This is a genomic window from Nocardiopsis sp. FIRDI 009 (assembly GCF_003386285.1).
Taxonomy (GTDB): domain Bacteria; phylum Actinomycetota; class Actinomycetes; order Streptosporangiales; family Streptosporangiaceae; genus Nocardiopsis.
In genome coordinates, this window is the sequence record NZ_QPNC01000008.1 from 115,343 (window position 1) to 171,197 (window position 55,855).

General features: G+C 72.9%; 58 protein-coding genes and 1 pseudogene (2 of these 59 cut by a window edge). 30 read left to right on the top strand and 29 right to left on the bottom strand.

Annotation, left to right across the window (positions count from 1 at the left end):
• On the bottom strand, positions 1-263 hold the 5' portion of the coding sequence (locus tag DVR05_RS05560; protein WP_116244724.1) for an FAD-binding oxidoreductase. The gene continues 1,003 nt to the left of window position 1, outside the view; 263 of the gene's 1,266 nt are visible here — the first part of the coding sequence; the start codon lies at positions 261-263; its stop codon lies off the left edge, out of view.
• Between the two features lie 158 nt (positions 264-421).
• Here DVR05_RS05560 and DVR05_RS05565 point away from each other — a divergent pair, with 158 nt between their 5' ends.
• The 3 genes from DVR05_RS05565 (at position 422) to DVR05_RS05575 (ending at position 2,153) form a co-directional block, all read left to right on the top strand.
• On the top strand, positions 422-1,225 hold the full coding sequence (locus tag DVR05_RS05565) for an SDR family oxidoreductase (protein ID WP_116244725.1): 804 nt from the start codon (positions 422-424) through the stop codon (positions 1,223-1,225).
• Positions 1,226-1,306: 81 nt separating this feature from the next.
• Positions 1,307-1,747 carry a VOC family protein gene (locus tag DVR05_RS05570; protein WP_116244932.1) on the top strand — a complete coding sequence of 147 codons (441 nt, stop codon included), beginning with the start codon at positions 1,307-1,309 and terminating at the stop codon, positions 1,745-1,747.
• Positions 1,748-1,796: 49 nt separating this feature from the next.
• Positions 1,797-2,153, top strand: a complete 357-nt coding sequence (locus tag DVR05_RS05575; RefSeq protein ID WP_116244726.1) for an antibiotic biosynthesis monooxygenase — start codon at positions 1,797-1,799, stop codon at positions 2,151-2,153.
• A 64-nt stretch (positions 2,154-2,217) separates the two neighbouring features.
• Here DVR05_RS05575 and DVR05_RS05580 read toward each other — a convergent pair whose 3' ends face one another.
• The 4 genes from DVR05_RS05580 to DVR05_RS05595 all read right to left on the bottom strand — a co-directional run bounded on the left by DVR05_RS05580 (position 2,218) and on the right by DVR05_RS05595 (position 6,660).
• The gene (locus DVR05_RS05580; protein WP_116244727.1) at positions 2,218-2,646 is read right to left on the bottom strand and encodes an Hsp20/alpha crystallin family protein; all 429 of its coding nucleotides are present in this window, start codon (positions 2,644-2,646) and stop codon (positions 2,218-2,220) included.
• A 172-nt stretch (positions 2,647-2,818) separates the two neighbouring features.
• Positions 2,819-4,405: a BCCT family transporter gene (locus tag DVR05_RS05585; RefSeq protein ID WP_116244728.1), complete on the bottom strand. Its 1,587-nt coding sequence runs from the start codon at positions 4,403-4,405 to the stop codon at positions 2,819-2,821.
• 350 nt (positions 4,406-4,755) lie between these two features.
• The gene (locus DVR05_RS05590; RefSeq protein ID WP_116244729.1) at positions 4,756-5,580 is read right to left on the bottom strand and encodes an aldo/keto reductase; all 825 of its coding nucleotides are present in this window, start codon (positions 5,578-5,580) and stop codon (positions 4,756-4,758) included.
• Between the two features lie 69 nt (positions 5,581-5,649).
• On the bottom strand, positions 5,650-6,660 hold the full coding sequence (locus tag DVR05_RS05595; protein ID WP_116244730.1) for an NADP-dependent oxidoreductase: 1,011 nt from the start codon (positions 6,658-6,660) through the stop codon (positions 5,650-5,652).
• 291 nt (positions 6,661-6,951) lie between these two features.
• Between DVR05_RS05595 and DVR05_RS05600 the strand changes: the two genes are divergently transcribed.
• The 5 genes from DVR05_RS05600 to DVR05_RS05620 all read left to right on the top strand — a co-directional run bounded on the left by DVR05_RS05600 (position 6,952) and on the right by DVR05_RS05620 (position 10,911).
• A complete protein-coding gene (locus DVR05_RS05600; protein ID WP_232832002.1) occupies positions 6,952-8,046 on the top strand; it encodes an endonuclease/exonuclease/phosphatase family protein in 1,095 nt (364 codons plus the stop codon).
• Positions 8,047-8,083: 37 nt separating this feature from the next.
• Positions 8,084-8,710 carry an HAD family phosphatase gene (locus tag DVR05_RS05605; RefSeq protein WP_116244731.1) on the top strand — a complete coding sequence of 209 codons (627 nt, stop codon included), beginning with the start codon at positions 8,084-8,086 and terminating at the stop codon, positions 8,708-8,710.
• Positions 8,711-8,839: 129 nt separating this feature from the next.
• Positions 8,840-9,298: a GNAT family N-acetyltransferase gene (locus DVR05_RS05610; RefSeq protein ID WP_116244732.1), complete on the top strand. Its 459-nt coding sequence runs from the start codon at positions 8,840-8,842 to the stop codon at positions 9,296-9,298.
• A gap of 87 nt (positions 9,299-9,385) precedes the next feature.
• Positions 9,386-9,991, top strand: a complete 606-nt coding sequence (locus DVR05_RS05615) for an isochorismatase family protein (protein ID WP_116244733.1) — start codon at positions 9,386-9,388, stop codon at positions 9,989-9,991.
• A complete protein-coding gene (locus tag DVR05_RS05620; protein WP_116244734.1) occupies positions 9,988-10,911 on the top strand; it encodes a GlxA family transcriptional regulator in 924 nt (307 codons plus the stop codon). Before DVR05_RS05615 ends, DVR05_RS05620 begins: the two co-directional genes overlap by 4 nt.
• Positions 10,912-10,941: 30 nt before the next feature.
• On the opposite strand, the gene DVR05_RS05625 is transcribed toward DVR05_RS05620, so the two are convergent.
• A complete protein-coding gene (locus tag DVR05_RS05625; protein ID WP_116244735.1) occupies positions 10,942-11,901 on the bottom strand; it encodes an AraC family transcriptional regulator in 960 nt (319 codons plus the stop codon).
• A 90-nt stretch (positions 11,902-11,991) separates the two neighbouring features.
• Between DVR05_RS05625 and DVR05_RS05630 the strand changes: the two genes are divergently transcribed.
• The 3 genes from DVR05_RS05630 (at position 11,992) to DVR05_RS26510 (ending at position 13,998) form a co-directional block, all read left to right on the top strand.
• A complete protein-coding gene (locus DVR05_RS05630; protein WP_116244736.1) occupies positions 11,992-12,816 on the top strand; it encodes an NAD-dependent epimerase/dehydratase family protein in 825 nt (274 codons plus the stop codon).
• A 70-nt stretch (positions 12,817-12,886) separates the two neighbouring features.
• Positions 12,887-13,849 carry an arsenic resistance protein gene (locus tag DVR05_RS05635; RefSeq protein WP_116244737.1) on the top strand — a complete coding sequence of 321 codons (963 nt, stop codon included), beginning with the start codon at positions 12,887-12,889 and terminating at the stop codon, positions 13,847-13,849.
• Positions 13,828-13,998 carry a hypothetical protein gene (locus DVR05_RS26510; protein WP_157982390.1) on the top strand — a complete coding sequence of 57 codons (171 nt, stop codon included), beginning with the start codon at positions 13,828-13,830 and terminating at the stop codon, positions 13,996-13,998. Before DVR05_RS05635 ends, DVR05_RS26510 begins: the two co-directional genes overlap by 22 nt.
• Positions 13,999-14,014: 16 nt before the next feature.
• Here DVR05_RS26510 and galE read toward each other — a convergent pair whose 3' ends face one another.
• From galE to DVR05_RS05660, 5 genes are all read right to left on the bottom strand, one after another.
• Entirely contained in the window at positions 14,015-14,983 is a 969-nt protein-coding gene (gene galE, locus DVR05_RS05640; RefSeq protein ID WP_116244934.1) for a UDP-glucose 4-epimerase GalE, read from the bottom strand.
• A 368-nt stretch (positions 14,984-15,351) separates the two neighbouring features.
• A complete protein-coding gene (locus tag DVR05_RS05645) occupies positions 15,352-15,627 on the bottom strand; it encodes a hypothetical protein (protein ID WP_116244738.1) in 276 nt (91 codons plus the stop codon).
• Between the two features lie 214 nt (positions 15,628-15,841).
• Positions 15,842-16,351, bottom strand: a complete 510-nt coding sequence (locus DVR05_RS05650) for a TspO/MBR family protein (protein WP_116244935.1) — start codon at positions 16,349-16,351, stop codon at positions 15,842-15,844.
• Between the two features lie 44 nt (positions 16,352-16,395).
• A complete protein-coding gene (locus DVR05_RS05655) occupies positions 16,396-17,037 on the bottom strand; it encodes a response regulator transcription factor (RefSeq protein ID WP_116244739.1) in 642 nt (213 codons plus the stop codon).
• Positions 17,034-18,278 carry a sensor histidine kinase gene (locus tag DVR05_RS05660; protein WP_116244936.1) on the bottom strand — a complete coding sequence of 415 codons (1,245 nt, stop codon included), beginning with the start codon at positions 18,276-18,278 and terminating at the stop codon, positions 17,034-17,036. The genes DVR05_RS05655 and DVR05_RS05660 overlap by 4 nt, the downstream gene beginning before the upstream one ends.
• 170 nt (positions 18,279-18,448) lie before the next feature.
• Between DVR05_RS05660 and DVR05_RS05665 the strand changes: the two genes are divergently transcribed.
• From DVR05_RS05665 to DVR05_RS05685, 5 genes are all read left to right on the top strand, one after another.
• The gene (locus DVR05_RS05665; protein WP_116244740.1) at positions 18,449-19,540 is read left to right on the top strand and encodes an ABC transporter permease; all 1,092 of its coding nucleotides are present in this window, start codon (positions 18,449-18,451) and stop codon (positions 19,538-19,540) included.
• Complete coding sequence (locus DVR05_RS05670; protein WP_116244741.1) at positions 19,537-20,220, top strand: ABC transporter ATP-binding protein; 684 nt, start codon at positions 19,537-19,539, stop codon at positions 20,218-20,220. Before DVR05_RS05665 ends, DVR05_RS05670 begins: the two co-directional genes overlap by 4 nt.
• Before the next feature lie 166 nt (positions 20,221-20,386).
• Complete coding sequence (locus tag DVR05_RS05675; RefSeq protein WP_116244742.1) at positions 20,387-21,043, top strand: C40 family peptidase; 657 nt, start codon at positions 20,387-20,389, stop codon at positions 21,041-21,043.
• A 67-nt stretch (positions 21,044-21,110) separates the two neighbouring features.
• On the top strand, positions 21,111-21,980 hold the full coding sequence (locus tag DVR05_RS05680; protein WP_198659057.1) for an AfsR/SARP family transcriptional regulator: 870 nt from the start codon (positions 21,111-21,113) through the stop codon (positions 21,978-21,980).
• Entirely contained in the window at positions 21,977-23,701 is a 1,725-nt protein-coding gene (locus DVR05_RS05685; protein ID WP_157982391.1) for a hypothetical protein, read from the top strand. Before DVR05_RS05680 ends, DVR05_RS05685 begins: the two co-directional genes overlap by 4 nt.
• 74 nt (positions 23,702-23,775) lie before the next feature.
• Here the strand turns inward: DVR05_RS05685 and DVR05_RS05690 are convergent, their stop codons facing one another.
• Together DVR05_RS05690 and DVR05_RS05695 are read right to left on the bottom strand one after the other, a co-directional pair.
• Positions 23,776-24,651, bottom strand: coding sequence for a hypothetical protein (locus tag DVR05_RS05690; RefSeq protein ID WP_116244745.1), 876 nt, complete (start codon positions 24,649-24,651; stop codon positions 23,776-23,778).
• A 71-nt stretch (positions 24,652-24,722) separates the two neighbouring features.
• A complete protein-coding gene (locus DVR05_RS05695) occupies positions 24,723-25,115 on the bottom strand; it encodes a peptidase inhibitor family I36 protein (RefSeq protein ID WP_232832003.1) in 393 nt (130 codons plus the stop codon).
• 404 nt (positions 25,116-25,519) lie between these two features.
• Here DVR05_RS05695 and DVR05_RS05700 point away from each other — a divergent pair, with 404 nt between their 5' ends.
• Complete coding sequence (locus DVR05_RS05700) at positions 25,520-26,191, top strand: hypothetical protein (RefSeq protein WP_116244746.1); 672 nt, start codon at positions 25,520-25,522, stop codon at positions 26,189-26,191.
• A gap of 75 nt (positions 26,192-26,266) precedes the next feature.
• Here the strand turns inward: DVR05_RS05700 and DVR05_RS05705 are convergent.
• The 5 genes and pseudogenes from DVR05_RS05705 to DVR05_RS05725 form a co-directional block, all read right to left on the bottom strand.
• Positions 26,267-26,377: pseudogene (locus tag DVR05_RS05705) on the bottom strand (DUF397 domain-containing protein); the annotation flags it as partial.
• A 93-nt stretch (positions 26,378-26,470) separates the two neighbouring features.
• On the bottom strand, positions 26,471-27,325 hold the full coding sequence (locus DVR05_RS05710; protein ID WP_116244748.1) for a biotin-dependent carboxyltransferase family protein: 855 nt from the start codon (positions 27,323-27,325) through the stop codon (positions 26,471-26,473).
• Positions 27,322-27,933 carry an allophanate hydrolase subunit 1 gene (locus tag DVR05_RS05715; protein WP_116244749.1) on the bottom strand — a complete coding sequence of 204 codons (612 nt, stop codon included), beginning with the start codon at positions 27,931-27,933 and terminating at the stop codon, positions 27,322-27,324. Before DVR05_RS05715 ends, DVR05_RS05710 begins: the two co-directional genes overlap by 4 nt.
• An 18-nt stretch (positions 27,934-27,951) precedes the next feature.
• Complete coding sequence (locus DVR05_RS05720) at positions 27,952-28,710, bottom strand: LamB/YcsF family protein (RefSeq protein WP_116244750.1); 759 nt, start codon at positions 28,708-28,710, stop codon at positions 27,952-27,954.
• 95 nt (positions 28,711-28,805) lie between these two features.
• Positions 28,806-30,053: an NRAMP family divalent metal transporter gene (locus DVR05_RS05725; RefSeq protein ID WP_116244751.1), complete on the bottom strand. Its 1,248-nt coding sequence runs from the start codon at positions 30,051-30,053 to the stop codon at positions 28,806-28,808.
• 162 nt (positions 30,054-30,215) lie between these two features.
• On the opposite strand from DVR05_RS05725, the gene DVR05_RS05730 reads away from it, so the two are divergent.
• Complete coding sequence (locus DVR05_RS05730) at positions 30,216-30,932, top strand: GntR family transcriptional regulator (protein WP_116244752.1); 717 nt, start codon at positions 30,216-30,218, stop codon at positions 30,930-30,932.
• 32 nt (positions 30,933-30,964) lie between these two features.
• On the opposite strand, the gene DVR05_RS05735 is transcribed toward DVR05_RS05730, so the two are convergent.
• Positions 30,965-33,181 (bottom strand): MMPL family transporter, encoded by a 2,217-nt coding sequence (locus DVR05_RS05735; protein ID WP_116244753.1) that lies wholly within the window; start codon positions 33,179-33,181, stop codon positions 30,965-30,967.
• A 114-nt stretch (positions 33,182-33,295) separates the two neighbouring features.
• Positions 33,296-34,747 carry an SDR family oxidoreductase gene (locus tag DVR05_RS05740; RefSeq protein ID WP_116244754.1) on the bottom strand — a complete coding sequence of 484 codons (1,452 nt, stop codon included), beginning with the start codon at positions 34,745-34,747 and terminating at the stop codon, positions 33,296-33,298.
• Between the two features lie 207 nt (positions 34,748-34,954).
• On the opposite strand from DVR05_RS05740, the gene DVR05_RS05750 reads away from it, so the two are divergent.
• The 9 genes from DVR05_RS05750 to DVR05_RS05790 all read left to right on the top strand — a co-directional run bounded on the left by DVR05_RS05750 (position 34,955) and on the right by DVR05_RS05790 (position 43,013).
• On the top strand, positions 34,955-35,944 hold the full coding sequence (locus DVR05_RS05750; RefSeq protein ID WP_116244755.1) for a MerR family transcriptional regulator: 990 nt from the start codon (positions 34,955-34,957) through the stop codon (positions 35,942-35,944).
• Positions 35,945-35,993: 49 nt separating this feature from the next.
• Positions 35,994-36,494 (top strand): MarR family winged helix-turn-helix transcriptional regulator, encoded by a 501-nt coding sequence (locus DVR05_RS05755; protein ID WP_116244756.1) that lies wholly within the window; start codon positions 35,994-35,996, stop codon positions 36,492-36,494.
• A gap of 66 nt (positions 36,495-36,560) precedes the next feature.
• Positions 36,561-37,352, top strand: a complete 792-nt coding sequence (locus DVR05_RS05760; protein ID WP_116244757.1) for an aminotransferase class IV family protein — start codon at positions 36,561-36,563, stop codon at positions 37,350-37,352.
• A 231-nt stretch (positions 37,353-37,583) separates the two neighbouring features.
• The gene (locus DVR05_RS05765; RefSeq protein WP_116244758.1) at positions 37,584-39,176 is read left to right on the top strand and encodes a BCCT family transporter; all 1,593 of its coding nucleotides are present in this window, start codon (positions 37,584-37,586) and stop codon (positions 39,174-39,176) included.
• Between the two features lie 47 nt (positions 39,177-39,223).
• On the top strand, positions 39,224-39,691 hold the full coding sequence (locus tag DVR05_RS05770) for an Hsp20/alpha crystallin family protein (RefSeq protein ID WP_116244759.1): 468 nt from the start codon (positions 39,224-39,226) through the stop codon (positions 39,689-39,691).
• A gap of 151 nt (positions 39,692-39,842) precedes the next feature.
• Positions 39,843-40,469 (top strand): copper chaperone PCu(A)C, encoded by a 627-nt coding sequence (locus DVR05_RS05775; RefSeq protein WP_116244760.1) that lies wholly within the window; start codon positions 39,843-39,845, stop codon positions 40,467-40,469.
• Positions 40,469-41,716, top strand: a complete 1,248-nt coding sequence (locus DVR05_RS05780) for a Dyp-type peroxidase (protein WP_116244761.1) — start codon at positions 40,469-40,471, stop codon at positions 41,714-41,716. The genes DVR05_RS05775 and DVR05_RS05780 overlap by 1 nt, the downstream gene beginning before the upstream one ends.
• A 25-nt stretch (positions 41,717-41,741) precedes the next feature.
• Positions 41,742-42,305 (top strand): hypothetical protein, encoded by a 564-nt coding sequence (locus DVR05_RS05785; RefSeq protein ID WP_116244762.1) that lies wholly within the window; start codon positions 41,742-41,744, stop codon positions 42,303-42,305.
• Between the two features lie 171 nt (positions 42,306-42,476).
• On the top strand, positions 42,477-43,013 hold the full coding sequence (locus DVR05_RS05790; protein WP_116244763.1) for a sigma-70 family RNA polymerase sigma factor: 537 nt from the start codon (positions 42,477-42,479) through the stop codon (positions 43,011-43,013).
• An 85-nt stretch (positions 43,014-43,098) separates the two neighbouring features.
• Here DVR05_RS05790 and DVR05_RS05795 read toward each other — a convergent pair whose 3' ends face one another.
• The 4 genes from DVR05_RS05795 to DVR05_RS05810 all read right to left on the bottom strand — a co-directional run bounded on the left by DVR05_RS05795 (position 43,099) and on the right by DVR05_RS05810 (position 48,652).
• Positions 43,099-44,433 (bottom strand): pitrilysin family protein, encoded by a 1,335-nt coding sequence (locus DVR05_RS05795; protein WP_116244764.1) that lies wholly within the window; start codon positions 44,431-44,433, stop codon positions 43,099-43,101.
• Positions 44,434-44,581: 148 nt separating this feature from the next.
• Positions 44,582-46,885 (bottom strand): polyribonucleotide nucleotidyltransferase, encoded by a 2,304-nt coding sequence (locus tag DVR05_RS05800; protein ID WP_116244765.1) that lies wholly within the window; start codon positions 46,883-46,885, stop codon positions 44,582-44,584.
• A gap of 303 nt (positions 46,886-47,188) precedes the next feature.
• Positions 47,189-47,458: a 30S ribosomal protein S15 gene (gene rpsO, locus DVR05_RS05805; protein WP_116244766.1), complete on the bottom strand. Its 270-nt coding sequence runs from the start codon at positions 47,456-47,458 to the stop codon at positions 47,189-47,191.
• Positions 47,459-47,707: 249 nt separating this feature from the next.
• Positions 47,708-48,652 carry a bifunctional riboflavin kinase/FAD synthetase gene (locus DVR05_RS05810; protein ID WP_116244767.1) on the bottom strand — a complete coding sequence of 315 codons (945 nt, stop codon included), beginning with the start codon at positions 48,650-48,652 and terminating at the stop codon, positions 47,708-47,710.
• Positions 48,653-48,866: 214 nt separating this feature from the next.
• On the opposite strand from DVR05_RS05810, the gene DVR05_RS05815 reads away from it, so the two are divergent.
• The 3 genes from DVR05_RS05815 to DVR05_RS05825 all read left to right on the top strand — a co-directional run bounded on the left by DVR05_RS05815 (position 48,867) and on the right by DVR05_RS05825 (position 50,603).
• Positions 48,867-49,727, top strand: a complete 861-nt coding sequence (locus DVR05_RS05815; protein WP_116244768.1) for an alpha/beta fold hydrolase — start codon at positions 48,867-48,869, stop codon at positions 49,725-49,727.
• Between the two features lie 183 nt (positions 49,728-49,910).
• Positions 49,911-50,192 carry a hypothetical protein gene (locus DVR05_RS05820; protein WP_116244769.1) on the top strand — a complete coding sequence of 94 codons (282 nt, stop codon included), beginning with the start codon at positions 49,911-49,913 and terminating at the stop codon, positions 50,190-50,192.
• Between the two features lie 117 nt (positions 50,193-50,309).
• Entirely contained in the window at positions 50,310-50,603 is a 294-nt protein-coding gene (locus DVR05_RS05825; protein WP_232832005.1) for a PIN domain-containing protein, read from the top strand.
• Here DVR05_RS05825 and truB read toward each other — a convergent pair whose 3' ends face one another.
• The 5 genes from truB to DVR05_RS05850 all read right to left on the bottom strand — a co-directional run.
• Complete coding sequence (gene truB, locus DVR05_RS05830) at positions 50,604-51,491, bottom strand: tRNA pseudouridine(55) synthase TruB (RefSeq protein WP_116244770.1); 888 nt, start codon at positions 51,489-51,491, stop codon at positions 50,604-50,606.
• A gap of 71 nt (positions 51,492-51,562) precedes the next feature.
• Positions 51,563-52,000, bottom strand: coding sequence for a 30S ribosome-binding factor RbfA (rbfA, locus tag DVR05_RS05835; protein WP_116244771.1), 438 nt, complete (start codon positions 51,998-52,000; stop codon positions 51,563-51,565).
• A gap of 2 nt (positions 52,001-52,002) precedes the next feature.
• Positions 52,003-52,299, bottom strand: coding sequence for a DUF503 domain-containing protein (locus DVR05_RS05840; RefSeq protein ID WP_017599450.1), 297 nt, complete (start codon positions 52,297-52,299; stop codon positions 52,003-52,005).
• Positions 52,300-52,380: 81 nt separating this feature from the next.
• Positions 52,381-55,320, bottom strand: coding sequence for a translation initiation factor IF-2 (gene infB, locus DVR05_RS05845; RefSeq protein ID WP_116244772.1), 2,940 nt, complete (start codon positions 55,318-55,320; stop codon positions 52,381-52,383).
• 212 nt (positions 55,321-55,532) lie between these two features.
• Positions 55,533-55,855: the 3' portion of a YlxR family protein gene (locus DVR05_RS05850; RefSeq protein WP_369974500.1), read on the bottom strand. The gene runs 7 nt beyond the window's last position; the window shows 323 of its 330 coding nt (coding positions 8-330); its start codon lies off the right edge, out of view; its stop codon occupies positions 55,533-55,535.

Genomic DNA, 55,855 nt, shown 5'->3' on the forward strand with positions numbered 1-55,855 from the left:
AGGGGCAGCGCGTCGGGGGCGATCCGCAGCGGGGCGTCCGGGTCGCGGAAGGCCCGGAGGGCGTCCCCGAGAAGGACGGGATCGGGCAGGGGCCCGGCCTGGGCCGGGTTGACCCAGCCCGCGTTGCCGTGGGAGGCGCCCGCACCCGGGTGGCGGGAGTCCACGACCGCGACGTCGACCCCCCGTCTGCGCAGCTGGTGGGCGATGTTGAGCCCGGCCACGCCGGCGCCGACGACGAGCACCCCCATCTCACCTGCGGGCATGGCACGACTCCTCTCGGTGATGGACCCCCGTGGTGTTGCACTGCCCGCCTGGGCGGTGGGGAAACGGCCGCACCGGTGTGCGGCGGTCGGGCTACCGGACGGTAGGAATGGAGGCGGCGCGCATCTTCCGAGCCCCGTGACCCCCGAGGAGACTCCCCATGTCCACCGCCCCCACCCGAACCGCCCTCGTGACCGGTGCGTCCTCCGGCATCGGCGCGGCCGTCGCCGCCGCCCTGGTGCGGCGCGGGTACCGCGTGTACGGCACCAGCCGCAGGCCCGAGGCGGTCACCGCCCCGGTCCCCGGTGTGGAGTACCTGGCGCTGGACCTGACCGACGACGCGTCGATCGAGGCGTGTGCCGCCGCCGCGGGGCCGGTGGACGTACTGGTCAACAATGCCGGGGAGAGTCAGAGCGGGCCGCTGGAGGAGTTGCCGACGGCGGCCCTGGAACGGGTGTTCCGGACCAACGTGTTCGGGGCGGTGCGCCTGACCCAGCTCGTGCTGCCGGGGATGCGGGAGCGGCGTTACGGGCGCGTGGTGATGGTGGGGTCGATGCTGGCCAGCTTCCCGCTCGCCTTCCGGTCGTCGTACGTGGCGACCAAGGCGGCGATCAAGGGGTTCGCCGACGCGCTGCGCCGCGAGGTGTCGCCCTACGGGGTCGGTGTGACGACGGTGGAGCCGGGGTCGATCAACACGGGCATCAGCGAACGGCGGACGCAGTACCTGGCGGCGGACTCGCCGTTCGCCGACGAGTACCAGACGATGCTCAGCGCGCTCAACGCCAACGAGACGCGGGGGATCTCGGCGGACACGGTCGCCCGGACCATCGTGCGCGCGATCGAGGCGGACCAGCCGCGCCCGCTGTACGCGGTGGGCAGCAACGCCCCGCTGGTGTTCGCCCTGCGGCGGCTGTTCCCGCGCTCGGTCGTGCTGCGGATGGTCTCGCGCAGACACGGACTCTGACACGGGCGCGTGGGTCCCCGCGGTGTCGGCGGCCTGGGGCAGGATGTGGTGGGCGACCCACACCGATCCGGGGAGTCCACCGTGAAGCAGCAGGTCCACTTCGTCACCCTCGCCACCGCCGACCTCGACGCCGCCCGGTCCTTCTACTGCGACGGACTCGGCTGGCAGCGGCTCCTGGACGTGCCCGGCGAGATCGTCTTCTTCCAGATCGCGCCGGGCGTGGTCCTGGGGTTGTTCGACGCTGAGAAGTTCGACCGCGACCTCGGCGGCGCGACGGGCGTGACGGGGACGGCCGGCGCGTCCGGGGTGACGTTGGCGCACAACGTCGACAGCCCCGAGGAGGTCGAGGAGACCGTGGCGCTGATGGCGGCGGCGGGCGGTTCGGTGCTCAAGCGCCCCCAGCCGGGGGAGTTCGGCGGGGTCTTCCACGCCCACGTGCAGGACCCCAACGGGGTGGTGTGGGAGATCGCGCACAACCCGGGGTGGCGGGTCGACGAGAACGGCGACGTCGTCTTCGGCTGATCTGCGCCCGATAGGTTGGGGCCGTATCGAACAACGCGAAGGGTGCGACATGAGCGTCGTCAAGTTCAACGTCCTGACCGTCCCCGAGGGCGCGGGAGCCACCCTGGAGGAGCGCTTCGCCAAGCGGGCGGGGCTGGTGGAGAACCAGCCGGGGTTCGAGGAGTTCCAGCTGCTCCGCCCCGTCGAGGGCACCGACCGGTACCTGGTCTACACCCGGTGGCGGTCGGAGGAGGACTTCCAGAACTGGGTGGACAGCCAGGACTTCCGGCACGGGCACGCCCAGGCCGCGCGGGAGTCCGGGCGGAGCGGCCACGGGCACGGCGGCGCGGAGGGGGACGGGCCCGCCGCGACCGGAAGCGAGCTGTGGGGCTTCGAGGTCGTCCAGCGGGTCTCCGGCCGGGCGTAGCCCGGCGCACGGCGTGCGAGGGGGCCGGACCCCGGTCGGGTCCGGCCCCGGCTGGACGGGGCGTTCAGCTCTTGATCTCCCGCTTCCGGCCGCCGCCACCGGTGATGCTGATCCGGCGCGGCTTGGCCTTCTCCGCCACGGGGATGGTCACCGTGAGCACGCCGTCGGCGTACTCGGCGGACATGTTGTCGGTGTCCAGTTCCTCGCCGAGGTAGAGCTGCCGGGAGAACTTCCCCGAGGGCCGCTCGGCCACGACGGCCTCGCTCCCCTCGGGAACCGTCAGCGGACGCTCCGCCTTGCAGGTGAGGACGTTCCGCTCGATCTCCAGGTCGATGGAGTCGGCCCGGACCCCGGGCAGGTCGAACCGCACGACGAACTCGTCGCCCTCGCGGTAGGCGTCGATCGGCATGACGACGGGGTGGACCGCGTCGCCGAGGAGACGCTGGGTGATCCGCTCGAACTCCTGGAACGGGTCGGTGCGCATGAGCATCATGACGACCTCCAGGTTCGTGAATCGAACCGAGATTGCCTCACGTTCGCTTCATTCCAGCAAAGCCCGTCGGATAAACCGTGCACCGCCCGCCACGGCCCCGCCGGTACCGCCCGCCCCCTCGGGGGCACCGGACCGGCTGCGGGACGCCTCCGCGCCGGAGGTCACGGGTCCGTCACGACCTGCCCCCGGAGCCCCCTCGCCGCCGTACCGACAGCGGGCGCACCCGGGCGGGTTCGGCCACCATCTCCCGTCTCAGGGAGCGCAGAAGGGCCGCCATCATGATGAAGGCGATGACGAAGAACGGCAGGCCGAACACGATGATGGTCTGCTGGAGGGCGTCCAGTCCGCCCACGCCGGAGGCGGTGAGCACGGTGGCGGCGACCACCCCCTCGGCCACCCCCCAGAAGACCCGCTGTCGGGTGGGGTTCTTCGCCTCCCCCGAACACAGCATGTCCACCACCAGGGACGCCGAGTCCGAGGAGGTGGTGAAGAAGATGACGACGATGAGGATCGAGACCGCCGACAGCAGGGTCGTCAGCGGGTAGTGCTCCAGGAACGCGAACAGCGCGCCGGGCAGGTCCTCCTCCACCACGACCGCCTGGACGAGCCCTCCCCCTCCGTGCATCTCGATGTCGAAGGACGACAGCCCGAACACGCTGAACCACACGATGCTGAACGCGGTCGGGATGAACAGGACCCCGATCACGAACTCGCGGATGGTGCGGCCCTTGGAGACCCGGGCGATGAAGATGCCCACGAACGGTGACCACGTGATCGTCCAGGCCCAGTAGAAGACGGTCCAGGAGCCCTGCCAGCCGGTGTCGCCGAAGGTGTCGTTCCAGAACGACAGCGGGATGAGCGCCTCCAGGTACACGCCGGTGGTCTCGATGATCCCGCGGGCGAGGAAGACCGACGAGCCCAGCACGAACACGTAGGCGAGCAGTGCCACGGCCATGACGATGTTCATGGTCGACAGCCACTTGATGCCGACGTCCAGACCGGAGGCGACCGAGGCCACCGCGATGCAGGTGACGATGGTGATGAGCGCGAGCTGGGTCACCCGGTTCTCGGAGACCCCGAACAGCTCGTTGAGGCCGCTGTTGATCTGCATCGTGCCGAGGCCGATGGTGACCGCCACCCCGAACAGGGTGCCCAGGACGGCGACGATGTCGACGGTCCGCCCGGCAGGCCCGCTGATCCGGTCGCCGATGAACGGGTGGAGGACGGAGCTGAGCCGGAACGGCAGCCCCCTGCGGTACACGAAGTAGGCGAAGGCGAGCGCGGGCAGGCAGAAGATCGTCCAGGTGTGCAGGCCGAAGTGGTAGAGCGTGAACCCCATGGCCTGCCGGGCCGCCTCCACCGACTCCGGTTCCACGTCCGCCCTGGGCGGGTCCGCGTAGTGGCTGATCGGCTCGGCCACCCCCCAGAACATGAGGATGCTCCCGATCCCGGCCGCGAACAGCATGCAGAACCAGATGAAGTCGTTGTACTCCGGCTTGCTGTCCTGCGGCCCGAGCCGGACGTGGCCGTACCGGCTGAGGGCGATTCCGATAAGGAAGACGAGGAATGTGGTGACGCCGAGGATGTAGAGCCATCCGAGGTTGGTGAGAATCCACCCGGACACGGCTCCGAAAGCGGTGTCGACGGCGTCGGTGAAGACGATCGCGCTCACCACGAAGACGATGGCCAACGCGGCGGAGACGGAGAAGATGACCGGATCCGTCCGCAGCCCCAGCCGTTGTGTGATTCTGTCGAGCATCCCGTGTGCTTTCTGGTGTCGGTGGCCCGCTCCACCGCGCCGGGGCGGGCCCTGACACCCGCTCCGGCCTCGCACGATACAACGGACGTTGGAAAGCCGGACGGCACCGTTCCGAGGCTTCGGCGAGCGTCTCTTATGCCCTCCCCCAAAATCCCGGAAAGCACACGGTGAAATCCCCGACAATCCCCTGAGAGGGATTGTTTCGAAGTGATCCGTCGTTTTTTGGGGTGAAGTATCACAATATTTCAGACAAGGGACGGCGCGATCATCGTCCCCTCCGCACCCGGTTCTCCCCATGAAAAGGGCGCGCACGCCGTGCGGCGTGCGCGCCCTCCGGCCCTTCGGGGCCGTCAGGCGTGGTTGAACGTGGCCGGGTCCGGGCCGATCCGGCCGTCACGGTCGAGCGCGGAGACCGCCGCCATGTCGCCGCCGTCGAGCTCGAAGTCGAAGACGTCGATGTTCTCGCGGATGCGCGCGGGGGTCACGGACTTGGGGATGACGATGTTGCCGAGCTGGAGGTGCCAGCGCAGCACGACCTGGGCGGGTCTCTTGCCGTGCTTGGCCGCCAGCCGGGTCAGCACCGGGTCCTCCAGCAGCCCCTTGCCCTGGCCGAGCGGGCTCCACGCCTCGGTGCGGACGCCATGCGCGTCGTTGGCGGCGCGCATGGCCTCCTGGGACAGGTACGGGTGCAGCTCGATCTGGTTGACCGCCGGGACGGTCCCGGTCTCGGCGACCAGCCGGTCCAGGTGCTCGGCGGTGAAGTTGGAGACGCCGATCGAGCGGGCGCGCCCCTCGTCGCGGATCCGCTCCAGGGCCCGCCAGGTCTCGACGTACAGGTCTCGCGCCGGGGTCGGCCAGTGGATCAGGTACAGGTCGACGTAGTCCGTGCCGAGGCGGTCGAGGCTGGCGTCGAAGGCCTTCAGCGTGCGGTCGAAGCCCTGGTCGTCGTTCCACAGCTTCGTCGTGACGAACAGGTCCTCCCTGGGCAGGCCGGACTGCGCGACGGCCCTGCCCACGCCCGCCTCGTTGGCGTACAGCTTGGCGGTGTCGATGGACCGGTAACCGGCCTCCAGCGCGGTGGTGACGGCCCGCTGGGCCTCGTCGTCGGAAACCTGCCAGACGCCGAAACCCAGTTGCGGCATGGAACGGCCGTCGTTCAACGTGACGTGCTGCATGGATCTCTCTCCGGTGGTGGGGCTGACGGTCGGTGGTGCCGGGTCCGCGGCGCGGCCCCGGCCGGGCCCTCAGGATCCCAGACGCACCAGCATCTTGCCGGTGTTGGCCCCGCGCATCATGTCGAGGAAGCCGTCGACCGCGTGGTCGATCCCGTCGACGACGGTGCGCTCCGCCCGCAGCGAGCCCTCGGCCAGCCAGGTCGCGGCGCGCCGGGCGTACTCCCCGAACAGGTCGTAGTGGTCGCCGACGATGAACCCGCGCAGGGTGAGCCGCTTGCCCACCGCGAGGAAGAGGTTGTCCGGGCCGGGCACCGGCTCGGTCGCGTTGTACATGGAGATGGCCCCGCACAGCGCGATCCGCCCGTGGGTGCGCGCCGCGCCGATCGCCGCGCGCAGGTGGTCTCCGCCGACGTTGTCGAAGTAGACGTCGATCCCGTCGGGGGCGGCCTCGGCCAGCTGGCCCTTCAGGTCGCCCTCGCGGTAGTCGATCGCCGCGTCGTAGCCGAACTCCTCCAGCAGACGGCGCTTCTTCTCCGGACCGCCCGCCGAACCGATGACACGGGAGGCGCCGAGCTGGCGCGCGATCTGCCCGGCGAGGCTGCCGACCGCGCCCGCCGCGCCCGAGACGAACACGACGTCGCCCTCCTCGACCGGGGCGACCCGGGTCAGACCCGCGTAGGCGGTGAGTCCGACCATGCCCAGGACACCCAGGTAGTCCTCCGCGGCCGCCTGGTCGGTATCGACCACGCGCACCGCGTCCGCGTCCAGCAGGGCGTACTCGCGCCAGCCGCCCGTGTGCAGGACGGTGGCGCCGACGGGGACGGCGTCGCTGCCCGAGGCGGTCACGGTGCCGACGGCCCCGCCCTCCATCACCTCGCCGAGGCGGAAGGGGGGCACGTAGGACTCGGTGTCGTTCATCCGACCGCGCATGTACGGGTCGACGGACATCCAGTCGTTGCGGACCAGGACCTGCCCGGGGCCGGGGTCGGCGACGGAGGTCTCGACCAGGGCGAAGTCCCCGGGCTTCGGTTCGCCGACCGGACGCGCGACGAGGTGGACTTCCCTGCTGGTGACGGACATGGTGCTTCCTCTTGCCTGGGATCGGGTGGTACGTGTCGCGCGGTCAGGCGCGCACCCGCCCACGGTAGACCTGACCCTGATCGCGTTACCAATAGAAATGCCTGAGGTCGGCATAGATTTTTCTATGGGAATGTCGGCCGGTGAGCGGGATCCGCGGCCACCGTGCGGGAATCGCCGTCCTGTGGGCCGGCCCATGTGACCAGGGGCACCGCGCGAGGCCGGTCACCGGGTCCGCCGAGGCGCGGGCCGTGGCGGTGCGGACGCGAACCATCGGGCTCGCCCCGTGGTCCCATGGGTGAGGACGTTACCCGGAGCACGGAGGGGGTCGGTTCGATGGTCGGGCGGGAGGCGGCGTGGGAGGCGGAGCCGGACCGCGCACGTGAGCGCACGGGCCGACGGCGGAACCCGGTCGTGACCGTGGCGGTCTGGGCGACGGCGGTCGCCTTCGCCGTGTTCGCCCTCGTCCGGCTGTTCGGCTGGGAGCGGGGGTACCCGCTGGTGCCCCTTCTGGCCTTCACCCCGTACGTGCTGGCGGCCGGGCTCCCGGCCGTGCTCGTCGCCGCCCTGCTCCGCCGATGGATCCCGCTGGCGGCGCTGGCCGTGGCCGTGACCGTGCTGGCGGCGGTGGTGGTGCCGCGCACGATCGGCTTCGGGGTCTTCGTGTCGGGCGACGTGGCGGTGCGGCTCCTGACGTTGAACGTCCTGGGCGGCGGTGTGGACGCCGACGACGTGGTGGAACTCGTCCGTGACCGCGAGGTGGACGTCCTGGCCCTCCAGGAGGTCACCCCGGAGGTGGTGGACGGTCTGGACGCGGCGGGTCTGGGCGAGCGGCTGCCGCACGCGGTCGACCACTCCGCCCCCGGCCCGTACGGCAGCAGCATCCACTCGGTCTTCCCCCTGACCGACCTGGGCGACCCGGGACGGGAGGTCGGCGGGTTCCACATGGCGCACGCGAGTTTCGAGGTGCCCGGGTACGAGGAGGAGATGGCGGGGTACGGTTGGGACCCGCCCCCGGTGGAGGTGGTGTCGGTGCATCCCGTGCCCCCGCACTCGGCGGAGAGCCTGCCCCTGTGGCGGGCGGGCCTGGCCGCGCTCCCGGCGCAGGACGAGATCGACGGGTTCGGGATCCTGGCGGGGGACTTCAACGCCACCCTCGACCACGCCCGGATGCGCGAGGTCCTGGACTCGGGTTACACCAGTGCCGCCCAGGTCCACGGCGCGGGGCTGGTCGGAACCTGGCCCGCCGACGGACCGCCGCGGGTCACCATCGACCACGTGCTGGTGCCGGGCTGGGAGATCGGGGTCGAGGAGTACGAGGTGCTGGACGTGGACGGCACCGACCACCGGGGGATCCTCGCCGAACTGACACTCCCCGGCTGGCGGTAGCGTGCGTCGGGAACACAGCGACCGATCGGAGGAACGCGTGGGCGACTACGCCGAGGCGACCGTCCTGTTCGACCTGGACGGGGTCCTGGTCGACTCCGGGGCGAGCATCGCCGCGGGACTCACCGCGTGGGCACGGGAGCGCGGTCTGGACGTGGGGGAGGTGCTGCGGCACCACGCGGGCCGCACCGACCTCGATCTGGTCCGCCTCGTCGCCCCGCACCTGGCCCCGGGGGCGGAGGCGCACCGGATCCAGGCCCACGAGGTGGCCCGGGCGGAGGACGTCGACGCGATGCCGCACGCCCGCGAGCTGATCGCCGGGCTCGACGCCCGGCGCCGCCCCTGGGCGATCGTGACCTCCGGCGGCGACCTGATCGCGCACGCCCGCCTGGAGGCGGCGGGGCTGCCGTTCCCCGAGGTGTTGGTGACCGCCGACCACGTTACGGAGGGCAAGCCGCATCCGGCCCCGTACCTGCTGGGGGCCGAGCGGATGGGGACCGCGCCCGAGCGCTGCGTGGTGGTGGAGGACTCCCCGTCGGGTGTGCGGGCGGGCCGGAGCGCGGGGATGCCGGTCATCGCCGTGGCCTCCACCCACACGCCCGAGGAGCTGGCGGAGGCGACCGTGGTGGCGGCCGACCTGCGCGAGGTGGCCGACCTGCTGCTCTGACCGGGGCCGCGGTCCGGGCCGTGGCCGGGAACGGGTGGGGGGTCGACGAGTGGTACCGCATCGACACCCCCGATCCGCGTGCTTTCGGATGGTTCGCTACGTTTGCCGCATCCGAGTCGAGGAGATCCCGTGACCGAACCCGTCACCTTCGCCCCCGCCCGCGCCGAGGACGTTCCGGCGATCGTCGCGCTGCTCGCCGACGACCAACTGGGAGCGGCCCGTGAGGACGCGACCGACCCCACGCCCTACCTCACCGCGTTCGAGGCGATCGACGCCGATCCCGGAGAGCTGCTCATGGTCGGCCGCCGCGACGGCCGGGTGGTCGCCACCTTCCAGCTCTCCTTCATCCCCGGCCTGTCCCGGGGCGGGGCGATCCGCGCCCAGATCGAGGCGGTGCGGGTGCACGCCGACGAGCGCGGCAACGGGGTCGGGGCCGACCTCATGGCCTGGGCCGAGGCGGAGGCTCGCCGACGCGGGTGCGCGCTGCTCCAACTCACCTCGGACGCCACGCGTGAGGACGCGCACCGCTTCTACGAGCGGCTGGGCTACGTCCCCTCGCACGTCGGCTTCAAGAAGCGCCTGACCTGACCGCCCCGCCACCGGTGACCGGATCGGTCCGGCCACCGGCGCGATCGTGTCTACCGCGGACCGGGGCCGCGCCGCCACGATCGACCCATGGCACACGCACTCCTCGTCATCGACGCCCAGCAGTCCTTCCTCCGGCGCGAGAGCTGGACGGCCGCCTCCGACCCGGACGTCGCCGACCGGATCGCCGTCCTGGTCGACCACGCCCGCGAGCGGGGCGACCTGGTGGTCTGGGTCCTGCACGCAGAGCCCGGCACCGGCACCGTCTTCGACCCCGACCGCGGGTTCGTCGAACTCATGGACGGGCTCGTCCCGCGCACGGGCGAACCGGTGCGCACCAAGAGCGTGCACAACGCGATCACCGGCGCCGACCTGCACGGGTACCTGACCGAGCGCGCCGTGGACGAGGTCACCGTCTGCGGCGTGCGCACCGAGCAGTGCTGCGAGACCACCGCCCGGGTCGCCTCCGACCTCGGCTACCGGGTGACGTTCGCGGTGGACGCCACCGCCACCGAGCCGATCGAGGCCCCCGGCGCCCCCGCAGGCCGCTCCCTGGAGGAGGTCCTGGCCGACCCCGCCACCCTGCTCCCCGACGCGATCATCCGGCGGACCGTGTACGCGCTCTCGGGCCGGTTCGCCGAGGTGCGCACGGTCGCCGAGATCACCGAGGGGGCCGCTACACTGACCGGATCGTGACCACTGTCGTCTTCCTCCTCACACCGGGCCTGCACCTGCTCGACCTCGCGGGCCCGGCGCAGGTGTTCTCCACCGCCGCGACCCTGCTGGGACCGGAGTACCGGACCCGGTACGTCGCCGAGCGCCCGGAGGTCCCCACCGCCCAGGGCGTGACCCTGCTCGCCGAGACCTCCTGGCCCGAGCTGGGGACGGACGACCTGGTCCTGGTCCCGGGGTGGCGCACCGGGGGCACCGCCGTGCGCCGGGTGCTGTCCGACGCCCGGGCCCGTGCCCTGGCCGCCCACCACGCGGCGGGCGGCACCGTGGCGAGCGTGTGCTCGGGGGCCTTCGCCCTGGCCGAGGCGGGGCTGCTCGACGGGCGGCGCTGCACCACCCACCACGAACTCCAGGCGCTGCTGGCGCGGAGCCACCCCCGGGCACGCGTGGTGCCCGACGTGCTGTACGTGACCGACGGCGGCGTCGTGACGTCGGCGGGGATCGCCAGCGGCATCGATCTCGCGCTGCACCTGGTCACCGTCCGGCACGGCCCCTCGGCGGCGGCGTCGGTGGCGCGGCAGATGGTGGTCTACGCACGCCGCAACGGCGACGAACCGCAGGCCAGCGCCATGCTGCGGCACCGGGGGCACGTGGTGGACGTCGTGCACCGGGTGCAGGACGCCATCGACGCGCGGTACCGGTCGCCGTTGCGGCTGGGGGAGCTGGCCGCGGCGGCCGGGGTGAGCGAGCGTACGCTGACGCGCGCGTTCACGTCGGCGACCGGGCTGACGCCGCTGCGGTACCAGCAGGCGCTGCGGTTGGAGCACGCCGAGCACCTGATCGGCACCGGGGAGACCGTGGAGGGGGCGGCGCGGGCGGTCGGTTTCCAGGACGCCCGGATGCTGCGACGGCTGCGGTCGCGCTCCGCCGCCGGGACGTCCTGACCGACGGCCGGCCCCCGAGGCGGCGACCGGTCAGGACCGAACCGGTTCGGCCCGCGTCCGCGACCGGTACCGGGACGGACTGACCCCTGTGTGCCTGCGGAAGGCGGTGCTGAACGCGAACGCGCTGCCGTAGCCGACCCGCGCCGCGACCGCCTCCAGGCTCAGGTCCGGTTCGGCGGTGAGCAGGTCGGAGGCGGTGGTCAGCCGCCAGGTGCGCAGGTAGGTCATGGGCGGGGTGCCCACGGCCCGTTGGAAGCGCGCGGCCAGGGTGGCGCGGGAGACGGAGCAGGCCCGGGCCAGCTCCTCCAGGGTCCACGGGTCGGCGGCGCGTTCGTGGATCAGGTCGAGGGCGCGCGCGACCACCGGGTCGCTCTGCCCGCACAGCCAGTTGGGGACGCGGTCGCAGTCCTCCTCCAGCCACGCGCGCACGGCCATGACGAGAAGGGAGTCCAGGAGCCGGTCGGTGAGACCGGCCTGGGCCACCCGGCCGGAGGTGATCTCGCGGCCCAGCAGGTCCACGAGCACCGGGTCGACCCGCCCACTCGGCAGGACGGTCATCGGCGGCAGCGCGGTCAAGGCGAGTCGGCCGACCTCGCTGTCGTCCTCGTAGGCGCCCATGACCGCCGTGTCCTCACCGTCGGGGTCGTTGCCCCAGATCCCGACACCGTGGTTCATGGTCAGGTGGACCTCCTCCCCCTCGGCGGACACGCAGCGCTGGCCGGGAAGGATCGTGACGGTGGGCGCGGGGGCGCTCCCGGCGGAGTCCGAGACGACGTACGGATCGGGCCCGCGCATCAGGACCACGTCGCCGGGGGCCAGGTCGGCCTCACCGTGGGCGCTGGTCACGCGGATCCGCCCCGAGGTCACCACGACGAGGGCCAGCGCAGCGCCGTCGCGGACCTCGATCGCCCAGGGCGGGCGCATCACCGTGCGCAGCACGCAGGCGCCCCGGGCGCGGGGGCCGTCCAGGAAGTGGGTGAGGGGATCCATGTCCCCACCCTACGCCGATTCAGACGATCTCTTATGTAATCCAGCGTCTGAACGATGTTCCGTCCGGATCGGCGCTGCTGTACTGAACGCATGACGACACACGAACGCATTCTCGTCACCGGCGGCACCGGCATGACCGGGCGCCGCGTCACCGATCTCCTCAGGCAGCGCGGCGTCGACGTCCGCGTCGGGTCGCGGTCAGGCGCCCCGCCCTTCGAGTGGCACGACACCGGCACCTGGGACCCGGTTCTGGAGGGGGTCACGGGCGTCTACCTCTGCTACCACCCCGACCTCGCCTTTCCCGGGGCGGCCGAGACCGTCGCCGCCTTCGCCGCCCGGGCCGCCGAGCGCGGAGTGCGCAGGGCGGTGCTCCTGTCCGGACGCGGGGAGGACGGCGCCCTCGCCGCCGAACACGCGGTCCGCGAGGCGTTCCCGGCCACGACCCTGGCGCGGTCCTCGTATTTCGCGCAGAACTTCTCCGAGTCCTTCTTCACCGAGCAGGTCCGCGCGGGGACCACGCTCCTACCGGTTCCGGACGTCGCCGAACCCTTCATCGACCTGGACGACCTCGCCGAGGTCGCCGTGACGGCGCTGACCGGGGACGGACACGCCGGGCGGACCTACGACCTGACCGGGCCCCGGTCGCTGACCTTCACGGAGGCCGCGGCGGTCCTGTCCGAGGCGTCCGGACGGACGGTGGAACACCGGTCGATCACACCGGAGGAGTACGTCGAGGGAGCGGTAGCGGAGGGCCTTCCCGCCGAGCTCGCCCAGGGCCTGGTGGAGATCTTCCAGGGGACCCTGGACGGACGCAACACCGAGCCGACCGACGACGTACGGCGGGTGCTCGGCCGTCCGGCGGGCGACTTCGCCGACTACGCCCGCCGCGCGGCGCGCACCGGGGCGTGGACCTGACCACGCCCTCCCCCGTGACGTGGCCTAACGTGGGGGCGCGCCCAGCCCGTTCCCGCCGCTGAGAGGTCCCGTGTCCGCGTCCGAGAGGTTCCAGAGCGTCTTCGTGGCCGCCGCGGCGCTCGCCGGGCTGGCGGTCGGCTCCCTGTGGCCCGTCGGCGCCGCCGCGGGCCACGTGGTCCTGCCCGCGCTGATCCTCCTGCTGGTGGCGGTGTTCACCCAGGTGGACACGGGGCAGGTCCGCGCCGTCCGGGAGACCGGGCGGGTGGTCGCGGCGAGCCTGGTGCTCAACTTCGTGTTCACTCCGCTCCTGGCGTGGGCGCTGGGGGCCGGGCTGCTCGGGGTCAGCCCCGACCTGCGGATCGGGCTGCTGTTGCTGCTGGTCACGCCCTGCACGGACTGGTACCTGGTCTTCACCGGCCTGGCCCGGGGGCACATGGGGGCGGCCACCGCTCTGCTGCCGGTCAACCTGGTGCTCCAGCTCGTCCTGCTGCCGGTGTACGTGGTGCTGCTGGGCGGTGAGGCGGCGATGGTGGGCGCCCGCACCCTCGTCGAGGCGGTGCTCCTGGTCCTGCTGCTCCCCCTGGTGACGGCGGTGGTCCTGCGCCGGACGGCGCGGTGGTGGAGGGGTCCGCTCTGGCGGGACCGGGTGCTCATGGGATGGGCGAACCGGGCGGTGCTGCCGCTGCTGTACACCGCCGTGCTGGCGATGTTCGCGTGGCAGGCGCGCACGGTCGCCGGGCACGCCGGGGAGCTGGTCGCCCTGCTGCCGCCGTTGGCGGTGTTCTTCGTGGTCGCGCCCCTTGCCGCGCTGGCGGCCTCGCGCGCCCTGCGGCTGCCCGCCGACCAGCGGGTCACGCTCACCATGACGACGGTCGCGCGCAACTCGCCGGTCGCCCTGGCGGTGGCCGTCGCCGCCTTCCCCGACCGGCCGCTCATCGCCGTCGCCCTCGTGGCGGGCCCCCTGTTGGAGCTGCCGGTGCTGGCGGTGCTCAGCCAGCTCGTGCGGGTGCGGTGGACCGACGCGCCCGGCTGAGCCCGGACGGCCCGAGGCGGTCAGACCAGCTGGGCGGAGAGGGCGCCGCGACGGCTCTGGAGGAGCTCGATCCGGGCGTCCAGGTCGCGGCCGAGGTGCCCGGCGCCTGGCGCGCCGTCGTACGCGACTTCCTCGACCGGCACCCCTGACGGGGCCGGTCGTCCCTCAGACGACGGAGGGCGCGGCCGTCCGGGCGAAGGCCCAGGCGTCGGCGACGATGTCGTGCAGGTCGGGGCGCTCGGGACGCCAGCCGAGCACGCGCGCGGCGCGCTCGGCCGAGGCCACCAGGACGGCGGGGTCCCCGGGGCGGCGCGCGGCGGACACGGCCGGGATCGGATGGCCGGTGACCTCACGGCAGACGTCGAGCACCCGTTGGACGGAGAAGCCCGCGCCGTTGCCCAGGTTGAGGATCTCGTGCCCGCCGGGCCGGGCGTGCTCCAGCGCCAGCAGGTGCGCCCGGGCCAGGTCGGCGACGTGGATGTAGTCGCGCACGCACGTGCCGTCGGGGGTGGGGTAGTCGTCGCCGAAGACCGACACCGACGCCCGCCCGCCCGAGGCCACGGACAGCACGGTCGGGATCAGGTGGGTCTCGACCGTGTGCCGCTCGCCCCGGCCCCGGTCGGCTCCGGCGACGTTGAAGTACCGCAGGCTGACCGCCGCGGTCCCGTGCAGGCGGGCGTGCTCGGTCAGGGCGGCGTCGACGGCGGCCTTGGTGGCGCCGTAGGGGTTGGTGGGGCGGATCGGGGCGTCCTCGGTGATCGGGACCGTCTCCGGTTCGCCGTAGACGGCGGCGGTCGAGGAGAAGACCAGCCGCCCGGTGCCGGTCGCGCGCATCGCCTCCAGCAGCGCGAGCGAGGTGCCCACGTTGCCGTCCCAGTAGCGGTCGGGACGGGCGACCGACTCGGAGACGACCGAGCGGGCCGCGAAGTGCACGACCGCATCGTGGCCCTCGGCGAGGACCTCGGCCGCGCGGTCGCGCACGGTGCCGCGTACGAGGCGCGCCCCGGGGTGGACGGCGTCGGCGTGGCCCGTGGAGAGGTCGTCGAGCACGGTGACCCGGTGGCCCTCCTCGACGAGCCGCGCGGTGACGACGCTGCCGATGTATCCGGCGCCTCCCGTGACCAGAATCCTCACCGTCGTCTCCCCCGTGATCGGCGTTGTGGAGTCGTGATCGCCCGTGGCGATCGGATCCACCCTAGTTCCCCGGCGGAGGACATGTGCGTGATTCGGTGGTCGCGGCGGACGGAAACGGCGCGCACGCGCCCAGGAAAAGGGAGTTTCCATCGTCTTCCCGGACATCACCATCCTTTTCCCGGAGTTCGCCGACATTCGTCCGCGCTCTCCTTCGCGCCCCGGACACAGGGCGACACGGACACGGCCCCACGGACGACATGCGACAGGGAAGCCCTTGGCGGGTCTTCCCTGTCAGGCGTGTGCCGCTGCGGCACACGGTCGGTCTCCCGGGTGCGACGGGTCGCTCACGCGGCCGGGGTCGCCGGGACTCACACTGTGGACGCGGTGGTGATCACCAACGGCGCCATAGCCGTCGTTCGTCCACCGCAGGACCGGCGTGGGTCGTCACCCCTGTACTCCTCGCAGCGCCGCGGATCCGTGGGCGCCGCGGACTCCGTCGTCCTGGCCGAGACGGTCTCCTGTCGGACGGCTGCCTGACCGTCGGTCCGGGCGTCCGTCTCCGTCGCGGCGGACGGCGCGCCGAACGCCAGGGTCGGAATCACGAGCCCCGCGAACAGGGCGCCTGCCATCGTCTTCCGCTTCATGGGGCCCTCCTCCCCTGGGTTCTGCTTGGCTTTTCTCTTACTGTCTGTCTACCCACACCTGGGGGGTTATAGGTGAACCGTCAGGGAGGTGACACTCGTTCCGCCCTTTTCCGCCGACGAGGAGTTCACCGTTCCCCGAAAAACGGATACGGGGTGGGCCGGGCTCGCTCCACGCGGATCAGCCAGAGCGTCTCCGGCCGATCGGCCGGAGACCTCACGCGTTGGCCCACCAGATGCTCAGGTTGAGGGCCGAGGCGTAGGCCGCCCAGAGGAGGTAGGGAACGAGCAGCAGGGCGGAGAGCCGACGCAGGCGCCAGAAGGCGGCGACCGTGACGGCCAGGGCGACGAGCAGCAGGCAGATGTCGAGGAACGCCAGTCCGTACTGGCGCAGGCCGAAGAACAGCGGGGTCCACATCGCGTTCAGTCCGAGTTGAACGCACCACCACACCAGCGCGACGCGCGCGCCCCGCCCCGACCGCCGCCAGACCAGCCAGGCCGCCACGCCGATCATTCCGTAGAGAACCGTCCACACCGGGGCGAACAGCCATGGCGGCGGCGCCCAGGCCGGTCGTTCCAACGAGGCGTACACGGCACCGGCGTCCGACGCCGCGGCGGACCCCAGGGCCGCCACCGCGTAGGCGGCGCCGACGAACACCACCAGGGAGACCAGGCCGGGACCCCGACCGCTGCCGGCGGACGGGGCGGACGAGTTCGTGGTCGACACGGTGTCCACCGTATCGACCGGTACCGGTGCGGGCACGGACCGGCTCACTCCACACGGATCAGCCCGCGTTGGATCGCGGTGGTGATCGCGGCGGTCCGGTTGTCCACACCGAGTTTGTCGAACACGTGCACCAGGTGGGTCTTGACCGTCGCCTCGCTGATGAACAGCTCCCGCGAGATCGCCCGGTTGGACAGCCCCCGCGCGAGCAGCCCCAGAATCTCCAGTTCGCGCGCGCTCAGCGCCGGGCTCGGCGAGCGCAGCCGGGCCATGAGCCGGTTGGCGACGTCGGGCGCCAACGCCGTCTGTCCGCGCGCCGCCGCGTGCACGGCCTCGCACAGCTGGTCGGGCGGGGCGTCCTTGAGCATGTAGCCGGTCGCCCCGGCCTCGACCGCCGCCAGGATGTCGGCGTCGGTGTCGTAGGTGGTCAGCACGAGCACGGGGGGTGGGGCGTCGAGTTCGGTGATCCGGCGGATCGCGGTCACCCCGTCCATCCCCCCGCCCATGCGCAGGTCCATGAGAACCACGTCCACGCCGGTCCCGGCGGCCAACACGTCCAGGGCCGCCCGCCCGTCGGCCGCCTCGGCCACCACCTCCATGTCGGGACGGTCGGCGAACATCGCGGTGAGCCCGTGGCGCACGACCGGGTGGTCGTCCACGAGCAGGATGCGCAGCGGGGTCTCGGTCACGGGGACTCCTCACGGGTCAGCGGCAGGCGGACGGCGATCGCGGTGCCCTGGCCGGGGGCGGACTCCACGTCGAGCCGCCCGCCGAGCAGCGCGACCCGCTCCCGCAGCCCCACCAGGCCGAACCCGGTGCCGTCGTCCCCGCGCGGTGTGTGCCCGGGGTCGAACCCGACCCCGTCGTCGAACACGTCCAGGGTGACCTCCCCCTCCAGGTAGCCGAGCGTGACCACGGCCGTCCGGGCGCGGGCGTGCGCGGCGACGTTGGCCAGGCTGGCCTGCGCCGCGCGCAGCAGAGCCACCTCGTAGCCGGGCGGCAGCGCGGTCGGCGTCCCGTCCAGGCGGAGGCGGCAGTCGATCCCCTCGGCCCGGCCGACCCGTGCGCACAGGCGGCGCAGGGCCTCGGGCAGGTCGCCGCCGGCCAGGGACGGCGGGGCCAGGTCGCGGACGAACCGCCGCGCCTCGGCGAGGTTGGCCGAGGCGCTCTCGCGGGCCTCCGCGATCCTCGCCGCCGCCAGGTCGGGCGCCTCGGGCAGGGCGCTCTCCGCGGCGCGCAGCAGCAGGACGATGCTGGACAGGCCCTGCGCGAGCGTGTCGTGGATCTCCCGGGCCAGACGCTCGCGTTCGTCGAGCACCCCCGCGCGCCGCTGGCTCTCGGCGAGTGCGTCGCGGGTCCGGGTGAGGGTGTCGATCAGCTCCCGCCGCCGCTCGCTCTCCCGGTACAGGGCCACGTAGCCGACGGCGATCGCCACGGCGAACGCCGCGCCGAGGATCGGCCCCAGGACCGTCCCCGCGGTGACGTCCGCCGCGTGCAGGGCCTGTCCGCCGATCGCGGCGGCGGTGATCACGGCGACCGCCACCACGCCGTGCGCGCCGGGCAGCAGGTGCAGGTGGAGGAAGAACAGGGGGAAGGCCAGCCACACGAACCCCGGGGCGGCCAGGGACAGCAGCGCCCACAGGGCGGTGACGGCGGCCAGCCAGACCAGGGAGCGCCCGCGCCGCACGCCGTGCCGGGCCGCCAGCGCGCCCCCGCAGTAGACGGCGGCGAGCAGCAGCGCGCCAGCCACGACCGCCCACCGGGTCCACAGCGGGTGCCCCGGCGCCACGGCGTCGGGACCGGGCAGGAGGTAGCGGGCCAGGCCCAGCCCGAGCAGCAGCAGGAAGCACGCGTGCAGCAGCAGCCGGAGGGCGCGCAGCACCGTCGTGACCTCGGGCGCCCTGGTGACCCGTCCTTCGTCGTACCGCATCATCGCAGCGTACGGCGTGCTCGGCCCGCCCCGCATCAACCGAACGGTGGAGTTCGCGCTCCACCCCGGCCCCGCCGAGGGCGCTCCCTTCGGGCGATGCGGCCGAGCCCGGCCTCGGGGGAGCCTGGGGGACATGCACCACTCATGTGTTCCCAGGAAGGAGGGCCGCCGTGTTCGTCGCCCTTCGTGACATCCGCTTCGCCCGGGGGCGGTTCGCCCTCATGGGGTCGGTCGTCGCGCTCATCACCCTGCTGGTCGTCCTGCTGTCCGGGCTGACGGCGGGGCTGGCCGACCAGTCCACCTCGGCCATCCGCGACCTGCCCGCCAGCCGCATCGCCTTCGGGACCTCCGGCGACGGCGACCCCGAGGAGTCCTACGCCGACAGCACCGTCACCGGAGCCCAGCTCGACGCCTGGCGCGGTACCGACGGCGTGGCGTGGGCCGAGCCGCTGGGCCTGACCACCGTCCGCGCGGAGTTCACCGGCGGCGCGTCCTCGGCGGTGGCGCTGCTGGCCGCCCCGGCGGGCGGGCGCCTCGCACCGGAGGGCGTCGCCGACGGCGTGGTCGTCTCCCGGGACCTCGCCGACGAGTACGGGCTCGAACCCGGTGACACGCTCACCGTCGTCGGGACCGACCTGACCGTGGCCGACGTCGCCGACACCGGCCACCACAGCCACCTGCCCGTGGTGTGGGCCGACATCGACGCCTGGCGGGACCTGGACCCGCGCCCGGACCGGGGCGGGGACCCCGACACGCCGGTCGCCAACGTCATCGCCGCCCGGGTCTCCTCCTCCGACGCCGCCGCGACGGCCGACGCCGCCGCCGGGACGCTGTCGGTCACCCGTGCCGACAGTCTGACCGCGATCGGCTCCTTCTCCTCCGAGAACGGGTCCCTGGTGGCCATGCAGGGCTTCCTGTACGCGATCTCCGCGCTCGTGGTCGGGGCGTTCCTGACCGTGTGGACGATCCAGCGCGCCGGGGACGTCGCGATCCTCAAGGCGCTCGGCGGCTCCACCCGCTATCTGCTGCGTGACGCGCTCGCCCAGGCGGCCGTCGTCCTCGTCTCGGGCGCCGCCGTGGGCGGTGCCGCGGGTGCGGCGCTGGGCGCGGCGGCCGCGTCTGCGGTGCCCTTCGAGCTGGCCCCGACGACCACCCTCGCGCCGGTGGCCGCGATGGTCGCGCTGGGCATGCTCGGCGCGGTCCTGGCCGTCCGCCGCGTCACCTCCGTCGATCCGTTGACCGCCCTGGGAGGCGTCCGATGAGCCTGGAACTGCACGACGTGACCCTGACCTTCCCCGACGGCGACGGGGTGGTGACCGCCCTGGACCGGGTGTCGGTCCGGGTGTCCCCCGGTGAGCTGGCCGCCGTGGTCGGCCCGTCCGGTTCGGGGAAGTCGAGCCTGCTGGCGGTGGCCGCCACCCTGGTGCGCCCGGACTCGGGCGCGGTGGCCGTGGGCGGGACCGACACGCTCGGCCTGCGGCCCCGGGAGCTGGCCGCCCTCCGGCTGCGGGAGGCGGGGATCGTGTTCCAGCAGCCGAACCTGCTGGGGTCGCTCACCGCCGTCGAACAGCTCCAGGCGGTCGAGCACATGCGCGGGCGCCCACCCCGTCGGTCGCGTGCCGCCGCCCTGGAGACCCTGGCCGCCGTCGGGCTGTCGGGCAGGGAGCACCGGCGCCCGCACCAGCTGTCGGGGGGTGAGCGCCAGCGGGTAAACATCGCCCGCGCCCTGGTGGGGCGGCCGAGCGTCCTGCTGGTGGACGAGCCGACGGCGGCGCTGGACCACGATCGGGGAGCGCGGATCATGGACCTGCTCTCCGAGGCCACCCGGACGTTCGACGTGGCCACCCTGCTGGTCACCCACGACACCGAACACCTCGGTGCGGCCGACCGGACGCTGGAGATGCGCGACGGCCGTCTCTCCGCCCTCGCACGGACCCGGTGACACCGATCCGACGGCCGCGTCCCACCGGTGGGACCACGTTCTGCCGACGGGCGCGGGACCGCGGCGCCGTCCCCCATCTGGTCCCCGGGGCGTCTGCACCGCCGCTGTGCCCCCGCTGCACCCGGGATGCAGTCCCGGTACAGCCGGTTCACCGACGCTGGCGGTCATGCTCAGGAAACCGCGACATTTCGGTGACACGATCGGCGTCGCCCGACGGGGCGACCAGGCACACGGCTCCGGCCGACGGTCCGGGACGACCGACCACCTCCGCGCGGGGGACCGCCGCAGCCGCCCCGGCCCCGCGGCCGCCGCGCGCGCCGTGGGCCACGGCCGCGTCGGCGGCCCGCGCGGATCGGTCTCGGGGACCCCGGAGGAGCGGATCCGGCGGGTGATCGACACCGCCCGGGCACAGGTCGGCCGAGGCTACAGTTACTCCTGGGGCGCCGGCGGCTACGGTGGCCCCTCCTACGGGATCAGTTCCCCCAGCCCCGACGGCCACTACGACCACGACGTCCTCGGCTTCGACGGTGCGGGACTGACGCTGTACGCCTTCTGGACCGGTGCGGGCATCGACATCGGCGTCCATCCCGAGGCGCAGTACCGGCACGGCTCCGCCAGGCGGGTTCCCTACGACCAGCGCAAGCCCGGCGACCTGGTTTTCTGGGAGGACGCTCCCTCCCCGCCCACACACGTGGCGCTCTACACCGGCGGCGACCGGATCATCGAGGCGGCTCCGCCGCGCGACGCCGACAGCGTCCGTGTGTCGCGGATCGAGGGGCCCCACGGTTCTCCCGTGCCCACCGTGGTCCGGTTCATCGAGTAGATCGAGAAGGCATCGACCGCCGCCCACGCCCAGGATCCGTTCATCCCGTTGTGGGAGAATCCTCGGCGTGGACTTCCTCGTACTCGGCCCCCTTCGCATCACGAACGGCGACGTGTCGGCGGCCCCACGGGCCGCCAAGGACCGGCTCTTCCTCGGCGAACTGCTGGCCCACGCGGGTAGTCGAGTCTCCACCCCGCACCTGGCCGACGCCCTCTGGCCACAACGCCCGCCCGCCAACCCCGCCAACGCCGTCCAGGTGCGCGCCTCGCGGTTACGCGCGACGCTGCGCTCCGTCGGCGGGTCCGACGAGATCTTCGAGACCGTTCGGACGAACCCGGGCGGCTACCTCCTCGCGACCGCCCCGTCGGACCTGACCCGGTTACGGGAGGCGGTCCGCCTGGCGCCGGACTCGGCGGAGGGCAGGAGTCTTCTGGCGGACGCGCTGGCGCTTTGGCGGGGCGAACCCTTCGCGGACGTCCCCGACACCCTCTGCGTCGAGGCCGAGCGGGAGCGGGCGCGCGAACTCCGGCTCACCGCCCTGGAACTGTACGCCGACCTGTCGCTACGGGACGGTCGGCCCGAGCCCACTCTCATCGCGGAGCTGTCCGAGCAGACCGGGCTCCACCCCCTCCGGGAGTCTCTGCACGGTGGTCTGATCCGGCTGCTGCACGCCTCCGGGAGGTCGGCGGAGGCGCTGGACGCCTACGAGAGGCTGCGCCGGAGGCTCGCCGAGGAACTCGGGTGCGACCCGAGGCCGGAGATCCAGGAGCTGTACCAGGGGCTCCTGCGCGACACGGCCGCGGCGCGGCCCACGACGCCCCCGACACCGGGCCCCGCGCCGCCGGATTCCGCACCGACCGGGACTCAGGACGGCCCGGCCGAGATCGGGAACGGGTCGGGCTGCTGCCCTGTGGCCGGGGCAGCATGGTCCTGGTGACCAGCCGACGCGACCTGAGCGGTCTCGTGGCGCGGCACGGGGCGCGACGCGTCCGCCTCGACGTGCTGAGTCCCGAGGAGTCGGTCCGACTCCTGAGATCGGTCACCGGCGCCGAAGCCCTGGCGGGGCGGCCGGAGGCCGAGGCCGAGATCAGCGAGCACTGCGGGCGCCTGCCCCTGGCGCTGCGTCTGGCCGCCGCCAACATCAGCACCCGGAGCTGGGACGTCGCCGAGGCGCTAAACGCCCTCCAGGGGGCCGACCGGTTCTCCTTCCTCTCCGAGGACGGCGGTTCCGGCGGCGTGGCGGCGGCCTTCTCCGGCACCTACCGGTCACTGCCCTCGGACGTGGCCCGGCTCTTCCGGCTGCTGGGAACGGTTCCCCTGCGATCGGTCACGCATCGGACCGCGGCGGCCGTCGCCGACGTGTCCCCGGACCTGGCCGCGGACGGGCTCCGCGGACTGAGCTCCCACCACCTGGTCGAACGCGGCCCCGACGGCCGGTACCGGTTCCAGCGTCTCGTGCGGGCCCACGCCGCCGAACTCGCGTCGGACCGGGAGAGGGCGTCGGTCGCGCACCGGCTGCTGGCCTACTACCAGGACGCAGTCGACAGGTCCGAACCGCGCCTGTGGGAGGAGTGCGGGAACATCACCGCGACCGTCGTCCACGCCCGTGAGCACGGTCGTCCCGAGGAGGTGGTGCGTCTCGTCCGGGCACTGTCCCCCCTGATCCGGGACGGCGGCCCGCACACCGCGTGGCTGACCACCGCACGGGCCGGGTTGGACTGCGCCCGAAGGTGCGCGGCCCCGGAGGCGGAGGCCGCCATGCACGTGCTCCTGGGCGAGATCCACCTACGGTTCGGTCCCACCACCCAGGCAGGGGAGTCCTTCACCGCGGCGCTCGACGCGCACCGGGGGCCCGGGGCGGACCGGACACTGTCCCGTGCCCTGCTCGGGCTGGCCAGGGCCGCCGCCCACCAGGGCGACCTCACCAGGGCGGTCCCGATGCTCGGGCGGGCGTGGCGGACGGCCGAGGGCATCGGCTGGCGGTCCGGGTCGGCGGCCGCGAGGGGGCATCTGGGGGCGATCCTCGGGTGGATGGGGCAGGTGGAGGAGGGGCACCGGAAGCTCGCCCTGTCGATCGAGGAGTGCCGCGAGTCGGGGTCCGAGCCCCTGCTCCACTGGTTGCTGTGCGAGATGAGCTGGAACCGGCGCGCTCTGGGCGACCCGGACACGGCGTGGAGGGACGCCGGGGAGGCGCTGGAGATCGCCGAGGGGATCGGCAGCCCGACGTCGCGTGCGGTCGCCCTCTCCGGTCTGGCCCAGGTTTTGTGCGACGTCGACGACCCGGCCGCGGCGCTCGCCCACGCCGGGAGGGCGATGCGGGCGGCGGAGGAATCGGGGACGCCGTGGGCCGTGACGGCCGCGCTCAACGCCCGGGGGCGCGCCGAGTTGTCGATCGGTCGGCACGCCGACGCCGACGCGCTGTTCACCGACTCCCTGCGGCACCAGGTACGGGACGGGCTGCACTGGCACTCGATCGAGGCGCTGATCGGCCGCGCGGCGGCCTGCGCCGGGTTGGGCCGGGACGAGCGCGCCGCCTGGTTCGCCGAACAGGCGCGGGCGGTGGCGGACCGACACGGTTACGCCCTCCTGAGAGCCCGGGCCGCCGACCAGCTGTCCGAGCTGCGCGCCCGCTCGGACAGGACCGCCGCCATGCCCTGACGACGTTCTCCTCCCACCGCCACGGCCCCGCCCACGGTGGAGGGCCCGCCAGGCGATCGGGCGTTCCATGAGCTTCAAGGGCCCAACGCCTCGATCTCTGCTCGGGCCCTCTCCAACAGACCCTCGCGCACCTGGGCGAAGAGAGCGAAATCCGCAGGGTGTTCCTCGATCAGACCACGTTGCGCCTCGGCCTCGGCGCTCCGCCAGATCTCGACGACCGAGGCTTCTTCCTTGCAGGCCACATCCGCCGTCGCCACCTCGATCTCCTCGGGGAGCGGTTCACTCTCCCTGGCCGCCCAACGAGCGTCGTCTCCCGCTTCCAAAGGTGTTCCGTAGTCGAAGCCCCGGGTCGCCATGCACGTGCTCCATTCAGCGAAGGCGCCGATCACCTCGGGCTCCTCCTGCGACGCGTCGAACCCCGTGGCGATGTAGGAGTTCAACAGGTTGTAGTCCATGTCGGGAACACCGTCCGTGACGCGTTCCCGTGCCTCGCCGTGGCACCCGCCGTCGCCGTCGGCGCCGAAGGCCGCTTGGTATTCCGCGCGTGGCAGGGTTCCACGACTCTCCCGTACCTCGGCCCGGGCCCTGTCGTCCTCGGATCCGATCGGTGCCACGTAGCCGTAGTTTTCGGCCACTTCGGGTTCGATCACGCCGTAGCGCCGCCGGTGTGGAGGGTCGGTGTTCTCCTCCTCCGGAACCGGAAGGACTTCCCAGTCCATTCCGCGCTCCTCCATGCAGTCACGGATGATCAGGTCCTCCGCGTAGTCGATCGTCTGTATCTCGAAAGGGGAGAGAGTGTGGTCGTCGAAGGGAAGGACCAGCGACCGAGCCCGCTCGCTGGAGGGGAGTACGGGATTCTCGGCTCCCTCGTCAGCCCGGACGCCACAGGCGGTGAGACCGAGAACGACGCACAGAGACGCTGCCGCCAGGAGGGAACGTGGGTTGGACATGAGGGTTTTCCGCTCCTCGACATCAGAAGCGGGGGCGGAGGTCCAGCATCCGCCCCCGACCCGTTTCCGGACTACCAGAACTTGATCGAGCTGATGTTGTTGTCGAACCCGTTGTTGGTCAGGTCCTTGTCGGAGGAGTTCGGCTGCGCGTAGTAGGACGGACCCCTGTAGTCCGCGTGCACGTACATGGAGACACCTCTGTCAGTCCGGTTCTTCATCGAGCTGGCGTTGTCGTTGACCCCACGGCAGCCGCTACCGGCCCAGCAGTTGTTCGACAGGTTGCTGTCGTTACCGGAGAAGTAGGCGTAGCCGCCACCGTAGTCGTCGTGCTCGTAGATGTAGAGGTAGCTGGCCTGGGCCCCGACCGTGGGGGCAGCGGCGGCCGAGGCCGCCGGAGCGACTCCGAGCACGCCCGCCAGGGCGATCGAGGCCATCACACCAGCGGTGGTGATCTTGCGCTTCATTCCAGACATGAGACTCCCTTTCACGATGGAACAGACGTGAACCCGGGCCGAAGGCGCCCGACAGGTGGAGGACGGGCTCACGGCCGGGTGTGCTCCCTGTCATGCGCGGGCGCTGGAGACCACGCTGTCGTCACCGGCTTTGTTCTCGCTTGTCTTCCGCTTCGCAACGTGGGGCCTGCGCGTCGTCGTGCGGCGGCTTCCGGGCCAGCCCGATCCGACCGCCCGACTCGGGCCACGGGTCGGAATCGGTCGGCGCCGGGGTTCGTCGGCCTCAGAGTGAGCTGTCGGGACAGGCGGAGCCCGCGCGAGGCACTGCGCCGGGAGACAGACCGCGACCGGTCCTTCCCGGCCAGGAACCCCCGAACGAACGGCGGTCCTGACGCTTCCCGATAGGGTCCGACCCCATGCCGACAGCACAGAAGGTACGAAACACCGCGAATCTCTTCTGGTCCCTGACCATCGACCTGCTGATCGTCCTGGTCGGGGTCTGGATCGTGGCCGGGGTGAAGGCCGGTGTCGGGGAACTGGACGAGAGGTGCGCGCACGGGATCGTCGGCCCCGGCGGATGGCACGAGGTGGAGCGGACCGCCTACCCGCCCAACGTGACGTGCGTGTACCCCGGTGGAGAGGCGATCTCCAGCGCGGGAGTCCTGGTGTTCGTGTGGTGGACGTGCGTGATGCTCGTCGTGGTCTGTGCGCTGCTGGCGTTCGCCCTGGAGTTCGTCGGTTTGTCGCACAGGGGGTTCGACAGCCGCTTTCAGGCCTTCGCGGTCCTCTTTCCCTCGCTGCTCGCGAACCTCTACGTCCTCGTACTCCTGGCGACCGTCGTTCCCACACTCGTCGACCCGACCAGATGCGGGCTCGGCACGAGGTCTTCCGGCGACGGGGCGAACCTTCGGTACGAGCCCTTTCCACAGCAGGTGACGTGCGACTACGGGCACGGCTTCCCGATGACCCTGGTTCCTCAGTGGGTGGCCGCGCTGGAGTGGGCCCTGCTCCTCGCGACGGTGATCTCCCTCGTGGGCGTGCTCGCGCAGCGCCGCGCCCGTGTGTCGTCCCGCGGCTCGGGGATGTGACGGGCCCCGCCACCGACCCTGGCGGGTGTCGGCTCACCTCTACCCGCTGACACGCGCCGGGGCCGCTACGGCGGCCTACTCACCGGCCGGAACGTCCAGATGACCCAGTGCCCGATTTCGCGTGTCCCGAACTCCGGCAGTTGGGCCTTCAGCGACCTCCACGCCGTTATGCGCCCCGTCGCTGCGGCTCGACCTGTGCCGCCCAAAGCCACGTCACCCGCGGCCCGCGCCCGGGCCGCCGTGCCGCCGGGTCCCGCGCAGGGACTGCGGTGACGGGGCTCAGGGACGGAACCGCACCCGCGTCCCGGGCGCGGCCTGGGCCGCCCGGGGCAGGTGCGTGGAGTGCACGACGGCGATGACCGGGTAGCCGCCGGTCACCGGGTGGTCGGCCAGGAACAGCACCGGCTCCCCGCCGGGCGGCACCTGGAGCGACCCCGGCACCATCCCCTCGCTGGGCAGCTCGTCGGTGCGCGACCGCGCCAGCACCGGCCCGGTCAGGCGGGCGCCGACCCGGTCGCTGCGCGAGGTGACCTCGTACTCCCGGGACAGCAGCGTGTCCACGGCCTCCCCGGTGAACCAGTCGTGTCGCGCCCCGAGCACCACCCGCAGGTCGATCACCGGACCGCCCACGGGGGCGGTCGGGGCGTGGTCGACCGGGGGGAACCCGGTGGGCGCCGGACCCACCGGCAGCAGGTCGCCGGGGGCGGGCACGGCCGGGCCGAGCCCCGCCAGGACGTCGGTGCTGCGCGAACCCAGCACCGGGGGCACGTCCACCCCGCCGCGCACGGCCAGGTAGGTGCGCAGTCCCCGGGCGGGCACGCCCATCGACAGCTCCGCCCCGTCGGGCAGGTGCAGGACGGTGTTCGGGGCGGCGCCGCGTCCGTCCACCCGCAGCGGCGCGGGCGCCCCGGTGACGGCCACGGTCACCGGACCGCGGGCGCGCACGCGCAGACCGCCCATGGTGGCCTCCAGGGCGGCGGCGCCGACGGGGTTGGCCAGGAGCCGGTTGGCCAGGGCGTAGGAGTCGGCGTCGGCCGCTCCGGAGCGCCCCACGCCGAGGTCGGCGTGGCCGAACCGCCCCGCGTCCTGCACGGTGGTCATCGGGCCGGTGGCCAGGATCTCCAGCTCGCTCACGCCGCCTCCGTGAATCGCACGCGCACGCCGGGCCGCAGCAGCCCCGGCGGGTCGCGGTCCAGGTCCCACACCCGTACGTCGGTGCGGCCGATCAGCCGCCATCCCCCCGGCGAGCTGCGCGGGTACACCCCGGTGAACTCCCCCGCCAGGGCCACGGATCCGGCGGGAACCCGGGTGCGCGCCTCGGAGCGGCGGGGCACGTGCAGGCGCGGGTCGTCGCCGACCAGGTACCCGAACCCGGGCGCGAAACCGCAGAACGCGACCGTCCACGTGGCTGAGGTGTGGGCCCGGACCACCTCCGCCTGGGTGAGTCCGGTCAGCGCGGCCACGTCGGCCAGGTCCTCGCCGTCGTAGGTGACCGGGATGGTGACCGTGCCGCCGTCGACCGCCCGCTCCGCCCCCTCCAGGGGCAGGGCGGTGACGGCGGCGGCGACCGCGTCGGTGTTCGTGCCGGGCGCCACCCGCAACAGCACGGTGCGGGCGGCGGGCACGACGTCGGTGACCCCGGGCACGGGACGCGCCGCGAGCGCGGCGCGCAGGGCGATCACCTCCGCCAGGTCGGCGACCTCCACCAGCACCCCGGTGTCGGCGCACGTCAGGACGCGCACGTTCGGTTCCTCCCAGTGTCAGGCGGTGAAGGGGGCGAGGGTGACGCCCTCGGCCCGCAGCTTGTCGGCGACGGTGCGGGCGATCTCCACCGCTCCGGGGCTGTCGCCGTGCACGCACAGCGAGTCGGCCTCGACCCGGATCCGGCTGCCGTCGATCGCGGTGATCGGCTCGCCGCGCGCGATACGCAGGCAGCGTTCGGCGATCTCGGCCGGGTCGTGCAGGACGGCGCCGGGTTCGCGGCGGGAGACCAGCGTCCCCTCGGGGGTGTAGGCGCGGTCGGCGAACGCCTCGCGGTGGGTGGGCAGACCGGTCTCCTCCGCCAGGCGGAGGAACTCGGAGCCGGGCAGGCCGAGGACGGGCAGGTCGGGGTCGAAGGCCCGGACCGCCTCGACCACGGCGGCGGCCTGGTCGGTGTGGTGCACGATCGCGTTGTACAGGGCGCCGTGCGGCTTGACGTACCGGACGCGCTCTCCGGTCAGGACCGTGAACGCCGACAGGGCGCCCAGCTGGTAGACGATCTCGTCTGTCAGCTCGGCGGGCGGCACGTCGATGAAGCGCCGCCCGAACCCGGTCAGGTCGCGGTACCCGACGTGCGCGCCGACGGCCACGCCGCGTTCGGCGGCGTCGCGGGTGGTGCGCCGCAGCACGGTCGGGTCTCCGGCGTGGAAGCCGCAGGCGACGTTGGCGCTGGTGACGATGGACAGCAGCGCCTGGTCGTCGCCCAGCTCCCAGCGGCCGTGGCCCTCGCCGAGGTCGGCGTTGAGGTCGATGCGCAACGTGGGTCCTCCTCAGGGGTGGCGCCCCGCCCGGGTTCCCGGCCGGACACGGGGTCGGACGGGGTACGGGTGGGGTCGGGGTCGGGTGTGTCGCCCTACTGCCAGAGCGCGGCGATGCCTCCGAGCGCCTTCCAGGCCATGTACACGGTCAGCGCCCAGGCGGCCCAGCCGATGACGAGCAGCCAGCGCGGGTAACGGTAGCCGCCGAGCAGGTCGCGGGAGCGGCGGGTGGCCACCCACAGCATGATCCCGAGGCCGGCCGGCAGGATGGCTCCGTTGAGCGCCCCGGCCAGGACGAGCAGGGTCGCGGGGGCCTGTCCGGCGAGGAGGAAGACCGCCAGCGAGACGCCGACGAAGCCGGTGACCAGCGCGCCGCGGCGCCGGGTGAGCACGGGGTGGAAGGTGGAGACGAAGGAGACCGAGGTGTAGGAGGCGCCGATCACGGAGCTGACGGCGGCGGCCCAGAAGATCACGCCGAACATCCGCAGCCCGACCTCGCCCGCCGCCGCACGGAACGCCTCCGCGGCCGGGTTGGCGGCGTCCATGATGGCGGCGCCGCCCGCGACCACGCCCAGGACGGCGAGGAAGAGCACGATCCGCATGACGCCGGTGACGACGATGCCGGTGACGGAGGTGCGGGTGATGGCGGAGACGTTCTCCCGACCGCCCTTGCCGAGCTCCACCAGGCGGTGCGCGCCCGCGTAGGTGATGTAGCCGCCGACGGTGCCGCCGATGATGGTGACGGTGGCGAGGAAGACGTCGGTGCCGAGCCGGTCCGGCAGCACCGTCTGGCGCAGGGCCTCCCCGACGGGCGGCCGGGACACGAACGCCACGTACAGGGTCAGGGCGATCATCGCCACGCCCAGCACCACGAGGATCCGGTCCAGGGCCGCGCCGAGCCGCCTGACGCCGAGGATGACCACGGCCAGGACCGCCGACAGGACGGTGCCCAGGCGCGGGTCGAGGCCGGTCATCGCCGCCAGGCCGAGCCCGGTCCCGGCGAGGTTGCCGACGTTGAACACCAGGCCGCCGAAGACGACGAGGGCCGCCAGCACGTAGCCCGCCCCGGGCAGCACCCGGTTGGCCAGGTCCTGGGCGCGCGTGTTCGCCACGCCGATGACGCGCCAGATGTTGAGCTGGACCGCGATGTCGACCAGGACCGACACCAGGATCGCGAAGGCGAAGGTGGCGCCGAGCTGGGCGGTGAACGTGGTGGTCTGCGTGATGAAGCCCGGACCCACGGCGCTGGTGGCCATGAGGAACAGGGCGCCGAGCAGCCCGCTGTTGAGCGCGACGCGGCCGGGACGCGGGCGCGGCCGGGCGGGCGCGGAGGTGTCTTTCACGGGGGTCTCCTGGCGTGGAGGGGGATGACTGTGACCCACACCATCGTGGGATTGTTGAACAATACTTCAATCCAACAAGACCGGTAAAGATCCGGTCAGTAAAATCCAACCCGCCGGTACGTACCATGGAAGGGACGATCCCGCCCCTCGAAGGAGCCCCGCGTGACGGCCACGGACGACCTCATCGACCGGCTCCCCGAGCCACCGGAGGCCCTGGCCCGCGCCACCAGCCAGGCCGAGCGGGTCGCCGACATGCTGCGGGTCTTCGTCATCGACGGGGCGCTCGCCCCCGGCACCCGCCTGTCCGAGGAGCGGCTCAGCCGCAAGTACGGGGTCTCCCGCAACACCCTGCGCGAGGCGTTCCGCCTGCTGTCACGCGAGCGCCTCCTGGTGCACCAGATGCACCGGGGCGTCTTCGTCAGCCGCCCCACCAGCGCCGACGTACGCGACCTGTTCAGCGCGCGCCGCTGCCTGGAGCTTCCCGCGGTCCGGGGCGCCCGCCACGCGTCCGAGGCGGCGGTCGCCGCCGTCGGGGCCGCGGTGGCGGAGGGCGAGGCGGCCCGCGAGAAGGCCGACTGGTGGGGTCTGGGCACGGCCAACATGCACTTCCACCGGGCGCTGGCCGGGCTCGCGGGCAGCGCCCGGATCGACGAGTTCATGAGTCAGGTGTTGGCCGAGACCCGCCTGGTCTTCCACGTGATGAACGCGCCCGAGCAGTTCCACGCCCCCTACCTGGACTGGAACCGGCGGATCCACCTCCGGCTGGCCGAACGCGACGCCGACGCCGCCGCCGTCGAGCTGTCCCGCTACCTGGACGCCTCCGAGGAACAGCTCGTCACCGCCTTCACCGCGATGGAGCGCGACGCGGGCGGCGCCTGACCCCGCCCGCCGCCCGGACCGGTCCGCACGGCTCAGGGGGCGTCGGCTCCCGCCGTGTGCTCAACGCGCTCCACATCGGTGGAGCGGCCCCGCCCCTCGGGCACGGCCCGGCCCGCCCGCCCCGGCCACCAGGTCCGGGCCCCCAGCTCCAGCGAGAGCGCGGGCACGAGCAGCGAGCGCACCAGCAGCGTGTCCACCAGGACGCCGAAGGCGACCAGGAAGGCGAGCTGGAACAGGAACAGCAGCGGGATCACCGCCAGCGCGGCGAAGGTCGCCGCCAGCACCACGCCGGCCGACGTGATGACACCGCCGGTCACGGTGAGGGCGCGCAGGACCCCGGAGCGGTGACCGTGCGCGAGGGTCTCCTCCCGCGCCCGGGACATGAGGAAGATGCTGTAGTCGATCCCCAGCGCCACCAGGAACACGAACGCGAACAGCGGCACCACGGGGTCGGCGGGGGGCAGGTCCAGCACGTGGTCGAAGACCAGGGCGCCGACGCCCAGGACGGCGGCGAAGGACAGCACGTTCGCCGCCATCAGCAGCAGGGGCGCCACCAGCGAGCGCAGCAGCGGGATGAGGACGAGGAAGACGACCGCGAGGACGAGCGGGACCACCACCGTGAAGTCGCGCCGCGCCGTCTCCCGGGTGTCCAGGGTGGTCGCGGCGACCCCGCCGACCAGCGCGTCGGCCCCCTCGACCTCGGCCAGGGAGTCGCGCAGCTCCCGCACGGTGTCCACGGCCTCGGCCGACTCCGGAGGGGCCGCGAGCACGGCCTCGACCAGGACGCGGCCGTCCTCGACGATCGGGGCGCCCTCCCTCCCCGGCGGGCCGGGTTCGGCGACCACGTCGGCGCCGGTGACCCCCCGAACGCCCTCGGCGGCGGCGACCACGGCGTCCGCGTGGTCGGCGTCCGCGACGACCAGCGCCGGGGCGGCCGTGGAGCCGGTGCCGAAGCCACGGCTCAGGGTCTGCTGTCCGTCGACCGCCTCCACCTCGGTCCGGAAGATCTCGGCCTGGGAGCTGCCCTCGGCGTCGAACCGCGGCGCGAAGACCGCGGCGGCCAGGAGCAGGACCGCGGTGCCCACCCAGGAGGCGCGCGGGCGGCGGCCGACCGAGGCGGCCACCGCGCCCCACAGGCGGTGCCCGCCCGGGGTCGCGTCGGCCTCCGGCCCGGTCGGCTCCCCCCGGCGGTGCGGGGTGAGCGGCCAGAACGCCGCCCGGCCGAGCAGGAGCAGCGCGGCGGGCAGGAAGGTCAGCGCGGACAGGACCGCCGCGCCGATCCCGACGGCGACCACGGGCCCCAGTCCGCGGGTGGAGGCCAGGTCGGCGGCGAGGAGGCAGAGCACCCCCAGGACCACGGTCCCGGCGGAGGCCAGGATCGGGCCGAGCACGCCGCGCACGGCGGCGCCGACGGCCTCCGCCGCGGTGTCCCGCACCGCCAGTTCCTCCCGGTGACGGGCGACCAGGAGCAGGGCGTAGTCGGTGCAGGCGCCGACCACGAGGATGAAGAGGATGCCCTGGCTCTGGCCGTTGAGGGTGATCAGGTCCGCGTCGGCGGCGGCGTACACGAGCGCGCCGGACAGGGCCAGGGCCAGGAGCGCGGCCACGATCACCACGAGGGGGAGCAGGGGGGAGCGGTAGACGGCGACGAGGATGACGAGCACGGCGGCGAGCGCGACCAGGAGCAGGGTCGTGTCGATGCCGCCGAAGGCCGCGCCCAGGTCGGCGGCGAACCCGGCCGGTCCGGTGACCTGGGGTTGGAGCCCGGCCACCGGGTCCTGCGCGAGCGCGTCCCGGAGTTCGCCGACGGCCCGGCCGGTGTCCGCCCCGGCGTCGATCGGCACGATGAGCTGGGCGACGGAGGCGTCCTCCGTACCGGGGAGGGGGCCGACGACCGATCCGTCCACCCAGGGCCGGTCGGCGAGGCCCTCGGCGACCGCCGACAGGGCCGCCAGGTCGGCGCCGTCCAGCTCGTCCTCACCGGAGTAGACGACGATCGCGGGGACGCCGTCGCCGCGGTCGAACCCCTCGGCGAGCTCCCCCGCGCGCGTGGACTCCGCGCCGATCGGCAGGAAGGCGCTCTGGTCGTTGGTCTGGACGTCGCCCAGAGCGCCGAGGAGCGAGCCGAGCGGTCCCGCCCCGAGGATCCACGCCAGCACCGTCACGGCCGCCACCGCTCCGGGCAGCCGCCTCCGGCGCCCGGTGCCCGGCGCCCCTCGCCATGCCCTCACCGCACCCACCTCCGGCATCGACGAACAATAGCTCTGAAAGCGATTATCTCGCTTTTCGAGCTAACTTCGACACGACGATAACACGAACCCCGGCGGCCCCGGCCACCGCCCCTCGCGGCCGCCGACGCCGCGCTACCCCTCCCGAGCCGCCTGACGGGCGATGTTGCGGGCCATCGAGCCGAAGATCAGACCGTGGAAGGGGGTGACCGCCTTCCAGTAGAGGTGTCCGGGCAGCCCCCTCGGACGGAACAGCGCACGCTGGCGGTACACGGTGCGCCCGTCCTCACGTCCCACCCGCAGCTCCAGCCACGCCAGACCGGGCAGGCGCATCTCCGCGCGCAGCCGCAGCAGTCCGCCCGGCACGATCTCCTCCACCCGCCAGAAGTCGAGCGAGTCACCCACCCGCAGCCGGGCGGGGTCCCTGCGGCCGCGGCGCAGACCGACCCCTCCGACGGCCAGGTCGATCCATCCGCGCGCGGCCCAGGCCAGCGGCCACGAGTACCAGCCCCGGTCGCCGCCGATCCCCTCGACGACCGACCACAGCCGGTCGGGCGGCGCGTCCACGAACCGGGAGCGCTCGTCGGTGTACAGGCTCGCGCCCGCCCAGTCCGGGTCGGTGGGCAACGGGTCCGAGGGGGCGCTCGGCCAGGCGGCGGACGACCACCGGGTGGCCACGCGCGCCTCGGCCACCCGGCGCAGGGCCAGCGCCACCGCCTCGTCGAACCGGAGCCGGTCACGGTCGTCGAGCAGGTCGGACAGGTCGTCCTCGCCCATCACCGAGTCGTGGCGCAGCGACTCCACGAGCGGACGGGCGATGGAGGGCGGCACCGGCGTCACCAGACCCACCCAGAGGCTGGACAGGCCCGGCGACAGGACGGGCACCGGGACGATCCACCGCCGCCGGAGCCCGGCGACCGCCGCGAACCGCTGGATCATCTCCGCGTAGGTGAGCACCTCCGGGCCGCCGACGTCGAAGGCGCGGTTGGTCCCCTCGGGCAGCTCCGCCGCCTCCACCAGCAGCCTGAGCACGTCCCGCACGGCGATGGGCTGGACCCGGCTGCGGACCCACCGCGGTGTGGTCATCACGGGCAGGCGCTCCGTGAGGTGGCGCAGCATCTCGAACGAGGCCGAACCCGAGCCGATGATCACCGCCGCGCGCAGGACGGCGGTGGGCACGGCGGAGGCGAGCAGGATGTCGCCGACCTCCGTCCGGGAGGCCATGTGCGCCGAGAGCCGGCCCTCCCGCGGGGCCAGCCCCCCGAGGTAGACCAGGCGTCCCACGCCCGCCTCCTCGGCGGCGCGGGCGAAGGCGCGGGCGCCCCGGGCGTCCTGTCCGGCGAAACCGCCCCCACCGGCCATCGCGTGCACCAGGTAGTAGGCGGTGTCCACCCCCGCGAGCGCGTCGGCCAGCCCCGACCCGTCGACCACGTCCCCCCGGACCACCTCGACCCGGTCTCGCCAGGGGTGGTCCCGGAGTTTCTCCGGGGTGCGCGCCAGGCACCGCACGTCGTACCCGGCGTCCAGGAGCAGCGGGACCAACCGCCCTCCGATGTAGCCGCTGGCCCCGGTCACGAGTACCCGCACGGCGCTCAGCCCGCCGCGCCGAAGCCGATGAGCACGGGCCCGGTCGGCGCCGCCCCCGCCCGGTGGACGGTGGCGAGGCGCCGTTCGGTCGAGCGCTGCGCGTCGCGTTCCATCGTTCCGCTCCTTTCGGTGCCGTCCCGGCTAGAGTCGGTCGCACGCGGCCGAGGTCACAAGTCGCACCGCTTTCGCAACGTTTCGGGAGGCGCCGTGCCCGACGCGCTCACCCCCGGGGCGGCGGCCCGCCTGCTCGGCGTCGCGACCTCGACCCTGCGCAGCTGGGACCGGCGCTACGGCGTCGGCCCCCGCGGCCGCAGCCCGGGTGGACACCGCCGCTACACGCCCGACGACATCGCCCGGCTGCGCGAGCTGTGCCGCCTGGTCGGCGAGGGCGTGCCCCCGGCCGACGCGGCGGAGCGGGTGCGAGGCGGCGCCGCCACCGTCGAAGCTCCGCGCCGAGCCGCGCCACCGCCCCCTCGGACCTGCGACGATCGGGCCGACCGGGCGACCCCGACCCTCCAGGGGGTGGTCCACGCGGCGACGCGCCTGGACGCCGACCTGGTGGAGGCGATCCTGGAGGACGCCCTCCGCACCAGGGGCGTGGTGGCCGCCTGGGAGGAGCTGGCGATGCCCCTGCTGTACGGGATGGGCCGCAGGTGGGAGGCGACGACGCGGTACGTGGAGGTCGAACACCTGCTGTCGTGGTGCGTGTCGTCCGCGCTGCGCCGGGTGCGCGGGCCCGCCCGCGCACCGGCCGTCGAGCCCTGCGGGGAACGTCCGGTGCTCCTGGCCTGCGGCCCGCACGAGGCGCACAGCCTGCCTCTGGAGGCCCTGGCCGCCGCGTTGCGGGAGGCCGGGGAGCCCCACCGGGTGCTCGGCGCCTGCACCCCGGCGGAGGCGACGGTGGCCGCGGTCCGCCGCATCGCCCCCCGCGCCGTGGTCGTGTGGTGCCACGGAGCCGACCGCTCGGGCGGGGCGGCCCTGCTGGCGACGGCGCGGGCGGTCTCCGGAGCCCGCCCGCGGACCCGCCTGTTCACCGCCGGTCCCGGTTGGCGGCCGGTTCCCGGCGCCGCCCGGGCGCGCGACGGCCACCTCACGTCGCTGGCCGCGGCCGTGCGCGTCCTGGCGCCCCGTGCGGGGTCGTCGGACCGGGCCGGGGCGGGGCCACCGGAGAGGACCGCCACGGGCGGGACGCCCTAGACTCCTGGGTAGGACCGGACCAGCCGGTCACCGACCCGCCAGGAGCTCCATGGAAACGGCGCCGGCCTCGCCCACCGGCGGCCCCGATACCAGGTCGCGGACCGAACTCTACGACGCCCTCCAGGACGGCGGTCAGCGGCTCGCGGTCGGACTGGTGCGCCTCCTGCACCGGATGGCGGCCCACAGCGGGATGAACCCGACGGACTTCCAGTGCTACACGCTGCTGCGCGTGTCCGGCACCCTCACGCCGGGGGAGATCGCCGACAGCCTGTGCCTGTCCACCGGGTCCGTCACCGGGGTCCTCGACCGGTTGGAGGAGCGGGGCCTCGTGGAGCGGACCCGGCACCCCCAGGACCGGCGCAAGATCGCGGTGCGGCTCACCGAGGGGGCCGAACGGCTCGCCGCCGTCTCCTCCCCCGGCATGCGCGCGGCCATGACGGAGCTGCACGAGCACTACTCCGACGGCGAACTGGCCGTCATCGCCGACTGGTTGGGCCGCGTCGGCGCGACACTGGACGGGGTGGTCCGCGCTCCGCGGCCCCCGGCCTGAGATCCCCGCCCCCGCATCGGAGAAACCCGGGTGACACAGGTCCCGCACTGTCATGATGGGGACGACATGGAACTGAACGGACGCCCCGTCAACACCGGGGAACTCGCCAGCCTCGCCCTGCACGGATACGGCCACTTCACGACCATGCTCGTCACGGACCTGCGCGTCCGCGGCCTGGACCTGCACACCGAACGCCTCGCCCGCGACTGCCGGACCCTGTTCGGCACCGAACCGGACCTGCCCCGCGTGCGCGAGCTGGCCCGCCGCGCCGCCCGCTCCCGCCCCTCGCCCTGTGTCGTGCGCGTGACCGTCTTCGACCCGGACATGGACCTGGGCCGCCCCGCCGCCCGCGCGTTCCCCCAGATCCTGGTCACCACCCGCCCCGCGCCCGACCCGGACGCCCCGCCGCGCCCGCTGCGCCTGGGCACCCGGCCGTTCGTCCGCGACACTCCCCAGGTCAAGAGCACCGGCCTGTTCGGCTCGATCCACCAGCGCCGCGCGGCCCAGCTCGACGGCCACGACGACGCCCTGTTCACCGGGTCGGACGGCCGCGTCGCCGAGGGACCCACCTGGAACATCGGCTTCCTGGACGGCGACGGCCTGGTCTGGCCGCACGCGCCGTGCCTGCCGGGCGTGACCGCGCGACTGGTCGAGCGGGCCGCCGTCGACCTGGGCGTCCCGGTCTCCACCCGCCCCGTCCCGGCCGCGTCCTGCACACGGATGGCGGGCGCGTTCGTCACCAACGCCACGACCGGTGTGCGCCCGGTGACCGCGATCGACGGTGTCCACCTGCCGCGTTCGGTCCTCATCGACCGGCTCGCCGATGCCTACGCCGCCCTCCCCGGCCAGCCGCTCTGACCGGGGCGCTCCCCTCACCCCCACCCGTCGTCCGTTCCGTCACGGTTGATGGGTGAAACTCCCGGATCACTCCGATGGGGACCCACGCCCCACCCGGCTCTACCATCCGGAATACACCGGCCGTGACCTGCACGGACGACATCTCGACACCGGACACCGCCGTCCCGGCCAGCAAGGCAGCCGACCGTCCGGGGCTGGGGAGGAGCCACCATCTCAACCCTGCGCGACTACATACGGGAACACACCAACCCCCCGGTCTTCTTCACGTCCGGGGTCGTGATCCTCGCCTTCGTCACCGTCGGCATCATCGCCACCGAACCCCTGCTCAACGCGGCGACGGCCACGCGCGACTGGATCGGGAACCAGCTCGGCTGGCTCTACGTCCTGTGCACGACGTTCTTCCTCGGCCTGGCCGTCTTCCTCATGCTCAGCCGGTTCGGCCGGATCCGGCTCGGCCCGGACGACTCGCGGCCGGAGTTCAGCACCCTGGCCTGGTTCGCCATGCTCTTCACCACCGGGATGGGCATCGGTCTGGTGTTCTGGGGCGTGTCCGAACCGATCCACCACCTGACCTGGCCGAGGAACTCCGACTTCCTCGTGCCCGAGGGCCAGGCGCCCCCGGTCGAGGCCGCCGACGAGGCGCTCGCCCTGAGCTTCTTCCACTGGAGCTTCCACCCGTGGGCGATCTACATCGCGCTCGGCATGTCGCTGGGCTACTTCACGTTCCGCAAGAACCTGCCGCTGCGCCCGGCCTCGGCCCTGTACCCGCTGATCGGCGACCGCGCGTTCGGCTGGCCGGGCAACCTCGTGGACATCCTGGCGGTGTTCGGCACGCTCTTCGGCCTGGCCACGTCCCTGGGCCTGGGCACACTCCAGATCAACGGCGGCCTCAGCCACGTGTTCGGCCTGCCCGTCAACCAGACGATGCAGTCGCTCATCATCGTCGTCATCACCAGCATCGCCCTGCTGAGCGTCCTGGCCGGGATCGACAAGGGCATCCGGCGCCTGTCCGTCATCAACCTGTGGCTGGCGTTCGCACTGCTCATCGTCGTCTTCCTGTTCGGGCCCAAGCTGTGGATGATGAGCACCATGACCACGGCCGCGGGGGAGTACTTCGCCGCCCTCATCCCCCTCAGCCTGTCCTTCCCGAGCCCGCTCGCCGACCCGCAGGCGGCCCGGTGGACCACCACGTGGAGCATCTTCTACTGGGGCTGGTGGATCTCCTGGGCGCCGTTCGTCGGCATCTTCCTGGCCCGGATCTCCTACGGGCGCACCATCCGCGAGTTCGTGGTCGGCGCGCTGTTCGCCCCGGTGATCGTCTCCGTCCTGTGGTTCGGGGTCTTCGGCGGGTCCGGCCTGTACTACGAGCTCTTCGAGGGCGCGGGCCTGTCCGAGCTCAACGAGGAGGACCGCGCGTTCCGGCTCGTGGACGTGATGTTCTCGTTCTCACCGGCGCTGGGCAACGCGATCGCGCTGCTGCTCATCCTCGTGGTCACGATCTTCTTCGTCACCTCCTCCGACTCCGGGTCGCTGGTGGTCGACACGCTGACCAACGGCGGCGACACCCACCCCGTGCGGGGGCAGCGCGCGTTCTGGGCGATCTCCGAGGGCGCCGTGACGCTGGTCCTGCTCGTCCTGGGCGGCGCGGACGCCCTGTCCGCCCTCCAGGCCGCCTCGGTCGTGACCGGCCTCCCCTTCGCGGTGATCCTGCTGTTCATGCTGTGGGGCCTGGGCCGGGCGCTGGCCGAGGAGCCGCCGGCCGGCGCCGCGCGGAGCGACGCCGGCCGGGAGCGGCGCACCGCCCCGAGGCCCCGGAGCGAGTGAGGGGGCCACGTGGACCAGCCGCAGACCCAGACCCGTAGGAGGCGAACGTGACACGCAAGAAGTTCGGCAACCCCTTCCACGGGGTGATGGACATGATCACCGAGATGAACCGGATCTCCGAGACCATGTCCTCGGGCGAGATCAGCCACGCCGGGGAGCGCGAACGCGGCTTCGCCGACGCCTGGAGCCCGCCGACCGACATCCTCGCGCGCGGCGACGACCTGGTGATCCGCTGCGAACTCCCGGGGGTCTTCGAGGACGACGTGACGGTCAGCCTCAGCCAGAACGTCCTCACCATCAGCGGCCAGCGCCGCCGGGACGAGGACGACGTCGTGTACTACTCGTCGGAGCGGTACATGGGCGCGTTCCGCCGCGACATCAGCCTTCCCGAGAACATCGGGGACGAGGACGTCGACGCGACCTACGGGGAGGGGCTGCTGGAGGTGACCGTGCACGGCGCGGCCAACGCCGCCGCACCCACCCCGATCGCGATCAGCCGGCGCCGGCGCCGCTGAGACGGGCCCGCCGGACGGGGCGGGGCGGGCCCGCACGGGCGCCGAACTTCTTCTCCTCGGCGCTGTGGCCACACGACGGGAACCGGGCGCGGTCCCAGGGCGACTGTCACGGTGAACGGCCGCGTCCGCGGCCCGACCACGGAGTCATTCGATGCACCAGCGCACGACCCGTTCCGCCACCGCGGCGGCCCTGTTCGCCCTGGCCCTCACCGCCTGCGGCGGGGGCGGCGAACAGGAGGAGAACCCCACCGGGGAGGCCGCCGAGGCCACGGCGGCCGACGGTTTCGAGATCACCGACCCCTGGATCAAGGCGGTCACCCAGGACGAGGGGATGACCGGTGTCTTCGGTGAGATCACCAACAGTTCCGGGAGCGAGATGACCATCGTCGCCGCCGAGGCCGACGGCGCGGACATGGTCCAGCTCCACGAGGGCACCCTGGAGGGCGCCGACGCCAGCATGAGCGAGATGGAGGGCGGCTTCGTCGTCCCGGCGGGCGGCACCTACACCCTGGAGCCCGGCGGGGACCACATCATGCTCATGGAGCTGACCCGGGACCTGGCCGCGGGTGACGACCTCACGATCACCGTGGAGTTCGAGGACGGCTCGACCACCACGTTCGACGCGGCCATCCGCCCCTACACCGGCGCCAACGAGGACTACGGCGACATGGAGGGCGAGGACATGGGCGACATGGACGGCGACCACGAGGGCCACGGCGACGGCTCGGACACGGGCGAGGACGGTGGCGGCTCCGACGACGGATACGGGGACGAGTGATGGCCGACCCCAGACCCGACGACGAGACACGCGGCGGCCGGGTGAGCCGCCGGGGCCTGCTCCTGGGCGGCGCGGCCGGGCTCGGGGCCGCGGGGATCGGCGCGGCCGGGGCCACCGCCGCGCACCGACTGGTCGGGGGGACCGACCCGGCTCCCGGATCGGAGTCGGCGCCCCCGCACGGCGGCCGGACCGTGCCCTTCCACGGCCGACACCAGGCCGGGGTGGAGACGCCGCCGCAGGCGCACGCCACGTTCGTCGCGCTCGACCTGAACGAGGACGCCGACGCCGACGCCGTGCGGCGACTCATGGTCATCCTCAGCGACAACGCCGCCCGCCTCACCCAGGGCAGCCCCTCCCTCACCGACACCGAGCCCGAACTGGCCGAGGTCCCGGCCCGGCTGACCACCACCTTCGGGTTCGGGCGCGGACTGGTCGAACGGGTGGACCCCGACGCCGTGCCCGAGTGGCTGGGACCGCTGCCGGAGTTCGAGCAGGACGACCTGCGCCCGGAGTGGGGTGAGGCCGACCTGCTCGTCCAGGTCTGCTCGGACGACCCGGTGACCGTCTCCCACGCGGTGCGGATGATGGTCCGGGACGCCCGCCCCTTCGGTCGGCCGCGCTGGTCCCAGAGCGGCTTCCGGCGCTCCTACGGCTCCCAGCCGGACGGCACCACGATGCGCAACCTCATGGGCCAGGTGGACGGCACCGTCAACCCGAAGCCGGGGACGGAGGACTTCGACCACCTCGTCTGGGGCGGGCGCGGCCCGGACTGGATGGCCGGGGGCACCAGCATCGTGCTGCGCCGGATCGCCACCGACCTGGACACCTGGGACGAGATCGACCGACCCGCCCGCGAGGCGGTGGTGGGGCGCCGCCTGGCCGACGGCGCTCCGCTGACCGGCGAGAACGAACACGACGAGGTGGACCTGGCGGCCACCGGCCCCGACGGCCTGACCGTCATCCCCTCGTTCGCGCACGTGCGGCGGGCACGGACCGGCAACCCGGACGAGCGGATCTTCCGCCGCGGCTACAACTACGACCTGCGCGACGGAGCGGGGGGCGAGGCCGGGCTGCTCTTCGCCTCCTACCAGGCGGACCCGCTGCGCCAGTTCGTCCCCATCCAGCGCCGGTTGGACGAGCTCGACCTGCTCAACGAGTGGGTCACGGCCGTGGGATCGGCGGTGTTCGCCATTCCTCCCGGATGCGAGGAGGGGGGATATGTCGGCAGCACACTCCTGGAGGGATGAGCTCCGGGATGTCAGTATGTAGCCCATGACGGAGCGCCCACCGCTGCGCACGGTACGCGCCGGGGTCTTCACCTCGGTGTGCGCCTCGGTGTCGGTGGCCGGTCACGCCCTCTCGTCCGGGCACGGTGTCCCCCTGGTCGGCCTGCTCGTCGGATCGGCCCTGGTCTACGGGCTGGCCTGGGCCGTGACCGGCCGCGAACGGGGTTTGGGCGCGATCACCGGCTGGATGGCCTGGTCCCAGTCGGCGCTCCACCTCGTGTACACGACCGCGCAGTCGGTGGGCCCGACCGGCCACCACCGCTCCTACGACGACGCGCTGGCGGCGGCCTCCGGCAGCGGCGGCATGCTGGCCGTTCACGCGGTCGCCGGGGCCGTGTGCGCCTGGTGGCTGCGCCAGGGCGAGGCCGCGCTCTTCGCCTACCTGCGCCTGGTCGCCGCCGCGCTGCTGCCGTTCCTGACGCTGGTCACGACGGCGCGGATCCGGACCCGGTCGCCGGGGGCGCGGCCGACGACGCCTCGGCGCGGCCGGGCGAGCGCGCTCTACCTGCGGCACAGCCTGGTGTTGAGGGGACCTCCGGTGTTCGGCTGAGGCCCGCCCCGCGCACCGCCCCGCGAGCGTCGCCGCACCGGCGCGGATCCGGGCACGCGCGGGCCCCGGTTCGGGCAGACGCCTCCGCTCCCGCCCCACGCGTTCCGTCCCTGGTCGGCGCAGTCCGCACCGGGTCGTCCGGACGCGTCCAGAACCAGGAGAGAGCCCCCCATGCCCGTCGAGACCACCCCCGTGGACGGAGAACTGGAGCGCCTGGCCTTCGCCGCGCGCGACGGATCCGCCACCGCCCTGGACGCCCTCGTCCGCAGGACCAGGCCCACCGTGATCCGACACATCGCCCGCCGGGTGCCCGCGGGCCGGGTCGAGGAACTCACCCAGGAGACCTACCTGCGGGCCCTGTGCGGTCTGCCCCGGTTCGCCGGGCGGGCGCCCGTGCGGTCGTGGCTGCTGGCGATCGCCCGCAACACCGTCGCCGACGGCTACCGCAGCGAGGCGGCCCGGCCGCGGTGCGTCAGCACCGACGACTGGGACCGGCTGTCCGTGCGGTTCACCCGCTTCGACGAACACCTGGCCCTGCTCGACCTGCTGGACGGGCTCGCGCCCGAGCGGCGGCAGGCGTTCGTGCTCACCCAGGTCGAGGGTCTGACCTACGCCGAGGCGGCCCGGATCGCCGGGGTCCCCGTGGGCACCATCCGCTCCCGGGTCTCCCGGGCCCGGGAGGAGCTGCTGCGCGGTTTCACCGGCTGATCCCGCCGAACACGCGACAGCGGGTGAGGGGCTGTCCACCTCACCCGCTGTTCACGGCCGCGCTCCGGCGGAAACCGCCTCCGGGTCAGAACTCACGGTCCTTGTCGTAGGGGCCGATGACCGCCAGCGCGCGCGGGCGCGCGAGCAGTTCGGCGGCGACCTCGGCCACGTCCCGCTCGGTCACGGCGTCGAACAGCGCCAGGTCCTCATCGATCGACAGGTGGCGGGGGTGGTTGAGCTCGTGTCCGAGCAGCCGCCCCATCCGGGCGTTGGTGCCCTCGTTGCCCAGCACCCACGTGCCCTGGATCTGTCCCTTGGCCCGGGTGAGCTCCTCGGCGGTGATCCCGGAGGCGGCCACCTTGGCCAGCTCGTCCCGGCATACGCCGATGACCTCGTCGGCCTTCTCCGGCAGGCAGCCCGCGTAGATCTGGAACGTCCCGGTGTCGGCGTAGCCCGTGTGGTAGGCGTGCACCGCGTAGGCCAGGCCGCGCTTCTCCCGCACCTCCTGGAACAACCGGGAGGACATGCCGCCGCCGAGAGCGGCGCTGAGCAGCCGCAGCGCGTGCCAGCGCGGGTCGGTGCGCGGCAGGCCCTCCGACCCCAGGATGATGTGCGCCTGCTCGGTCTCGCGCGGCTCCACCACCGTGCCGCCGAACGTCGGCACCGGGCCGTCGGCCAGACGCGGGCGCGCCGGTCGGGCGTCCCCCGCGGCGGCCAGCTGGTCGGCGAACATCTCCCGGACCCGCGCCACCACCTCGTCGTGGTCGAGGCTTCCGGCCGCGGTCACCACCAGCTCACCGGGCACGTAGGCGGACCGGTACTGTTCGAGGATCCGTTCGCGGGGCAGGTCGCGGATGGTGTCGATCGTACCGAGGATCGGCCGCCCCAGCGGGCTGTCCCCGAAGAAGTGCGCGGCGAAGACGTCGTCCACCAGGTCGGCGGGCTCGTCCTCGTACATGGCGATCTCCTCCAGGATCACGCCGCGCTCGGTCTCCACCTCGCCCTCGTCGAGCACCGAGTTGGCGACCATGTCACCGACGACGTCGATGGCCAGCGGCAGGTCCCGGTCGAGCACCTTCGCGTAGTAGCAGGTGTGCTCCTTGGTGGTGTAGGCGTTGTGGTCGGCGCCCACCCCGTCCAGGAGCGCGGAGATCTCCATCGCCGACCGCGTCCGGGTCCCCTTGAACAGCAGGTGCTCCAGGAAGTGCGCCGAGCCCGCGTGCGCCGCGTCCTCGTCGCGCGAACCCGTGGTCGCGGAGATCCCGAAGGCGGCGGAGCGCCCCCCGGGGACGTCCTCGGTGACCACCCGCAGGCCGCCGGGCAGCACGGTACGCCGCACGAGACCGGACCCGCGTTCGGGCTCCAGCAGCGTGACGGTGGTGTCCGGCTCCTGTTCGGCGGCGATGGGGACAGAGCTCATGAAACCTTCTTCTTCGCGTCGTTGGTGCGCTGGATCGGTCCGTGGACGGTGCGCGTCCCGCCGGTCCGGTCGGGGATAGGCGGCGGGGGCGGCCACACCATCGGTGCGACCGCCCCCGTCAGCTCGTTCTCCGATCGGACCCGGCCGGTCAGGTGTTCTCGGAACGGCTGGAGGAACGGCGGCGACGGCGGCGCGGCGCGTCCCCGCCCTTCTCGGCCGGCTTGTCCGCGGGCTTGTCGTCCCCGGACTCGGCGGCGGGCTCCTCGGTGTCCGCGGCGGCCTCGGCCTCGACCACCTCGACCGGGACCAGCGACAGCTTGCCGCGGTCGTCGATCTCGCGGATCTCGACCTGGATCTTCTCGCCGATGCTGACCACGTCGTCGAGGTTCTCAATCCGCTTGCCGCCGTGCAGCTTGCGGATCTGCGAGATGTGCAGCAGACCGTCCTTGCCGGGCAGCAGCGACACGAACGCGCCGAACGTGGTCGTCTTGACGACGGTGCCCAGGTAGCGGTCGCCGACCTCGGGCATCGTCGGGTTGGCGATCTGGTTGATCGTGTCCCGGGCGGCCTCGGCGGAGGGGCCGTCGGTGGCGCCGATGTAGATCGTGCCGTCGTCCTCGATGGTGATCTCGGCGCCGGTGTCGTCCTGGATCGAGTTGATCATCTTGCCCTTGGGGCCGATGACCTCGCCGATCTTGTCCACCGGAACCTTGACGGTGAGGATGCGCGGGGCGTTCGGGCTCATCTCGGCCGGACGCTCGATGGCCTCCTGCATGACGTCGAGGATGGCCAGGCGGGCGCCGCGGGCCTGCTGGAGCGCCAGCGCGAGCTGCTCGGCGGGGATGCCGTCGAGCTTGGTGTCGAGCTGGAGCGCGGTGATGAGCTCACGGGTGCCGGCGACCTTGAAGTCCATGTCGCCGAACGCGTCCTCGGCGCCGAGGATGTCGGTCAGCGTGACGAACTCGTCGCCCTCGCTGATCAGACCCATGGCGATGCCGGACACCATCTCCTTGAGGGGCACACCGGCCGCCATCAGGGACATGGTGGAGGCGCAGACCGAACCCATCGAGGTGGAGCCGTTGGAGCCCAGCGCCTCGGACACCTGCCGGATGGCGTACGGGAACTCCTCGCGGGAGGGCAGGACCGGGAGCAGGGCCCGCTCGGCGAGCGCGCCGTGACCGATCTCGCGCCGCTTGGGCGAGCCCACCCGGCCGGTCTCCCCGGTGGAGTAGGGCGGGAAGTTGTAGTTGTGCATGTAGCGCTTGGTCTTCTCCGGGTTGAGCGTGTCAACCGTCTGCTCCATGCGCAACATGTTGAGCGTGGTCACACCCAGGATCTGGGTCTCGCCGCGCTCGAAGAGGGCCGAGCCGTGCACCCGCGGCAGGACGCCGACCTCGGCGCTCAGCGAACGGATGTCCTTGGGGCCGCGGCCGTCGATGCGGACCTTGTCCCGCAGCACGCGCTCACGCATGAGCTGCTTGGACAGGGAGCGGAAGGCGGCGCCGATCTCCTTCTCGCGCCCCTCGAAGGCTTCGCCGACCTTCTCGGCGGCGACGGCCTTGACGCGGTCCAGCTCGGCCTCGCGCTCCTGCTTGTCCGCGATGGTCAGCGCCTTGGCCAGCTCCTCGCGGACGGCGGAGTTGACGGCCTCGTAGGCGTCCTCCTCGTAGTCCAGGAAGATCGGGAACTCGGCGACCTCACGGCTGCTCTGCTCGGCCACGGCGGCCTGGGCGCGGCACAGGACCTTGATGAAGGGCTTGGCGGCCTCCAGGCCCTCGGCGACCGTCTGCTCGTTCGGGCCGACGGCGCCCTCGGCGACCAGCTTGAGGGTCCGTGTGGTGGACTCCGCCTCGACCATCATGATCGCAACGTCGTCGTCCTCCAGGACGCGCCCGGCGACGACCATGTCGAAGGTGGCGTTCTCCAGCTCGGAGTGGGTGGGGAAGCCGACCCACTGGCCCTCGATCAGGGCGACGCGCACGCCGCCGATCGGGCCGGAGAACGGGATGCCGGAGATCTGCGTGGACATCGAGGCCGCGTTGATGGCGACGACGTCGTACAGGTGGTCCGGGTGCAGGGCCAGGATCGTCTCGACGATCTGGATCTCGTTGCGCAGGCCCTTCTTGAACGACGGGCGCAGCGGCCGGTCGATCAGGCGGCAGGTGAGGATGGCGTCCTCGGAGGGGCGGCCCTCACGCCGGAAGAAGGAGCCGGGGATGCGGCCCGCGGCGTACATGCGCTCCTCGACGTCCACCGTCAGCGGGAAGAAGTCGAGGTTGTCCTTGGGGCGCTTCGAGGCGGTGGTGGCGGACAGGACGACGGTCTCGTCGTCCAGGTACACCGACGCCGAACCGGCGGCCTGGCGGGCCAGCCGACCGGTCTCGAAGCGGATGGTTCGGGTGCCGAAGCGACCGTTGTCGATCACGGCCTCGGCCGAGTACACGCCCTCCATGGGCGACCTCCTACTGCACGTTCTCGGGGCGCACCCGGCGGGCCGTGCCCGGGGTGCGTTGATGTTCTGTCCCGCGCCCGTGCCCCGGAGTTGATGACGGCCGGTCATCGATCGAAGTCCACGGAGCCCGTCGCGGGCGTCCGGGGACCACTACCGAGGACCGGCCTCGACTCTGCGGCCGAGGGAAGGATCGCGGGTGTGTCTCTGTGAAGTTGTGGTGCGCACACGCGGCGGAGCCAACCGGTGCGTGTGTCACACCTTACTAACAAAGCGGGAGCGGCCGAAGCCACTCCCGCCAGTCACCTAGCGGCGCAGACCCAGACGCTCGATCAGCGAGCGGTAGCGGGTGATGTCCTGCTTGGCGATGTACTTGAGCAGACGGCGGCGGCGGCCGACCATCAGGAGCAGGCCGCGACGGCTGTGGTGGTCGTGCTTGTGGTCCTTGAGGTGCTCGGTCAGCTCGATGATGCGGTGCGTGAGCAGCGCGACCTGGACCTCAGGGGAGCCGGTGTCGCCCTCGGAGGTGGCGTACTCGGCGATGATCTTTTCCTTGGTGGCGGCGTCGATCGACACAGCGCTCCGTTTCTCGTTGTCGGTACGCGGGAATGGCCCGGCCGAGCGGCCGGGGTCAGACGCGGTGACCGCGCGTACGAACAGTCACCGTCGCGTGCGGTGGGCGCGGGCCACGCTCCGGCGTGGGCGCGCCTCCCGGGCTCGGGCCTCCAAGGGGAGGGCCGTCCGCAGGGCACACGTGGACACCGCCCAGCCTACCGCAAACGACGAGGTGAAAGCCCCTTCGTCCGATCCGGGACGGCGGGGCGCTCAGTCGGAGAGGACCTCGCGGCAGCGGTCGACGTCGCGGCGCATGGCCACGATCAGCTCGTCGATGCTGTCGAACCGCTCCTGGCCCCGGATGTGCGCGGTGAAGTCCACGGCCATGTGCGCGCCGTAGAGCTCCAGGTCGTCGCGGTCCAGGGCGTAGGCCTCGACCGTGCGCTCGGCGCCGTCGAAGGTGGGGTTGGTGCCGACCGAGATCGCCGCGGGCCACCGCGACTCCTGGCCCTGGACCGGAACCGTGTGGCTGAGCCAACCCGCGTACACGCCGTCCCCGGGGACGGCCGCGTTCGGGGTGAGGTTCATGTTGGCGGTGGGGAAGCCGAGCAGTTCCCGTCCGCGCGCCGCCCCGTGGACGACCTCGCCCTCCACCCGGTGCGGGCGGCCGAGCAGGGCGGCCGCCTCCGCGACGGCGCCGTCGGCGAGCAGGGCGCGCACGCGCGTGGAGGTGATGGTGTCGCCGTCGGCCACCAGGCGCACGCCGTCGACGCTGAAGTCGTACTTGTGCCCGAGTTCGGTGAGCGCGGCCACGTCCCCGGCGGCGCGGTGCCCGAACCGGAAGTCCTCACCGACGACCACGGCGGCGGAGCGCAGGCGGTCGACCAGGACGCTCTGGACGAACTCCTCCGCGCTCAGCGCCGAGAGGTCCCGGGTGAACGGCAGGACGCACACCTCGTCGGCGCCGTACTCCTCCAGGAGCCCGACCCGCCGCTCCACGGGGGTGAGCACCGCCGGCGCGACGCCCCGCAGCACCTCCTCGGGATGGGGGTCGAAGGTGACCACCACCACCGGGAGGTCGAGCGCGCGGGCCCGGCCCGCCGCGGTCGCGATGATGGCCTGGTGTCCTCGGTGCACGCCGTCGAAGACACCGATCGCCACCACGGACCGGCCCCAACCGGGGGGAACGTCCCCCAGTCCATCCCATCGCCCCACCTGAGGACTCCCCTCCAAACCGTGCGCGTGCGGCCACGCGGCGCGTCGGCGACCGCGCGTGGCCCTCCGGAACAAGGGTGCCATGCCGACCGCCGCCCCGTGCACGCGCAGGAGGGGATAGCGCGCCGAAGGCGTCCGCCGAGGGGGCGGGCGACCGCTCTGCCCTCGGCAGAGAGGGGTTGGCGTGGGCGCGGCGGCCCCGTAGCGTCCCCGCATGGCGAGAATCACCATCGGATCGACGGCTCTGGGCTACGAGGAGAAGGGGACGGGGTCCCCGGTGGTCCTGGTGCACGCGGCGGTCGGGGACCGCTCGATGTGGGACCACCAGTTCGAGGCGCTGGCGCGGAACCACCGCGTGGTGCGCTACGACCGGCGCGGATACGGGGAGTCGGACGACGCGGAGGGGGCCGTCGCCCACCACGAGGACCTGCTGGCGCTGATGGACGCGCTGGACATCGAGCGGGCCGCCCTGGTGGGCGCGTCGATGGGCGGCGGGCACGCGGTGGACGCGGCGCTGGTCGCGCCGGAGCGGGTCGGGGCGCTGGCGCTGGTCTGCGCCGGGATGACCGGCCGGGAGTGGCCGAGGAGCTTCACCGAGGCGGCGGGACCGGCGATGGCGGGAGCGGTGCCGCCGGAGCGCATGGCGCGGTACCGGGAGGGTCACGCCGACCCCGACCCGGCGGACGTGGCGGCGATGGCGCGGGCGCAGGCGCGGTTCGTCGCGCTCGGCCCGCGGCGGGACCCCCAGGACCTGCCCGCGCCGGTGTGGGAGCGGATCCTGGGGCTGTACCGGGCGACCTTCCACCGGATGTGGAGCGGGCCGCCGACCACGACGCGCCCGCCGGAGCCGCCCGCCGAGGGCCGTCTGGCTCAGATCGGTGCACCGACCCTGGTGGTCAGGGGCGGGTTCGACGTGCCCGAGATCCAACAGGTGTCCGACGTCTACGCCGAGGGGATCCCGGGCGCCCGGCTGGTGGAGATGCCCGAGGCGGGCCACCTGCCGTCGGTGGAACGCCCGGACGAGCTCACCGGGGTCCTCGGTGAGTTCCTGGCGGAAGTGGGTCCTTGGAGCTGACTTCTGTGGAAACACGTCCATCGCGAGACCGGGGCCGCTACGTTACGTAACGTGAACCGGACGAAGCTCGATGAGCTGGCTGATTACTACGACAACCACGACGTGAGCGAGGAGATAGCGAGAGGGGAATTCATCAGACACGGTCCACGACCTGGTCATGGCACGCTGGGTAGCATGCACGGTATGGGACGTGCCACCGGGAAGTACTCCGTGACCCTGCCTGAGGACATCGTGGAGGAGGTGCGTGCTCGAAGCTGGAGTTCCGGGCTGTCCGCCTACGTCGCCGAGACCGTCAGGCATCAGATCGAACAGGACCGTCTCGCTGAACTCCTGGCCGCGATGGAAGCCGAGCACGGAGTCGTCACCGATGAGCGCATCAACGCGGTCCCCGATCGCATCCACCAGGCGCACGTGGAGCAAGGAGTCCGGTCCGCTCCCCCACCCGGTGGGACCGGGGCGGCATGACCGAAGCACGTCGAACGATCAATCGGACCCTGGTCCTGGACAGCGAAGGTTCTCGCCAAAGCGGTACTCCGTGATCCCGGGATAATCGACTGGATCGCCGCCGCGAAGGTCACCCGGATGTCAGTGATCACCAGTGCGGCCGCACTCGTCGAGGTGGTGCACCCGCGTATCAGGCGCCCAGCCCTGGAGTGGGCGCTGTCCAAAATCACCATCGACCCGGTTACCGAAGACACCGCGCGTCTGGCGAGTCGGTTGCTCGCCGGTGCTGGAATGCACGGTCACAAGCACGCGATCGACGCCATGTTGTGTGCGACCGCGGTTCGAGCGACTGGACCGACCACCATCCTCACGTCCGGCCCCGACGACCTGACCGCGCTCTGCGAGGGCAGAGTCGCCGTGGTCAAACTCTGATCACGCCGGGTCGAAGACCACCACCGGCTTCATGTGGTCGCGCCGGTTCTCCCCCAGCGCGACCACCCGGCCGTCCGGCGCGAACAGCCCCACCGGCCCCGGCCCCAGCGTGCTCGGGTCGATCCGGTTGCCGTGGCGGATCCGCCTGGTCTCCTCCTCGGTGAGCGTGCGCACCGGGAACGCCGCCGCCACCGCCCGGTCCAGCGGGACCTGGGTGAACTCCTGCGCCAACTGGTCCAGGGTGCGTGCCTGCGCCAGGTCGTAGGGCCCCACCCGCGTGCGGCGCAGCGCGGTCAGGTGGCCGCCCACCCCCAGGTCGTCGCCCATGTCGCGGGCCAGTGACCGGATGTAGGTCCCGCTGGAGCAGGTGACCGCGGCGTCCACGTCCACGAACGTCCCCTCCGGCTCCGCCACCCGGCGGATGTCGGACACCGTGAACTCCGCGACCGTCACCTCGCGCGCCCGGAGCGCGACCTCCTTGCCCTCCCGCGCCGACTTGTACGCCCGCTTCCCGTCCACCTTGATCGCGCTGACCTGCGGCGGCACCTGCTGGATCCGGCCGGTCAGCCGGGCGGCGGCCGCGCGGACCGCGTCGTCGGCCACACCGGAGGCGTCCGCCCGGACACCGGGCTCACCCTCGGCGTCGTCGGTGTTGGTCCTCAGCCCCAGACGGATGGTCGCCTCATAGGTCTTCTCCGTGAGCGTGAGGTGGCCCAGGAGCTTGGTGCCCTTCTCGATCCCCAGCACCAGCACCCCGGTCGCCATCGGGTCCAGCGTGCCCGCGTGGCCCACCCGGCGGGTCCTCGCCAGACCGCGCGTCTTGGCGACCACGTCGTGCGAGGTCCAGTCGGCGGGCTTGTCGACGACCACGACACCGCTCTCGGCCATGAATCTCCTCAGGGGAAACGGGGGCGGCGGCGCGTGTGCGCCGCCGCCGGGATGTCACGCGTTCGGGGAGGCTACTCGTCCTCGTCCTCGGCCCGGGGGGCCTTGTACGGGTCGGGCTCCCCCGCGGGCTGGGCGCCGGTGGCCCGCTGGGCCACCTCGGCGTCGGCCTGGCGCGCCTTGGCCAGCAGTTCCTCGATGTGCTGGGCGTTCTCCTGGACCTCGTCGACGACGAAGGTCAGGCTCGGCGTGTGCCGGATGCCGGTCTGGCGACCCACCTCGCTGCGGATCACGCCCTTGGCGCTCTCCAGCGCGGCCGACGTGCCCGCCTTCTCCTCCGGCGTGCCGAACACCGTGTAGTACACCGTGGCGTCCCGCAGGTCGGCGGTGATCCGGGCGTCGGTCACCGTGACGAACCCCAGACGGGGGTCCTTGATCCGCCGGTCCAGCATCTCGGCGACGACACGCTGGATACGGTCGGCGATCTTCCGCGCGCGTGCGGCGTCAACCATGGTCAGTCTTCCTCTTCGTTGAAGAGCCGCTGTCTGGCGGACAGCAACTCCAGTTCGGGTCGGGCCGCGACGAACCGTTCGCAGGCGTCCATGAGCTCCCGCACGTGCGCGGCGCTCGGCGCGACCACCGCGACACCGATCTTCGTCCGCCGGTACAGATCGTGTTCCCCGGCCTCGGAGACCGCCACCAGGAACTTGCGGCGCAGGTCGGCGATGACCGGACGCACCACCGAACGCTTCTCCTTGAGCGAGTGGACGTCACCGAGAAGGACGTCCAGGGTCAGCGCCCCAACGTACAAATGATCACCCGTGATGTGTGTGAACCGTCAAAGGCGGGGCCCCGGCCGCTCGGCCGGGGCCCCGTGGGTCAGCTCCGCGCCCTAGTCGCGGGGCTTCTCCTGCATCTCATAGGTCTCGATGACGTCCTCGACCCGGATGTCGTTGTAGCCGATGCCGATACCGCACTCGAAGCCCTCGCGGACCTCGGTCGCGTCGTCCTTGAACCGGCGCAGCGACTCCACGGTGAGGTTGTCGGAGACGACCACCCCGTCGCGGATGAGCCGTGCCTTGGCGTTGCGGCGGATGAGACCGTCGCGGACGATCGCACCGGCGATGTTGCCGATCTTCGGCACCTTGAAGACCTCGCGGATCTCGGCGCTGCCGAGCTGGACCTCCTCGTAGACCGGCTTGAGGAGACCCTTGACCGCGGCCTCGATCTCGTCGATGGCCTGGTAGATCACCGAGTAGTACCGGATGTCGACGCCCATGCGGTCGGCGAGCTGGCTGTTCTTGCCCTCGGGCCGAACGTTGAAGCCGACGATGATCGCGTCCGCGGAGGCCGCCAGGTTGATGTCGTTCTGCGTGATCGCACCGACACCGCGCCCGATGACCCGGATGCTCACCTCGTCGCCACCGGCGTCGATCTTGAGCAGCGACTCCTCCAGCGCCTCGACCGAACCGGACATGTCACCCTTGATGAGGAGGAGCAGCTCGGAGCGCTCGCCCTCCTTGAGGTGGTCCTGCCAGGTGTCGAGGGTGACCCGGCGGGCCGAACGCGCCTGCTGGGCGAAGCGCTCGCGCGCCTCGCGCTGCTGGGCGATCTGCCGCGCCACCCGGTCGTCCTTGACGACCAGGAAGCTGTCACCGGCGCTGGGCACGTTGGTCAGACCCAGCACCTGCACCGGACGGGACGGCTCGGCGCTCTCCACGTTCTGGCCGTGCTCGTCGAGCATGGCCCGGACGCGGCCGTAGGCGTCACCGCACACGATCGAGTCACCGACGTGCAGCGTGCCGCGCTGGACCAGCACCGTGGCCATCGAACCGCGGCCGCGGTCCAGGTAGGCCTCGATGGCCAGGCCCTGCGCGTCCATGTCCGGGTTGGCCTGCAGGTCCAGGGCCGCGTCGGAGGTCAGGATGATGGCCTCCAGCAGGGCGTCGATGTTCTCGCCCTTGAGGGCGGAGATGTCGACGAACTGGACGTCACCGCCGTACTCCTCGGCGACCAGGCCGTACTCGGTCAGCTGCGCGCGGACCCGCTGCGGGTCGGCGCCCTCGACGTCGATCTTGTTGACCGCGACGACGATCGGCACGTCGGCCGCCTTGGCGTGGTCGATGGCCTCGGCCGTCTGCGGCTTGACGCCGTCGTCGGCGGCCACGACCAGCACCGCGATGTCGGTGACCTTGGCACCGCGGGCACGCATGGCGGTGAACGCCTCGTGACCGGGGGTGTCGATGAAGGTGATCTTGCGATCCTCCTCGTCGACGACCGTGGAGACCTGGTAGGCGCCGATGTGCTGGGTGATGCCGCCGGCCTCGCCGCTGACGACGTTGCTCTTGCGGACCGTGTCCAGCAGCTTGGTCTTACCGTGGTCGACGTGACCCATGACGGTGACCACCGGCGGCCGGGGCCGCAGGTCGGCGTCGGTGCCGGCGTCCTCTCCGTACTCGATGGAGAAGGACTCCAGCAGCTCGCGGTCCTCGTCCTCGGGACTGACGACCTGAACCTTGTACTTCAGCTCCTCGCCGAGCAGCTGAAGGGTCTCGTCCGGCAGCGACTGGGTCGCGGTGACCATCTCGCCCAGGTGCATCATGACCTGGACCAGCGACGCCGGGTTGACGTCGATCTTGTCACCGAAGTCCGACAGCGAGGCGCCGCGGGACAGGCGGATGACCTGGCCGTTGCCGCTCGGGATCTTGACGCCGCCGAACGACGGGGCCTGGAGGTCGTTGAACTCCTGACGCCGCTGCTTCTTGGACTTGCGGGCACGCCCGGGACGACCGCCGGGACGCCCGAAGGCACCCGCCGTGCCGCCGCGACCGCGACCGCCGCCGCCGGGACGGCCACCGAAGCCGCCCGGACGGCCGCCGCCGCCACCGGGGCGCGGACCCGCGCCCGCGGGGGCTCCCCCGCGACCACGGCCACCGCCGCCGGGACGACCGCCGCCGCCACCGCCGCGACCGCCGCCACCGGGCGGGGTCGGACGGGACGCGGGCATGTTCATCGGGCTGGGGCGCGGACCACCGGGACGCGGGCCCGGACGCGGAGCGCCGCCGCCCGGACGCGGAGCGCCTGCGGCACCGCCCGGACGCGGGGCGCGCTGGTCGCCGCCGCCCTGCGGACCACCCGGACGCGGACCGGGACGCGGGCCCGGACGCGGAGCGCCGCCGCCCGGACGCGGGGCGCGCTGGTCGCCGCCGCCCTGCGGACCACCCGGACGCGGACCGGGACGCGGGCCCGGACGCGGAGCGTTGCCGCCCGGACGCGGAGCGGCGGGCTTGGCGCCCATGCCGGACGCGTTGGACGCGAACGGGTTGTTACCGGGGCGCGGGCCGGCCGGACGCGGGCCGGCCGGACGCGGACCGCGGCCACCCTCGGGACGGCCGCCGCGCTCACCGCGCTGCGGGCGCTCGCCACGCTGCGGGCTGGGCTTGGGCGCGCCACCGGGACGCGGGGCCTCGCCACGGGGACCCTTCGGACCCGGCTTGGGCGCGGGACCCGGCTTGGGCGCCTCGCCCTGCGGGCCGGGCTTGGCCGCCGGACGCGGACCCGGCTTGGGCGCGGGACCCGGCTTGGGGGCCGCCGCGCGCGCGGAACCCTCGGACGCGGCGGGACGCGGACCCGGCTTCGGAGCCGATCCGCTCTTCTTGTTGCCGCCCTCGGATCCGTTGTTGAAAGCTTCCTGTAGGCGTCGAACGACGGGCGCCTCTATCGTCGAGGACGCCGAACGAACGAATTCGCCCATCTCGTTGAGCTTGGCCAGGACAGCCTTGCTCTCTACACCGAACTCCTTGGCGAGTTCGTACACCCGGACCTTCGCCACTACTCTCCTTCAGCTTCGGTCCGGGACATGGGCACGTGCCGGACCGTCGTTAGCTTGAGTTACTCATCGCTGCGTACTCATCAGGCGCTCATCGCAATCTCGACCTGCTTCCTCATCGCTACACAACAATGGGCCGGTTCTGCGTGCCGACACAGCACCGCACGCCGACCACGGTCACTACAACACCGTCGGTCGGCTCAGACATTCCAACCCTAACCGGAATACCCCCCGGATCCGCCACTCGGGGTGGCGCCGATCAACGCCTCCACACGTGAGAGGTCCCACCCGGTGGAGCCCCCTCCGTCGCGGCTCCGGAAGGCGCGCGCCCACACCCTGCGACGTACGGCGAGCTCGAGGCATCGCCGCTCGTCGTGCAGGTAGGCACCGCGCCCGGGACGTCGACCCCGGGTGTCGGGCGTGATGACCGTGCCCTCGGCCACCAGCCGCACGAGGTCGGACTGGACTGCCCGTGACCGGCACCCCACGCACGTGCGCACGGGTCGGTCAAGACCGCCTTCTTCCACCCTATCGCGTC

Bases quoted from the DNA above. Each gene is read 5' to 3' on its own strand.
- DVR05_RS05695 (WP_232832003.1), bottom strand. From the start codon at position 25,115: ATGAAGCGCAAGATCACCACCGCTGGTGTGATGGCCTCGATCGCCCTG.
- DVR05_RS05645 (WP_116244738.1), bottom strand. From the start codon at position 15,627: ATGAAGCGGAAGACGATGGCAGGCGCCCTGTTCGCGGGGCTCGTGATT.
- DVR05_RS05585 (WP_116244728.1), bottom strand. From the start codon at position 4,405: ATGCTCGACAGAATCACACAACGGCTGGGGCTGCGGACGGATCCGGTC.
- DVR05_RS05775 (WP_116244760.1), top strand. From the start codon at position 39,843: ATGCACCAGCGCACGACCCGTTCCGCCACCGCGGCGGCCCTGTTCGCC.
- DVR05_RS05815 (WP_116244768.1), top strand. From the start codon at position 48,867: ATGGCGAGAATCACCATCGGATCGACGGCTCTGGGCTACGAGGAGAAG.
- rbfA (WP_116244771.1), bottom strand. From the start codon at position 52,000: ATGGTTGACGCCGCACGCGCGCGGAAGATCGCCGACCGTATCCAGCGT.
- DVR05_RS05580 (WP_116244727.1), bottom strand. From the start codon at position 2,646: ATGATGCTCATGCGCACCGACCCGTTCCAGGAGTTCGAGCGGATCACC.
- DVR05_RS05630 (WP_116244736.1), top strand. From the start codon at position 11,992: ATGACGACACACGAACGCATTCTCGTCACCGGCGGCACCGGCATGACC.
- DVR05_RS05760 (WP_116244757.1), top strand. From the start codon at position 36,561: ATGGAACTGAACGGACGCCCCGTCAACACCGGGGAACTCGCCAGCCTC.
- DVR05_RS05625 (WP_116244735.1), bottom strand. From the start codon at position 11,901: ATGGATCCCCTCACCCACTTCCTGGACGGCCCCCGCGCCCGGGGCGCC.
- DVR05_RS05800 (WP_116244765.1), bottom strand. From the start codon at position 46,885: ATGGAGGGCGTGTACTCGGCCGAGGCCGTGATCGACAACGGTCGCTTC.
- DVR05_RS05795 (WP_116244764.1), bottom strand. From the start codon at position 44,433: ATGAGCTCTGTCCCCATCGCCGCCGAACAGGAGCCGGACACCACCGTC.
- DVR05_RS05825 (WP_232832005.1), top strand. From the start codon at position 50,310: ATGTCAGTGATCACCAGTGCGGCCGCACTCGTCGAGGTGGTGCACCCG.
- DVR05_RS05700 (WP_116244746.1), top strand. From the start codon at position 25,520: ATGCCGACAGCACAGAAGGTACGAAACACCGCGAATCTCTTCTGGTCC.
- DVR05_RS05820 (WP_116244769.1), top strand. From the start codon at position 49,911: ATGGGACGTGCCACCGGGAAGTACTCCGTGACCCTGCCTGAGGACATC.
- DVR05_RS05670 (WP_116244741.1), top strand. From the start codon at position 19,537: ATGAGCCTGGAACTGCACGACGTGACCCTGACCTTCCCCGACGGCGAC.
- DVR05_RS05690 (WP_116244745.1), bottom strand. From the start codon at position 24,651: ATGTCCAACCCACGTTCCCTCCTGGCGGCAGCGTCTCTGTGCGTCGTT.
- DVR05_RS05595 (WP_116244730.1), bottom strand. From the start codon at position 6,660: ATGTCCGTCACCAGCAGGGAAGTCCACCTCGTCGCGCGTCCGGTCGGC.
- DVR05_RS05590 (WP_116244729.1), bottom strand. From the start codon at position 5,580: ATGCAGCACGTCACGTTGAACGACGGCCGTTCCATGCCGCAACTGGGT.
- DVR05_RS05675 (WP_116244742.1), top strand. From the start codon at position 20,387: ATGCTCAGGAAACCGCGACATTTCGGTGACACGATCGGCGTCGCCCGA.
- DVR05_RS05790 (WP_116244763.1), top strand. From the start codon at position 42,477: ATGCCCGTCGAGACCACCCCCGTGGACGGAGAACTGGAGCGCCTGGCC.
- DVR05_RS05785 (WP_116244762.1), top strand. From the start codon at position 41,742: ATGACGGAGCGCCCACCGCTGCGCACGGTACGCGCCGGGGTCTTCACC.
- DVR05_RS05615 (WP_116244733.1), top strand. From the start codon at position 9,386: ATGGCACACGCACTCCTCGTCATCGACGCCCAGCAGTCCTTCCTCCGG.
- DVR05_RS05755 (WP_116244756.1), top strand. From the start codon at position 35,994: ATGGAAACGGCGCCGGCCTCGCCCACCGGCGGCCCCGATACCAGGTCG.
- truB (WP_116244770.1), bottom strand. From the start codon at position 51,491: ATGGCCGAGAGCGGTGTCGTGGTCGTCGACAAGCCCGCCGACTGGACC.
- DVR05_RS05735 (WP_116244753.1), bottom strand. From the start codon at position 33,181: ATGCCGGAGGTGGGTGCGGTGAGGGCATGGCGAGGGGCGCCGGGCACC.
- DVR05_RS05660 (WP_116244936.1), bottom strand. From the start codon at position 18,278: ATGCGGTACGACGAAGGACGGGTCACCAGGGCGCCCGAGGTCACGACG.
- DVR05_RS05600 (WP_232832002.1), top strand. From the start codon at position 6,952: ATGGGTGAGGACGTTACCCGGAGCACGGAGGGGGTCGGTTCGATGGTC.
- DVR05_RS05575 (WP_116244726.1), top strand. From the start codon at position 1,797: ATGAGCGTCGTCAAGTTCAACGTCCTGACCGTCCCCGAGGGCGCGGGA.
- DVR05_RS05565 (WP_116244725.1), top strand. From the start codon at position 422: ATGTCCACCGCCCCCACCCGAACCGCCCTCGTGACCGGTGCGTCCTCC.
- DVR05_RS05780 (WP_116244761.1), top strand. From the start codon at position 40,469: ATGGCCGACCCCAGACCCGACGACGAGACACGCGGCGGCCGGGTGAGC.